Raw genomic sequence first — 55,063 nt, 5'->3', positions numbered from 1 at the left:
GCCCAGGAAGTACGCCGCGTGCGCGCGCCGCAGCTCGGCCTCCTCACCGGACTCGTCGCGGCGTTCGGCGCAGAACGCCCGGATCGTCTCCAGCATCCGGTAGCGGTCGCCGTCCCGCTCGATCAGCGACTTCGCCACCAGGTCACCGAGCAGGTCGACGGCGTCCGGACCGCAGACGCCCTCGACCGCGGCCAGCCGGCAGCCGCCACGGAAGACGGTGAACCGGCGGGCCAGCGCCCGCTCCGGCTCGCTGAGCAGCTCCCAGCTCCACTCGACGACCGCGCGGAGCGTGCGCTGCCGTTCCGGCGCGGTCCGGCTACCGCGGTTCAGCAGCCGGAACCGGTCGCCGACCCGGGCCGCGACCTCGCTCACCGGCAGCGCGTGCAGCCGGGCCGCGGCCAGCTCCAGCGCGAGCGGCAGGCCGTCCAGCGTGCGGCAGATCTCCCGTACCGCGGCGACGTTCTGCCCGTCCGCGGTGAAACCGGGTGACACGTGCGCGGCCCGGTCCGCGAACAGCCGCACCGCGGCCGGCTCCGGCAGACCGCCCAGCGGGCGCAGCACCTCACCGGTCAGGCCGAGCGGCTCGCGGCTGGTGGCGAGGATCCGCACACCGGGGCAGGCCGCCAGCAACCGGGCGGCCAGCGCCGCAGCCGCCGCGACCACGTGCTCGCAGTTGTCCAGCACCAGCAGCACGTCCCGCGCGGTCAGCGCCGCGGTCAGCCGCTCGGTCACGCTCGGCCCGGCATCCCGCAGGTCGCGGCTGCGCAGGCCGGTGTCGCGCAGCCCGATCGCGTCGGACACCGCGCGCGGCACGTCCGGCGCGGTCGCGGCGGCCAGCTCCACGAACCGCACCTCACCGCCGTACCGGGCCGCGCTCTCCACGGCCAGGCGCGTCTTGCCGGAGCCGCCGGGCCCGTGCAGCGTCACCAGCCGCGCGTCCGCCAGCGCGGCCGCGACCGCCCGCAGCTCGTCGTCCCGGCCGACGAAACTCGTCAGCTGCTCCGGCACGCCGTGCCGGCCGGCACCGTCGGGACGCGACGGTACGCCGGGGTCGCCTGCCGGGCCACCGGGTGCCGGACCACCCGGTGCCGGGCCGCCGAGGGCGCCGCGCAGGATCGCGGTGTGCACCGCGGACAGCTCCGCCGACGGGTCCGCGCCGAGGTCGTCCGCGAGCGCGCGGCGGGCCGTGCCGAACGCGGCCAGCGCCTCGGCCTGCCGGCCGTCGGCGGCCAGCGCACGCATCAGCAGCGCCCACGCCCGCTCGCGCAGCGGGTCCGCGGCCACCAGGTCGCGCAGGGCCCCGAGCACCGCGCGCGGTGTGCCGGCCGCCAGTGCCGACTCCGCCCAGTCCTCGACCGCCAGGCGCCGTGCCTCGGTCAGCCGGGTGACCTGCGGGGCCGCGAACGGCGCGGCGCGGACGTCCGCGAGCGGCTCACCGCGCCACAGCCCGAGCGCCTCACGCAGCAGCGCGGCCGCCCGCGGGTGATCGGCCGCCCCGAGCGCGTCGTGCCCGGCCGCGGTGAGCCGGGCGAACCGGTGCGCGTCCACCTCGTCCGGGTCGACCGCCAGGCGGTAGCCGCCACCGTCGCGCTCGACCGGCAGCGCCGCCCGCAGCCGGGACACCTGCGACTGCAGCGCGTTGGCCGCGCCCGCCGGCGGCCGGTCGCCGTAGAGCCCGTCGATCAGGTGGTCCAGCGGCACCGGCCGGCCGGCGTCGAGCAGCAGCATGGCGAGCAGCGCACGCAGCCGGGCCCCGCCGAGCGGCACCACCCGCCCGTCGCCACCCGTCGCCCGCACCGGACCCAGAATCCCGAACCGCACCCGGTCATTCTCGCCCGTCACTCGTCCGGCGCGACCCCCCGGGCGCCGCTCGACCGCACCCTCCGGTGGAGGGACCGCCCTCGACGGTCACGCCTTGACGGTGCCGTCCGTCTCCGGGGCCGGGTCGTCCGAGGCGGGCACCGGGCCCGGTGCCGAGTCGGACGAGGCCGGGTCGGGGTCCGGGCCGGGCTCGCTGAGCTGCTCGCGCAGGTAGGCCCAGAAGACCGCGACCAGCGCCGCCACCGGCACCGCCAGCAGCGCGCCGACGATGCCGGCCACGCTGCCGCCGAGCGTCACGGCGAGCAGCACCACGGCCGCGTGCAGGCCCAGCCCGCGGCTCTGGATCATCGGCTGGAAGATGTTGCCCTCCAGCTGCTGCACCACCAGGATGATCGCCAGCACGATCAGCGCGGACCAGAAACCCTCGAAGACCAGCGCGATCAGCACCGCGACGAACCCGGCGAACAGCGCGCCGACGATCGGCACGAACGCGGCGACGAACGTCAGCACCGCCAGCGGCAGCACCAGCGGCACGCCGACGATCCACAGTCCGATGCCGATGAACACCGCGTCGAGCAGGCCGACGAACGCCTGGGACAGCACGAACGAGCCGAGCGTCCGCCAGCTGCGCTCCGCGATCGTCGGGATGTCCCGGGAGAGCCGGCCGGGCAGCTGGCGGCTCAGCCACGGCAGGAACCGCGGCCCGTCCTTGAGGAAGAAGAACATCAGGAACAGCGCGAGCACGGTCGTGACCACGCCGTTCAGGACCGTGCCGACGCCACTGAGCGTGTAGTTGACGATGCTGCTCGCGCTGGACTGGATCTGCTCGATCGCGGTGTTGAACGCGTTGTCGACCTGCGCGTCACCGATGTTCAGCGGCGGGCCGGACGCCCACTCGCGCAGTTGGGTGATGCCGTCGACGACGCCCTTGGCCAGCTCCGGCCCCTGCCCCGCGACCGGCAGCACGATGCCGACGATGATGCCGGCCGCGACCAGCAGGAACAGCAGCGTGACGACGGTCGCGGCGAGCGCCGGCGGCCAGCCCCACTTGCGCAGGAGCCGGGCCGGCGGCCAGGTGAGCGTGGTCAGCAGCAGCGCCACCGTCAGGGGCCAGATGACCGGCCACGCCCAGCCGAGCAGCCTCAGCAGCACGTAACCGAACAGCATGACGACGAGCGTCTGACCGGCGACGAGCGCGGCGGTGCCCAGGGCGGATCGGCTCTTGGCCGCGTTCAGGACCTTCACCCTCGTACCATATGGGATCTCCGCTCTCACCACCCGCCGGACTCGGCGCGGACCGGCGCACGCGGTGATCCGGCTCGGGACGGCCCCCGGCAGCCCGCATCTGTCCCCCCGGGACAGATGCCCCGAGGTCGCGGACAGATCGGCGTTGCCGGTGCGACCGCGGCACGCCGGGCATCGGGGGGACAACCGTTACGGAAGGGAGCTCACATGTCAGTCGCACTGCTGTCCGCCCTGGACGAGCTGACCCCACGCACGCTCGGCGAGTTGGGCGGCGAGCCGGACGTGGCGTTCGGCGACGTCCAGGAGGCGCTGCTGTCCGCGGACCGCTGCCCGGCCACCTGCGGCCCGTGCAGCCAGGGCACCGAGTTCTGCGACGCCACCGGCCGCACGCTCTCCTGACGATGACGAGCTGGTTGTCCGCGCCGTACGTCCGGGAGCAGGTCGCCGGTGCGTACGACCACGAGTACACCGTCGCCGGCACGCCGGAGTGGACCTACGCCCGGCGGGACGTGCGGCTTCCCGAGCACGGCTGGAAGCTGCACGTCTCGGCGCGCGCCGCGGACCTGCCGGACCTGGCCGCGGTGCTGGTGCCGTACCTGCTGGCCGGCCGGCACGACTTCAAGCTCGCGGCCGGCACCGCCGCGCTCGCCACGATGAACTCCGGCTGGGAGCATCCGGCCACGGTCGGCAAGGCGTTCACCGTCTACCCGGAGCCGGAGCACGTCCGCGAGCTGGGCCGGGCGCTGGCCGGGCTGCTGCGCGGCCGGCGGACGACGCGCACGCGCTCGGCATGACGCTCGCGTTCGCCGCGACCGGCCTGGTGCCGGTGATCGTGGAGACCGAGGACGGGCTGTCCGCCGCGCGCATGTGCTCGTCGCTGACCGCGCTGCTCGGGTCGTCCGCCGGTTTCCTGCACGACCTGATCGGCGGTGACGGCCCGGTCGCGCTCGCGGCACTGCGCACGCTCGCCGCCGCACCGGTCACCACCCAGACCGGACCCACCCGAGGGTACGGCCGGCGACCGTACCCGGACGTACCCGCACTCCGCCGTCACGTACTCGGGATCATCCGCGACCAGGCACCGGCGCGGGTGCTGCGGGCGCCGGAGTCGGCGTACGCGTCGTTCGACGCCACGCTCTACACCGGCAGTGCCGGGCTCGGCCTGGAGCTGCTGCATCATCGGGACGCACCCGCCGTACCGCCGCTGCTCGAAGCTCTTCTCGACCACGCGGCGCGCGCCACCCGGCGCTCCCCGCGCCCACCGGGCCTCTATCTCGGCTCCACCGGCACGCTGCTGTTCCGCGCCCGGACGGGTGCGGCGGACGCGGCCGCGCCGGACCGGCCGTTCGACACCGCCGACCCGCACGACGACATCATCAGCGGCATCGCCGGATGCGGCATCGGGCATCTGCTGCGCGGCGACCGCACCGCGGCCCGCGCCTGCGTGGACTCGCTGCTCGCGGCCGGGCCGATGCGGCTGTCCGTGACCGGCACGCCGTCACCGAGCACCGAGCCCGCGGCCGGCTACGCGCACGGCACCGCCGGGGTGCTGGACCTGCTGCTGAAGTACGTGGCCGCGACCGGTGACCCGGTGGTGCGCACCGAGGCCCGGCACCGCGCGGGCACGCTCGCGCACACCGCCGCGGACCTGATCGTCCGGGCCCGCCGCCCCGGCGCCGTGCCGCTCGCGGTCTCCTGGTGCCAGGGCCTGTCCGGCATCGGCCGCACGCTGCTGCACGCCACCACCGTGCTCGGCGCCGCCACGGACGGCGGCGAACGCGGCGACGCGCGCTTCGCGGAGCTGGCGCTGGCCGCCGCGGAGGTCTGCGTCGACTGGATCCCGCGCATGCAGAACCCGGGCCAGTGCTGCGGCCTGGCCGGCGTCGGCACCTACCTGATCGACTGCGCCCGGCACACCGGCGACTCCCGTTGGCTCGACGCCGCCCACGACGTGGCCCGTCAGCTGCTGCGCCGCAGCCACGGCCCGGACGACGCGCCCCGCTTCGTCGACCTGGACCGCCAGGACGCGCCGCTGTCCTGGTCCGCCGGCTACACCGGCATCCTGACCTTCCTCCGCCGCCTCGACGACCCCGCCGCACCGGACCTGCTGGAACCGCCCGCACCGAGCCCGGCCCGCTGACGCCCGGGCCGCTACACGCCGGGCCGCTACACGCCGGGCCGCTTCAGATGCGCCGGGTCGGGCCGGACGCGCCGGGCCGCGCGGCCGGCGGGCGCCGGGCCGGCGGGCGCCGGGCCGGCGGGCGCCGGTCAGCCCTCGTGGCCGAGCAGCTTCCGCAGTTCCGCGTGCATGCTGACCACCTCGATGCGCGCGTCCAGAAATCCGCGCCGGTAGTCCGCGCCGGTCTCCGGGTGTTCCGCCAGGTCAGCGTCCCGGCGTCCCTCCAACGCGTCGACGCGGCCGGCGTTGTAGGCCAGCAACGCGTCCTCCATGGCGATCCCCCTCGTGACGACGACGGCAGTCATTCTGCCCGCCCCGGTCACGCCCGCCACCCGGCATTTCGGCGGTCCGGGCATCAGCCGGACGACCCACCGCTGTCGGACTCCCGACACGGTCCTCAGCCGACGGTGCGCCGCGCGCGCTCGTAGTGACGGCGCGCCTTCAGCTTGTTGCCGCAGGTCGCCATCGAGCACCAGCGTGCGCTGCCGGACTTGCTGCGGTCGAGCAGGAACAGCTCGCACTCGTCGTTCGCGCACGGCCGCAGCCGCCCCGGCGCGGTCCGGTGCAGCTCGTCCCAGGCCAGGACCGCGTCGACGACCAGCGCGTGGGCGCCCCGGGCGTCGACCGCCCACTCGACGCCGTCCGCGGTGACGGACGGCACCGAGCGCACGCCGTCGAGCAGCGGCGCCAACGCGGTGACCGGCCGCCGGCCGCGGATGACGTCCTGGAGCAGGTCCCGGGCGGTACGCAGCCGCCGCCGGTCGTCGTCCGTCAGGTCCGGCCACGCCTCGTCGAGCCGGTCCGTCCGTACCCCGTCGATCACGGGTGTGGTGTTGAGCAGTGTCAGCAGGAACTCGGCATCCGCCATCTCTAACCCCCATGAGCCTCTTGACAGGTTACCGCACGCAATGCTTCGCTCTAACTATCAAAGCTTGTTATGGAGGTTAGAGAGATGCCCGAGATCCACCACCGGTACGCGACCGTCGACGGCCGGCGCCTCTTCTACCGCGAGGCCGGCGACCCGGCGAAGCCCACGTTCGTGCTGCTGCACGGCTTCCCGACCAGCTCGCACATGTTCCGCACGCTGATACCGGCGCTCGCCGGCGACTTCCACGTGATCGCGCCGGACCACCTCGGCTTCGGCCTGTCCGACGCGCCGCCGGCCGGCGAGTTCGACTACTCGTTCGACGCGCTCACCGACCTCACCGAGGCCCTGCTCGACCGGCTCGGCGTCGACCGCTACGCGATCTACGTCCAGGACTACGGCGCCCCGATCGGCTGGCGCCTCGCGCTGCGCCGGCCGGCGGCGATCACCGCGATCGTCAGCCAGAGCGGCAACGCGTACGAGTCCGGCCTGGTCCCCGCGTTCTGGGCACCGGTCCGCGACTACTGGGCCGCGCAGACCCCGGAGACCGAGGCCGGCGTGCGCGGCGCCCTGACCCTCGACGCGATCCGCTGGCAGTACCTGCACGGCGTCCCGGACGAGACCCTGGTCGACCCGACCACCTGGTGGCACGACGTCACGCTGATCGGGCGCCCCGGCAACGACGAGATCCAGCTCCGGCTGTTCCTCGACTACGCCACGAACCTCGCGCTCTACCCCCGCGTGCACGACTACTTCCGCACCACCGGGGTCCCGCTGCTCGCCGTCTGGGGCCGCCACGACGAGATCTTCGGCCCGGCCGGCGCCCAGGCCTTCACCGCCGACCTCCCGAACGCCGAGATCCACCTCCTCGAGGGCGGCCACTTCCTCCTCGAGTCCGCCCTCGACGAGACGGCCACCCTGATCCACCGATTCCTCACCACCCACCTGCCGCACTGAATCGCGCGCGGGTGGCGGCCGGACCAGGGGGCCGGCGCGTCGTCGGGGTCAGGCGAGGAGTTTCTCGCGCATGGTCTTGCCGGGGTTGAACTGGCCGACGATCTGCTGGCCGGTGGGCAGGAAGACGTCGACGGTGTGGTTGCGGCGCATCAGTTCGCGGACCGGCCTCGGCAGCGGTGGCTCCTGCGGCATCGCGTTGCGGATGTCGGTGGCGGTCTGGACGAGCCGCTCGGCGAGCATCGCGGAGTCCGCGTCGACCCGCACGCGCCCGAACTCCCACCCGCAGATCAGCAGGTCGAGGGTCTCGAAGACGTGGGTGAGCGTGGCGTAGGAGTCGGTGACGTCGACGAAGCGGTGCGCGTTGCGGCCGATGACGGTGGCGGCGGCCTGCACGTGGATGTAGGGGTGCAGGCCGCAGGGCAGCGCGAACAGCGGCCACTGCAGCGCGTGGCCGGCTTCCTTCCACAGTGACCGGTAGTTGCGGCGGTCGACGATCAGGCGGTGGCCGCTGCGGCGGTAGATGTCGGCGCACTGCGCGGCGAGCGCGTCGTTGGCCGTGTCGGCGAACTCGCGCAGGATGGTGGCGGCCACCATCAGGCCGTCGTCGCCCTGCAGGTACGGGCCGACCGCGGCGGCCTGGTCCGGGAAACGGCCCTGCACGTGCGCGCCGAAGCCCTGCCGGACCTGGGCGAGGATCTGCGCCTGCTGACCGAGGTCGTGCTGGACCTTCCGCTTACCAAGACCGAAAAGTCGCATCTGCCCTCGTCTCGACCGCGCCGGTAACCGAAGGTCATGTTAACGAAGATCACCACGACCGGTCTCGGCGCGGGTCCGGAATCCCCCGGGGACTCCGGACCCGCGGAGCGGTCAGGCCGTGACCAGGCGGCGTGACCCGCCGCGGGCGACGACCGCGTCGTACAGCTCGGCCGGGGTGAGCGCGGCGTACCACGGCTCGCCGGGCGCCCGCTCGTACCGTTCCATCGAGATCAGGAACGCCAGCGCGTATCCGGTGCTGAGCGCGATGAACGCGCCGGCCCAGGCCGCGATCGCGACGTGCTCGCCCTGGATCAGCCGCACCACCGCGAGCGTGAGCACCGCGATGCCGGCCAGCGTGTACAGCCGGTAGGTGTTCTTCAGCGAGGTGCTGGAGGTCCGGTCGGTGCGCTTGACCGTGACGCCGAACTTGCGGTCGTTGCCGACCAGCGCCTTCAGGGCCGAGATCATCGGTACGGTGTCCGCCACGCCGAACGCCTCGCTGTGGAGCAGGTGGTAGTGGCCGCGGCCGAACACCACCACGATCCACACCGACACGACCGTGAAGGCCAGGAAGGCAAAACCGTACTGGCTGTACGGTCCGGTGACCGGTGCGACGCCGGTGATCAGCGCGGCCAGCGGGGCCAGCAGGTAGAGCACACGCGTCGGCCCCTGCAGGTGCGTGATCATCGCGCTGAAGTAGTTGAGCCGCTGCCAGCCGGTCAGGCCGCGCACCCGCAGCGGCGAGTCCGGGTGCCGGAACAGCAGGCGCAGGCTGCCGGCCGCCCACCGCCGCCGGGTCCGGTAGTACTCGCGCAGGTTCTCCACCTCGAGGCCGTACGCGAGCGACTCACCCAGGTAGATCGACTTCCAGCCGCGGGCGTGGATGCGCAGCGACGTGTGGATGTCCTCGGTCGGCGTGTCCGGGGCGAACCCGCCGGCCGAGTCGATCGCGGCCCGGCGCAGCATCGCGGACGTACCGGTGTAGATCGCGCTGTTGGTGTAGTTCTTGGTCGGCTGGATGCCGCCGTAGAACATGCCCTGCTCGTGCCACCCCTTCTCGCCGCGGAACGTGAACGACTCCTGGTTGTAGAAGCTCTGCGGCGACTGCACGAACCCGACGCGCGGGTCGTCGAAGTAGCCGACGGTCCGCTCGACGAACTCCGGCAGCGGTATGTGGTCGGCGTCCAGCGTGACCACGAACTCCGCGTCCGTGAACCGCAGCCCGTTGTTGAGGTTGCCGGCCTTGGCGCCCTCGTTCGTGGTCCGCGCGACGTAGCGGGCGCCGTGCCGGGCCGCCATCTCGCGCACCTCGGGCCGGTCGCCGTCGTCGAGCACCAGCACGTCCCGGACGCCACGCACGCGCATCGCGCCGATCACCGTGGGTTCGAGCACGAGCGGCGGCTCGTTCGCGGTCGGGATCAGGATGTCGACCGTCGCCACCACCTCCTCGACGGTACGGGGTGCCGCGCTCGCCGCCCTGCGCAGCGTGAGCATGAAGCAGATCGAGGTGAGCACGCCGAACAGCTCGATCAGCCAGGCGGCCGGGCCGTACCAGACGGTCCAGTTGACCACCGCGGTCCGCCACACCACGAACGCGGTGGCGAGCGCGAGGAACGTCCAGAACAGCGCGGGGAACCAGCGCGGGTCACGGTGCACGATCACGACGGGACCTCCTCGGTCACGGTGCGGGCGACCCGGTGCGCCTCGGCGCGCACCAGGCCGGTGAAGCGGCTGCCGAGCCGGAGCACCGGCGGCAGCAGGCGGGCCTCGGCGATGCTGTGGTCCTCGTAGGGCAGTGCCAGGCCGACGATCGGGAACCGTTCCCGGGCCGCGGGCCGTGGGTCGTCGTCGGGCACGCCGACGGTGAGCACGTCGCCGGGTTCGAGGACCACGGACAGCCGGGCACCGCCGAGCGCGCGCAGCAGCTCGGGGTAGGCCGCGTTCGCCTCGAAGTCGCCGAGCGCGCAGGCCAGTTCCACGTCGTGGCCGGGCCAGCGGCGCAGGAAGTACCGGTAGTTGGCGGCCTCGGTGCGCCGGTTCGCCGCGACGTCGCGCACGTGCGGCAGGTGCACGCCGTACAGGTCGCGGCCCATCACGATCGGGGTGCCGGACCGGCTGACCCGGTAGGCCCACTCCAGGTCCTCCACGCCGTACCCGGTGAAGGCCTCGTCGAAGAACGGCGTGGCGTCCCGGCGCAGCGCGATCAGCGCGGTCCAGGCGAACGACCACGGGATCACGTGCGGCGTGTGCAGGCGCGGGTCCGCGTCGACCACGTCCTGGGCCTGGAGGTCGTCGAGCACCTTGCGGTAGTGCTCCCACGGCTGCGCGACGACCGACGTCACGTCGCCGGTGTTGTTGTCGTAGTCGAGCATCTGGCCGACCACGCAGACGCGCTGCCCGTACCCGAAATGGCGGCGGTAGAGGTTTTCCAGCGCCCGGGACGGGAGCGTCATGTCCACGTCCATCAGCACCACGACCTCGCCGGTGGCCTGGCGCAGTGCCAGGTTGCGGGCCTCGCCGACCTTCCACGGCGCGGCGGAGAGCACCGAGACGATCTCCAGCGCGGGCGTGAACTCGCGGCAGATCGCCACGTACTCCGCGCTGTACTCCATCGCGCCGATCACGACCTGCGGGGCGAGCGTCTGCTCGGCCAGCGAGGACAGTGCCAACCGCAGGTTGTCCGGCCGTCCCCGGTACGGGATGACCACGCTGATCTCAGGCAACGTGCTCACCCGGCATCAGCAGCACCTTGCAGCTCGCCTCCGGTGCCGCGCCCACGGCCCGGGCGTCGATGTCGCAGCCGAGCGCCGCGAATCCCTTGCGGTAGTCGGCCAGCGGCACCGTGTGGCTGATCAGTCGCTGCGCCGGGACCCGGCCGGAGACGATCAGGTGGAACGCCTCCTCGAACGAGCCGTGCAGCGAGTCGATCGAGCCGATGATGTTCAGGCTGCGGTCGCCGATGAGCATGGTGTCGATCGCGGCGACCCGCTCCTTGAGCCCGATCGACATGAACGTGCCGCCCGGCGCCATCCGCGGCAACAGCTCCTCCAGGAAGTGCGAGGTGGTGTCGACGACGATGTCGAGGTCGTTCTCCCCGTCCAGGCCGGCCGTGATCCGGCTGCCGGCCGGCAGCCGGTCGCGGGCGAAGTCGAGGCGGGCCGGGGACCGCTCGACCACGGTCGGGTTCAGGCCCTTCAGCGACAGCATCCAGGCGTAGAGCAGGCCGAGCGGGCCCGCGCCGATCACGTAGGTGTTCATCGCCAGCGACGTCGGCTGGATCTTCCGCACGCCGGTGACGACGCAGCTGAGCGGCTCGGTCAGCGCGGCCGCGCGCAGCGGCACGTGGTCCGGGACGCGGTGCACGAACGCGGACGTGGTCCGGTACCGCCCGGCGAACGCGCCGTCGTAGCTGACGCCGCTCTCCGTGCCGTGCTTGCCCACACAGTGGTTGATCCGGCCGGTGCGGCACATCCGGCAGCGCCCGCAGTACGGCGTCGGGTTGATCACCACGCGGTCGCCGGGCGCGATCGTGGTGACGCCCGCGCCGACCTCGGCCACGACCCCGGAGGCCTCGTGGCCGAGCGTGACACCGGGGACCGCGACCGGGTAGGCGCCGGAGACGATGCCCAGGTCGGTGCCGCAGATGCCGCAGTAGGCGATGTCGACCACGACGTCGTCGTCGCCGGTCACGTGGAGGTCCGGCACGTCCGCGAGGTCCACGTTCCAGGCCGATCCGTATCTGAGAGCCTTCATGACCCCTCCTCGGTGAAGGTGTGCAGTGCCGCGCGGAGACGGACGAGCAGCTCGTCGACCTGCTCGGGCGTGATGATCAGGGGTGGCCGGACCTTGACCGCGCGGCCGAAGCCGTACCGGCTGCCGCGCATGATCAGGCCGTGCCGCCGGGCGATCGGCAGGAACCGGTGCACCGCGTCCGAGTCCGGCAGGTCGAACGCCTGCATGAGCCCGACGCCGCGCGGGTTGGAAACGGTTACATAGTCGCGCTCGAGAGCGCGCAGGCCGTCCAGCAGCGGCTGCTCCACGGCGGTCACGTTGTCCAGCACGTCGTGGTCGCGGATGTAGCGGACCGTCTCCTCCAGCGCGGTCAGCGACAGCGGGTTCGCGCCCGCGGTGCTGGAGTGCTCCCACGGCTCCAGCACGTCCAGCTCGGGCCGCATCAGCACGCCCGCGACCGGGATGCCGATGCCGCCCGCGCCCTTGGCGAACGTGATGATGTCCGGTCGCAGCTCGCGCGCGACGCCGGTGGAGGCGAAGAACGTGCCGGTGCGCCCGAAGCCGGTCTGCACCTCGTCCGCGATGATCAGGATGCCGAGGTCGTCGCAGACCCGGCGCAGCTCGCGGAAGTAGCCGTCCGGCGGCACCAGGTTGCCGCCGTTGCCGAGCACCGGCTCGATGATCAGTGCGGCGATCCGGCCGCTGGACGCGTACTCGGCGAAGTCCGCGACCCGGGTGGCGCAGAGCAGCCCGCACCGGTCCGGCGTCTGGCCGAAGAAGCAGTTGGCGCAGTCCGGCGCCGGCACCTTCACCGAACCCGGGAACGGCAGCGTGAACGACCGGTGCCGGAACGCGTTGCCGGAGATGCCGGTCGCGGCCACGGACTGGCCGTGGTGGGACAGGAAGAGCGAGAAGACGTCGGTGTTCCCGGTGGCCTTCTGGGCGATCCGGATCGCGGCCTCGTTCGCGGTCGAGCCGGTGATGTCCCGGAACCAGAACGCGCCGATGTGCGGCGGGAGATATTCGCGCATCGATTCAAATATGCGCGCCGAGGCGTCCCGCGTGTGCTCGGACGTCAGGTGGGCGAGGCGGTCCAATTGCCGGTGAAGTGCGTCGACAACCTCTTTGGCGGAATAGCCGAGCGAAACGTTGAACGTGCCGGACGCGCAGTCGATGTACTGCTCGTCGTGTGCGGTCAGATAGATCCCGTTGCCGGTGTACTCGGCGAGATGCGAGCTCAACGGACGGCCCCCTCTTTCGACTTTCGCGCAGGATTTACCGGTGGTTAACCCGGACGTGCGGGCACCACGACATTCCGGACAATGTGCTGGCAGAACCCCCTGCTCCCCCATCATGGAAACGCTCCCACGCCAGCACATCCGCCCGCCGGGGCGTGGTGTGGTGGCGATGAACCCACAGTGCCCCGCGCTTTTTGCATTGGCAATAGTGCGCACTTCTGAATCGACGCCTGTAAATCACATGCGAACGCCGACCAGCAACGCCGCCCGCAAATACACCGATGTGCGCTGAGTCACTGGGGAACGTGCGCCTCTCGGCGACATTTCCGCCCGCACAACCGAATATGACGGCGCGATTTCACTGTCGTCCACGCGACAGCCGGCATCGGGTCATACCGCCGGAGTCATGGTCAAAGTGATTTATTGACACCCATAAACCCCGATGCGAGGGTACGCACGGGCGGTCCACCCCCGAGCCGTCCCCGTTCCCGCGGAAGGACTCCTCCATGCAGCTTCGACGGACACTCGCGCTCGGTGCCGCCGCGATCGCCGCCGTCCTCTTCGGTCCCGCCGGGCCGGCGGAGGCCGCGCCGGCCCGTCCCGCAGCCGCCGGGCCCGCACCCGCGGCGCCCGCGCTCGCCGCACCCGCCACGCTGGCCTCGACCATCGCGCTCAACAACTGCTCGGCGTCGCTGGTGCGCTACCCCACCTCGGCCGGCGGCGACCGCGCGATGATGCTGACCAACGGCCACTGCTACGAGGGCGGCTTCATCGGCTCCGGCACCGTGCTGCGCAACGTGTCCAGCACCCGGCAGGGCACGCTGCTCGACGCGAGCGGCGGCGCGCTCGGCCGGGTCCGCGCCGACCTGGTCCTCTACGCCACCATGACCGGCACGGACGTCGCGCTCTACCGGCTGAACACCACGTTCGCGGCGCTGCGGAGCCAGTACGGCGCCACGCCGCTCACCATCTCCGGCAGCCGGACCGCCGCCGGCACGTCGATGTCCGTCCCGTCCGGCTACTGGAAGCGCGTCTGGAACTGCACGGTGGACGGTTTCGTCCCCACGCTCCGCGAGGACCAGTGGTCCTGGCGGGACTCCATCCGGTACGACGCCGGCTGCGACACGATCGGCGGCACGTCCGGCTCGCCGATCGTCGACGACGCCACCGGTGCGGTGATCGGCGTCAACAACACCGGCAACGAGTCCGGTGGCCGCTGCACGCTCAACAACCCGTGCGAGGTCGCGGCGAACGGCACGGTCACGGTGCTCCGAGGCCGCGGCTACGGCCAGCAGACGTACTGGTTCACCACGTGCCTGACCTCGTCCCGGACCATCGACCTGACCATCTCCGGCTGCCTGTTGCCGCGCTGACCCGGCGGCCGCGCCCGCATGCGCGGGCGCGGCCCGCATCACCCGGGAGCCGGAACCTGCCACGGATTCCCCGTACCCGTGATACCGTCGCTTCGTTGCAGTTTTGATTTCCGTAGACGTTGCGATGTGTGAATCGACAGCGCCGGTTGGGCATCCAGACGGACCCGACAGGCGCTTTCTTCATATCCGGGCTCTCCCGGGCGGGCAATCCGAAACGGCAACGCGAGGTCGGCACGTTGCTGACCTCCCACAGCTCGCGAAGGAGAAACACATGGCCACCGGCACCGTGAAGTGGTTCAACGCCGACAAGGGATTCGGCTTCATCGTTCAGGACGAGGGCGGCGCGGACGTCTTCGCGCACTTCTCCGCGATTGCCACGAGCGGCTACCGCAGCCTCGAAGAGAACCAGCGGGTCGAGTTCGAGATCACGCAGGGCCAGAAGGGCCCGCAGGCCGCGAACATCCGCCCGCTCTGATCTAGAACACCGCGAAGGGGGTACGGCGTACGCCGTGCCCCCTTCGTCGTGCGTGCCGGCCGTCAGGCCGTCGCCGGCTCCGGCGCGCGACGGCGCAGCACCGGCATGAGCAGAGCGTCCACGCTGAACCGGCCGGCGCCGACCGCGGCCAGCATCAGCGCGCCGGCACCGAGAACCAGCACCAGCTCCGCGCCGCCGGTGTCGACGAACATGCCGTTGCCGGCGTGCACGAAGATGTAGGCGCCGAGCATGTTCAGCGCGAGCAGCGCGCCGAAGACCGGCGTGAGCAGGCCGAGGATCAGTGCGGCGCCGCCGCCGACCTCGACCAGCGCGGCGAACCAGGCCGCCGCGGTCGGCAGCGGGATGCCGACGCTGCCGAAGAATCCGGCCGTGCCGTCCACTCCGTTGGTGACCAGCTTCTGCCAGCCGTGTGCGATGAAGACCGCGCCGATACCGATGCGGGCGACGAGGATCGCGAGATCGCGGGCCAGGGTCATCAGGGCTCCCGTTCTGGTTGAGCGTTCAACATTTCGACGGCCGGAACGTTACCGGGATCGATGACCGAACGCCCGCAATCGTGATCTATCCCCATCCAGGGAACCAAACGCCACGAACGCGTACAGAGCCCGCCGGGCGGACGCATCGGCCCGGACAGCAAAAAGGGAGAAAGGGAAAAACCCTTCCTCCGCCATCTTCAACGTATATCAGGGACCGGGTCTTGCCGCAAGACCCGGGTGATGCCGCAGAATCCTTGCTCGAACGCCGGAACATGGCAATTTGGGGGGATTCTCGTGAGCGCGTTTGCTCTGCCGGACGGGCTGGCGGCCAAGGCCGCACCCGCGCTGATCGACGCGGACGAGCGGCACTTCGCCGCGATCGGGGACGCGTTGCGCCGTCAGCTCGACGACCTGTCCGCCCGGCTCGACGAGGCCCGCCGGAGCGCCGCGGGCAAGGGGCGGCAGGCGGTCGACCGCGACCAGGAGGTGCGCCGGCTGTCCACCCGGTTGCGCACGCTGCGCCGCTACCGCCTGGACCTGTGCCTGGGCCGGATGGTCGACGCGGTCACCGGCGACACCGTCTACGTCGGACGGCTCGGGCTCACCGACGGCGACGGCGGCCGGCTGCTGACCGACTGGCGCTCGCCCGCGGCCGAACCGTTCTTCGGCGCCACCCACGCGAACCCGATGGGCCTGGCCAGCCGCCGCCGCTACCGGTGGACCCGCGGGCGGGTCACCGACTACTGGGACGAGGTGTTCACCCCGGACGGTCTGGCGGGGCACGCGGCGCTGGACGACCAGTCCGCGTTCATCGCCAGCCTCGGCGACACCCGGACCGCGCGCATGCGCGACGTGCTCGGCACCATCCAGGCCGACCAGGACGCGATCATCCGCGCCGGGTCCGCCGGCACGCTCGTGGTCGACGGCGGCCCGGGCACCGGCAAGACCGTGGTCGCGCTGCACCGCACCGCGTACCTGCTCTACTCCGACCCGCGGCTCGGCCATCGGCGCGGCGGCGTGCTCTTCGTCGGCCCGCACGAGCCCTACCTGGCGTACGTCTCCGACGTGCTGCCCAGCCTCGGCGAGGAGGGCGTGCTCTCCTGCACGCTGCGCGACCTGGTGCCGGAGGGCGCGGACGCCGGCGAGGAGAAGGACCCCGCGGTGGCCCGCCTGAAGTCGTCCACGGACATGGTCCGCGCGGTCGAGGCCGCGGTCCGGTTCTACGAGGAGCCGCCCGCGGCCGCGACCACGGTCGAGGGCCTGCGGGTGAGCGCGGACGACTGGGCCGAGGCCTTCGGCGCGGCCGCCGGCATCCCGCACAACGAGGCCCGCGAGCCCGTCATCGACGAACTCGTCGCGATCCTGACCGACCGGTACGACGCCGATCCGGCCGACCTGCGCCCCGGCCTGCGCGCCGCGCTGCACCGGGCCTGGCCGATGCTCGACGCGGCCGACCTGATCGCCGACCTCTGGTCGGTCCCCGCCTACCTGCGCCGCTGCGCGCCCCGGCTGAGCCCGGCCGAGATCGCCGCGCTGCAACGCGCGGACCCGCGCGCCTGGACCGTCGCGGACCTGCCGCTGCTCGACGCGGCGCGGCACCGGCTCGGCGACGCCGGCGCCGACCGGCGGCGACGGCACCGGAACGCGGCCGTGGCCGCCCAGCGCGCCGGCATGGCCGCGGTCGTCGACGACCTGATCGCCTCGAACGTCCACGACGACGGCGAGGGCCTGATGCAGATGCTGGTCCAGCAGGACCTGCGGGACGTGCTGGTCGACGAGGCGGTGCTGCCCGAGGCCGAGACCGACCGGCTGACCGGCCCGTTCGCGCACATCGTGGTGGACGAGGCCCAGGAACTCACCGACGCCGAATGGCAGATGCTGCTGCTGCGCTGCCCGTCCCGCAGCCTCACCGTGGTCGGCGACCGCGCCCAGGCCCGGCACGGCTTCACCGAGTCGTGGCAGGACCGGCTGACCCGGGCCGGCCTGGACCGGATCGAGCTGGCGTCGCTGAGCATCAACTACCGCACCCCGTCCGAGGTGATGGCCGAGGCCGCCCCGGTGATCCGCGCCGTGCTCCCGGACGCGAACGTGCCCCGCTCGGTCCGCGACAGCGGCCTCCCGGTCGTACACGCGCGGGTCGAGGATCTTGATCTGATCCTGGCGCGGCACGCCGCCGGCGAGGGCACCGCCGTGGTCATCGGGCACCCGGCGTTCACCGGCTCCGCCCGCGTGCGGTCACTGACCCCCGAACTGGCCAAGGGACTCGAGTTCGACCTGGTCGTCCTGGTCGACCCGGCCTCCTTCGGCGACGGCGTCCCCGGCGCGGTCGACCGCTACGTCGCGATGACCAGGGCGACCCGGCAACTGGTGGTCCTCACGAGCCACCCATGACCTCGGTCCGCGCCGAGTTGCCGCGGTGCCCGGGCGGTCCCGTGGAGCGAAGACAGATCGGTTGCCGGTTGTCCGAAATCTCACTATTGATCGACCGATATCACCGTCGTGCCTAGTCTCTCCACGATGGAGCGACTGGAACTGGGAGGCACCGTGGGGAATCCGTTGAGCCGGCGGAAGCTGCTCGGGATCGCGGCCGGAGGTGCGGCCGGGGCCGCGCTGCCGGCGCCCGCCTGGGCGATCGGCGACCAGCGGCCGGGGGCGGTGCGGCCACCGGTGCTGACCGCGGACGACCGGTCGGTGGCCGGGCAGGTGTCGGCGCGGCGCGGGCTGGAGCACCTGCGCGTGCTGTCCGAGCGGATCGGGCCGCGGGTCAGCGGCACGCCGGCGGAGAACCGGGCGGCCGACTGGATCGCCGGCGTGCTCGACTCGCTCGGCTACGACACGACGACGCAGCCGTTCGCCGCGGAGGACATCGCGCTGGGCTCACTCGGCGCGCCCGGCGGGCTGCCGGCCGACCTGGGCTGGCAGGTGGGCGCGACCGAGTCGGGCGCGCTGGACACCACGGTCCGTGGCGCGGTCGTCGACGCGGGAACGGGCGCGCCCGAGGGCTACCCGGACGACGTGACCGGCCGGATCGTGCTGATCGACTTTCCGTGGGTGGAGGACCCGGACGTGCTGGCCGGCACCGCGGTCGCGCGCGGTGCGGCCGCGATCGTGTTCGTGTCGAACGACCACCTCGACCACTCGCTCGCGCCCGCGTTCCCGCCGTGGCTGGCGAACCCGGTGCCGATCCCGGTGGTCGGCGCCGGGCAGCCGCAGAAGCACCGGCTGCGGGCGCTGCTGGCCGCCGGCGCGCTGCCGGAGCTGACCGTCAGCACCCGCATGCATCGCGGCCTGACGTCGTACAACGTGCTCGCGGAACGCGCGCACGGGACCGGCGACGGACCGGTCGTCATGGTCAGCGCGCACTACGACACCGTGATCGGCTCGCCCGGCGCGAACGACGACGGCTCCGGGACCGTACTGACGCTGGAACTGGCCCGGGTCCTTCGCCACCTGCCGGTGAACGCGACGCTGCGGTTCGCGCTGTGGGGATCGGAGGAGTCGGGGCTGGTCGGCTCGCGGCACTACGTGGCCGGGCTGCCGCAGCGCGAACGGGACCGGATCGTCGCGGTGTTCCAGAACGACATGGTCGCGACCAGCTGGGATCCGGCGATCCGCTACTGGCTGCTGTCGCTGGCCGGCGAGCCGAACCGGTCCACGGACGAGGTGGTCGCGGCCGCTTCCCGGCTCGGCTACACCCCGCACCTGTCGGCGGTGACGGAGCGCGGTGCCAGCGACCACGCGTCGTTCCAGGAGGTCGGCATCGCGGCGGCGAACTTCTCCTGGCGGGGCGAGGACGACGGCTGGATCGTGCTGGAGCCGCCGTACCACAGCCCGGAGGACACGATCACGCACAACATCAGCCTGGAACGCCTTCAGGTGTCGATGGAACTGATCGCGTCCGCCGCCTACGCCACCGCCCGCAACCCCTGAGCACCCCCGGCGGTACGTGCGGGGGTCAGTCGACCGGGTCGGCCGCGCCGGGTGCGGGCGTACCGGCGAACCGGGCGGCCAGGTCCGGCGTGGCGGCGCGGATGAACGCGATCGCCTGCTCCGTGCCCGCGTCCTCGGTGTGGTAGAACCGGTCGCCGGCCGCGGTCGAGACACCGATCGTGATCCGGCCGCCCCACCGCTGGAACAGTGACTGCCGCAGCGTCCACCCGATCACCGCGTCCCGGCGGAGCGCGACCGTGAGCCGGGAGAGCGCGCCGCGCCGCAGCACCAGGTACGGCCCGGCTACCGCGTGCCCGAGCGCGCGGTAGCCGACGACCGCGAGCACCAGCGTGAGCGGCAGGAGCGCGAGCGGGAGCAGCCACCACCGGCCGGGGACCGGGAGGGCCAGCAGCGCGGCGGACAGCAGCGCCGGGCCGGTGACCGCGCGGATCAGGCGGCGGGTGAGCGCGCCGCGCGGGTGCCGGTGCAGGCGCGCCTCCAGCGGCCGGTGCCCGCCGGGCAGCACCCGGGCCGCGATCGCGCGGGCCTCCGGACGCTGGATGCGCGGCAGCAGCGAGGCGGACCCGGCGTCGCCGGCGCTGCGCAGGCCCGTGGTGATCAGCAGCGTCTCGGTGATCCGCAACCAGCGTCCCAGCAGCGGCTCCTTGAACGCGAGGCCGCGTACCCGCTGCTCGTCGCGGTGCGCGGTGTGCGTGTCGAGCAGGCCGCGCCGGGTGATCAGGCTGCCGCCGTCGCGGGTGAGCGTGAACCGCCAGTTCTCCGCGAGGAACGCGGCGGCCTGGATCGCCACGCCGGCCGGGTAGGCGACCGCGACGACGAGCACGGTGGTCCACACCGGCCCGAGTCCGAGCGCGCCGTAGAGCCGGGCGCCGGTGTCGAGCAGGTCGACGCCGAACACGCGCAGGAACCAGTAGCCGGCGAAGAGCGGGCCGATCACCGCGAGCACGGCCCAGACCCGGACCGCGTTGATCATCACCCAGGCGGGGCGCAGCCGCGCGATGACGTCGCCGTCCGGCTCGTCGACGATGCCGGTCTCCGGGTGCAGGAGCTCGTCCTGGAGGCGCGTGGCGGAGCGGGCGTCGAGCGCCTCCAGCGTGAACGACGACTCCTGCTCGCCGGTGCCGATCCGCACCACGCGCAGCCCGAACGGCCGGTGCAGCAGCTTCGCGGTGGTGTCGACGCTGCGGATCCGGTCCCGGGCCACGGTGCGCTCGCGGCGGGCGAGCCAGCCGCTGTGCAGCTCGACCCGGTCGTCCAGCACCCGGTAGCGGGTGGTCAGCATCCGGATCAGGTCGAGGACGGCCTGCAGCACGCCGACCACGGACGCGGCCACCAGCGGCCACACCGGACCGTCGTCGCCCAGCACGACGATGCCGACATATCCGGGTACGGAGGCGAGCGCGGCCCGGATCAGGTCCACCCAGACGAGCCGCGCACTCAGCCGCCGCCAGGGCACGTCATCAGCCACCGGGACCTCGGCCGTCGGGGCTTCGGCCGGTGTGTGCTCCGGTGGTGTCATGTGGCGTCGCCCGGCGTCGCCCCGGTCACCGCGCGCAACCGGTCCACCGTGGTCTCCGCGTCCGCGCGGGACAGCCCTTCGATCGAGATCGCGCCCTCGGACGACGCCGTGGTCACCTTGATCGTGGCGATGCCGAGCAGGTTCTGGATCGGCCCGATCTCCGTGTCGATGCTCTGGATCCGGGAGATCGGCACGATCTGCCACTTCCGGGTCAGCCAGCCCTCCAGCGCGTACACCGCGTCGTCGGTGGCCTCCCACCGGTGCACCCGGTAGCGCCAGGTCGGCGTGACCGCGATGCCGATCAGGTAGCAGGCCGCGAGCACCAGCCACACCGGCCCGGTCCACGGTCGCGCCACCTCGAAGACCAGGTGCGACACACCCAGCGGTACGAGGACGACGACCGCCCCGATCACCGCGCGCAGGGTCCGCCACGGCACGAATCGCCGGTCCACCCGATGCCGCGGCGGCCGGAGCACGTCAGCGTCGATCACTCCACCATGATGACCGCCTCCGTCAACGTCGCCGGCGGGGCCGGGCACCCGGGGGGCGGCCCGGCCCCGGTCACCGCCGCGCGCGGGCTTTCGGGCCTGCACCCCGAAGCCGGCGCTTTCACGTCACGCACGACAACCCGCTTCGGCGTTCCCGGCGCGACGTCGACCGGTGACGGAGGGCGGGCCGGGACCGGATGATCCCGGCCCGCCCCCGGGCGGTCAGCTCGCGGTGCAGGACACGGCCGGTGCGCCGTTCGTGCCGGTCCAGGAGCCGATGAAGCCGAAGGTGGTGCTGGCGCCCGCGCCGAGCGCGCCGTTCCAGGCGGCGTTGCGGGCGGTGACCGCGGTGCCGGTGCCGGAGACGGTGGCGCCCCACGCCTGGTTGACGGCCTGACCGTTCGGGAACGTCAGCGACACCGTCCAGCCGGTGATCGCGGACGTGCCCGCGGTGACCTTCACGTCGCCCTGGAAGCCGCCCGGCCACTGGCCGGCGGTGGCGTAGACCGCGGTGCAGCCCCGGTCGCCACCGCCGGTCGGCGACGGCGTCGGTGACGCGGTCGTCGGCACCGGTGTGGTCGGCTGGACACCGCCGTAGATCGACGCCTCCCGGGACGTGGCGCGGATGCCGTTCGTACCGTTGATGATCCGTTCGCCCCAGGTGGTGATCTGTGCGGGGTCGAAGTTGAGCACCATGTCCAGGATCGGGTCGGTGTTGCCGGACCACGACCAGCCGATGTAGCCGAGCCCGCGGCGCTGCGCCTCGGCCAGGATCGTGGCGTCGTCGACCTCGCCGGCCGCGAACTGCCAGCCGAACTCGCCGATCACCAGTGGCCAGCCCTCGGCCGCGATCGCGTCCAGGTAGTTGATGATCGACTGTGCGGTGCTGAACACCGCGTACATGTGGATGGACAGCACGGTGTTGCCCTGCGGGTCCGCGTCGAGCACGGTCTGCGCGGTGTCCCGCATCGTGTACTGCCAGTCCTGGCCCCAGTTCGGCGCATCCACCATGAGCAGGTGCTCGAAGCCGTTGGCGCGCATCTTCGCGACCGCGGCGGCGCTCGCGGCGGTCCACTGTGCCGCGTCGACGTTGCCGATCGGCTCGTTGCCGATGTTGATCACGACGTAGTTCTCCTGGCCGACCAGGTTCGCCTTCTGGCTGATCCAGTAGTCGGCGGCCTCGTCCAGCGACGCGGCCGCGGCCTCCTCGCCGTACCCGGTGGTGTCGTGCACCTCGAGCACGCAGATCAGCCGGTTCTGCTTGCAGAGCTGGATCACCGCGGGCACGTCGTTCGACGGTCCCCAGCGCTTGCCGGTGCCGAGCACGACCCGGACCGTGTTCGCCCCGGTGGCCTTGATGTCGGCGAACGCGGACGTGTTCCCGGTGTACCAGACGTGCGGGTGGTTGATCCCCCGCATGATCAGTTTCTGGCCGTTGGCCTCGACGATGTCGGTGCCCTCGATGTGCAGTCCCACCGCGGCGGACGCGGGCGACACGCCGAGCATGACGGAGGCGACGGCGGCGGCGAGAACCGCGCCGATCGCGAGCAGCTTTCTTCTCATGACCTTCCTCAGACAGGTGGTGATGCGCCTGCCCAGCGCGCTGGTGGGGAACGCGCGACGCATGTGAAGTGCCCGGATCTGCCGCCAACCTACCGCCGGGCCGGATCGATCGCAATCTTTCGATGTCGGTACGGTGTGCCCACCATGCCGCGCAGAGCCCGCCCGACGCTGAAGGATCTCGCCGCCCGCCTGGGCATCTCGGAGACCGCCGCCTCGTTCGCGCTGAACGGGCGGTCCGGCGTCTCCGCGCAGACCCGGCAGCGGGTGCTGGCGCTGGCCGCGGAGCTGCAGTGGTCGCCGCATCACGCCGCGCGCACGCTCTCCGGCAGCGCGTCGATGACCATCGGGTTCGCGCTCACCCGGGACGTGCGCGAGTTCGGCACCGAGAGTTTCTACCTGCGGCTGCTGGCCGGCACCCAGGCCGTGCTCAGCGGCGCCGGCTACGGCCTGCTGTTCCACATGACCCGGTCGGTCGCGGAGGAGCTGACCGTGCTGCGCCGGTGGAGCGACGAACGCCGCGTCGACGGCGTGATCATCAGTGACCTGCGGCGGGGCGACCCGCGCCCGGCGCTGCTGCGCGACCTCGGCATCCCGGCCGTGCTGGCCGGCGGCCCCGACCCGAGACGCCTGATCCCGTGCGTGAGCGTGGACGACGGCGTGGCGATCGGCCTGCTCGTCGGCCACCTGCTGGAGACCGGGCGCCGCCGGCTGGCCTACGTCAGCGGCCCCGGCGAGCTGCTGCACGTGCACCGCCGGGTGACCGCGTTCCGCCGCACCGCTGGCGCCGCCCGCGCGCCCCGCGACGTGCTCGGCACCGACTACAGCGACGCGCAGGGCCGGGCCGCCACCGCTCGCCTGCTGGACGCGCCGTCCCGGCCGGACGCACTGATCTTCGACAACGAGGTGCTGGCGGTCGCGGGCGTGCGCACGCTGCGCGCGCGGGACCTGTCGGTCCCGGCGGACGTCGCGGTCGCGAGCGTCGAGGACTCGCCGGTCTGCACCGCGCTCACGCCGTCCCTGACGGCCGTGCACCGCGACCCGGCCGTCTTCGGCGAGTCCGTCGCCCGCCGCCTGCTCCGCCTGGTCCACGGCACCGTCGACGAGCCCGAGGAGCCACCGCGACCCACGATCACGGTACGGGAGAGCACCGCCCCCGCCTGACCGCCGCCGGCCGTGCCACGGTCAGAGCAGCGCCTTGTGGAGCGCGCCGAGCAGCCAACGTTCCGCGCCGTCGAGGGTCCAGCCGTTGTCGCCGGTCAGCGTGAAGAACGAGGAGTTGCCGAGGTAGTAGTAGAGCACGTCGGTGGCCTCGTCGACGGTGAGCCGCAGCGTGCCGAGCGACTCCAGGCGGCGGGCCGCGGCCGCGAGACAGTCCCGCTGGAACTGCCGGGACACGCGCAGGCTCTCGGCCGCGGCCGGCTCGTGCGGCGCGGTGTCGGTGACCACCCGGATCAGGTCGGCCCACGCCGCGAACGCCTCCCGGCTGGCGCGCACGACCAGCCGCAGCACCTCACCGGGCTCGGTCGCGGCCCCGATCCCGGCCTGCAGCGAGTCGAACGCCGGGCTCGCCGTGCCGTCCCGGATGACGGTGCGGAGCAGATCCTGCTTGCCGCCGCCGACCGCGTACACGGTGGCGGGCGCGACCCGGGCGGTCCGGGCGATCTCGTTGACCGTCGTCTTGACGTACCCCTTGGTCACGAAGAGCTCCCGCGACGCCGCGATGATCGCCTGGCGTGTGGCCTCCGCATATTCCGCCCGCCGACTGGTGTGCACCCGCTCACGCTAACATCCCATGATCAGAGTGTCGCTCTGATCAACTTCACGCTCAGCAGGCGAAATGCCGTCACCTACCTACCCGAGATCGGGCGAGACGTGACGAACACGGCAGAGCGACCGGTACAGATACAGCGGCCGGCCGGCTCCCGACTCCGCCGGCCGCAACCACCGGATCCACCGCTCGGCGAACACGGGCCGATCCCGACGCGACCGCATGCCCGCGAGCGAGATGACGTCCGTGGTCTGCACCCGGTGCCGCCCGGACCGGATCCAGAACGGCCGACCGATCATGATGGTGTCGAACGGCAGGTCGCCTTGGGTGACGGATTCGACGTGATAGACCAGAGCCAGCCATTCCACGTCGATGAGACGACCCACAAAGCTCATCGCATTGTCCGTACGCCGGCCGAAGAACCCACCGAGGCCGAGGATCGCCTCGTAATTCGCCATCATCAGAGCCTCGAGTCCGACGCTCCCGGCCCATCGCGCGTGGTCCCACTCGCGGTCGGCGTCGTTGAGCCACCGCAGGACGTCGGCCGTGGACGACAGGGCCCAGCCGGTCACCCGGTCGGGATGGGAGTCCTGCAACCAGCCGTCGCAGTTCTCCCGGCTGCCGAAGAGGCACATCGCGGTACGGCCGCCTTCACCGCACCGGACGAAAAAAGCGACTCGGCCCGCATGTGGCGGCTGGTCGATGTCATCGGTGCCGTAGAGCGTCATCCAGACGTCACCTCGGCCGCGAACGAACCCTTCACCGGCCGCGGCGACCGATGCGGGATCGTCCGCCACGAAGTCGCCCAGCAGGCGCTCCGCTGCCGCGGCCTCAGCCGCACGCGAGGTCCGCCCCGCGGCGATCCGCCCCTCCACCTCCGGCGTCACGTTCCCCAGCGAGGGAATGCGCAGCCTCTCCAAGGTGATGACGGGACGACTCCGGCCTCCGTTGTCCTCGTACAACGAGTTGATCGCCCGCCGCGAGAAGTAGTGGTACCTCATCAGCGGCACACGCGCCGGCTCGGCGTCGGTCGTACGTCGGCGAGGCTCCGGCCCAGGCGATCGCCAGCACCCCGCCGCCGAGAACCGGCACACGGCGGACGACGGCCCAGACGACCGCCGCGTACCACACGATCAGCAACGCGAGACAGAGCAGCTCGTCTTGCGTGGCGCCTCGAATCACGCGGTCGCTCCCTGAGCCGGAGGGTCGGAACACGGCTCAGTGTCGTCCGGCGCGGCTTTGATCGCCATCGATTCAGAACGCGGCGCGCGGCGGGACGGGTCGGGAGGTGGGGGCGCCGGTTCAGTATCCGGTGCCCAGGTAGAGCGCGAAGAGGGCGGGCAGCACGGCGACGGCGGGCAGACCGAGCCATCGCACCCGCGGCAGGAGCCGGAACCACAGGACGGGTGCGACGGCGAGCAGCGCGAACGCGGTGGCGAACTCGCCGAGTTGCCGCGCCGAGCCGTGCAGGCCGGGGAACAGGTAGGCACTGAGCAGCAGGCTGCCGGCGAGCATGCCGCACAGGGCGGTGACGGTCCCGGCGATCAGCGCGCGGGCCTCGACCGGCAGCTCGTGGACGTCGCCGGTGAACGCGCGGGTCTTGATCAAGGGGGTGCCCTTCTGCCGTGCGGGATGCGGTGCCAGAACCGTAGGGCAGTGTCGGATAGCCGCGCACGGTCTTGACAGCGGTGCGTGATCCATGCGTGGCCGCGACTTTGCCCCGACGCGCGACCTCTTGCCCGATCTGGCCGGAAATAACGGGATAAAGGGCCGAGGTGGTTCCGGCCGAACGGCCGATGCGCGGTGCCAACCCTCAGCAATCTTACGACTACTAAGTGTAATCACGCGGTGGGTCGGACCGGAACATGATCTGGACGCATCGACCGAAGTCGACGAGACTGAGGCACCACCCCGACGACGAATCCCGACAAGACCGCCACCGTCTCTTGGCAGGGAGCAGCATTGAGCACCGTTCTCGCCGTCCAGCTCTACACCGTCCGGGACCGGCTCGCCGCGGACCGGCCCGGCACGCTCCGCGCGCTCGCCGACGCCGGCTACGGCGCCGTCGAACCGTTCCAGGCCCACCGCGACCCGCACGCGCTGCGGGCCGACCTCGACGCGGCCGGGCTGTCCGTGTGCAGCGCGCACGCCGACGTCCTCGGCGCGGACGCGGACGCCGCGTTCGCGGCCGCGCCGGTCCTCGGCACGGACACGCTGATCCAGGCCTACCTGCCGCCCGAGCGGTTCGCCGACGCGGACGCGGTCGCGGACACCGCCCGCCGCCTCGGCGCGGCCGCGGTCCGGGCCGCGGACCTCGGGCTGCGCGTCGGGTACCACAACCACCACTGGGAGGTCGCCACGCGCGTCGACGGCCGGACCGCGCTGGAGGCCCTCGCGGACCGGCTCGCGCCGGAGGTCCTGCTCGAGGTCGACCTGTACTGGGCCGCGACCGGCGGCGCGGACGTGCCGGCGCTGCTCGGCCGGCTCGGCGACCGGGTCCGGTACCTGCACGTCAAGGACGGCCCGGCCACGGTCGAGGGCCCGATGACCGCGGTCGGCGCCGGCATCGTCCCGATCGGCGCCGCGCTCGCCGCCGCGCCCGGCGCGCGGCGGATCGTGGAACTGGACCACTGCGCCGGCGACGTCCTCGAGGCGCTCCGGGCGAGCGCGGCGGTGCTGCGATGACCGGCGCCCCCACGTCCGCCGGCCCGACCGGCGACCCGGCCGCCGGCCCGGCCGGCAACACGGCCGCCGGCACGGCCGGCAACACGGCCGCCGGCACGGCTGGCAACAGGGCCGCCGGCCCGGTCGGCGTCGCGATCGTCGGCTGCGGCACGGTCAGCCACCAGTACCTCCCCACGCTCGCCGGGTATCCGGACGACGTGCGCGTGGTCGTCTGCGCCGACCTCGACGTCGCCCGCGCGGCCGAGGTGGCGGCGAAGTACGGCGTACCGCCGGCCACGGACGTCCCGGCCGCGATCACGCACCCGGACGTGGAACTGGTGGTCAACCTGACCGTCCCGGCCGCGCACGACGCGGTCGCCGCGGACGTGATCGCGGCCGGCCGGCACGTCTACAACGAGAAGCCGCTGTCGCTGGACCGCGCGTCCGGCGCCCGCATGCTCGACGCCGCGGCCGCGGCCGGGGTGCGCGTCGGCGGCGCACCGGACACCTTCCTGGCCCCGGGCCTGGCGAACGCGTTGCGCGCGGTCGGCGACGGCACCATCGGCACGCCGCAGAGCGCACTGTTGATCATGCAGAGTCCCGGGCCGGAGTCGTGGCACCCCTCCCCCGAGTTCCTGTACCAGGCCGGTGCCGGCCCGCTGCTGGACATCGGCCCGTACTACCTGACCGCGCTCACCGCCGCGTTCGGCCCGGCCGCGCGGGTGGTCGCGCTCGGCCGCCGCGCGTTCGCGGAACGCACGATCGGCAGCGGCCCGAGGGCCGGCACGGTGTTCGGGGTCCAGGTGCCGACGCACGTGACCGCGCTGATCGAGTTCGCCGCCGGCCCGGTCGCCACGCTCGTGATGAGCTTCGACTCGCCGCTCGGCCGCACCGGGCTGCTGGAGATCACCGGCACCGCCGCCACACTGGCGCTGCCCGACCCGAACCGGCACCGCGACCACGGCCGGATCCTGCGCCTCGGCGACACCGCGTGGACCGATCTGCCGGTCGCGCCCGGCGACGAGGACCCGCACGTCGCGCGCGGGCTGGGCGTGGTCGAGATGGCCCGCGCGATCCGGGCCGGCGTGCCGCACGCCGCGTCCGGCGAACGGGCGCTGCACGTGCTGGACCTGATGCTGTCCATCATGGAGTCGGCCGAGCGCGGCGAGTACGTCACCGTGCACAGCACGTTCGGCCCGGCGGCCGGATGAGCACGGTGCTGGTCACCGGGGCGGCCGGCACGATCGGCACGCTGCTGCGGCGCGCCTGGGCCGGCACCCACGTGCTGCACTGCCACGACGTGGCCGCGCCCACGGTCACGCTGCCCGGCGAGACCTGGTCGCGGGGCGACGTGACCGCGCTGACCGTACCCCCGGGCGTGGACGTGGTGGTGCATCTGGCCGCGAACGCGCGGCCCGGCGTCGCGTGGGAGGAGCTGCGACACCCCAACGTGGACGGTACGCGGCACGTGTTCGCCGCCTCGGTCGCGGCCGGGGTCCGCACCGTGGTGTTCGCCAGCTCGCACCACGCCGGCGGCGGCTACGACCGGGACCGCACCCCCGGCGTGTCGGCCCGCTGGCCGGTGCGCCCGTGCTGCTTCTACGGCGTGACGAAGACGCTCGGCGAGTCGTTCGGCCGCTACCACGCCGACCGGGACGGGCTGACCGTGACCTGCCTGCGGCTCGGCGACGTCGACGTCCGCCCGCACGACGAGCTGGCGCTGCGGATCTGGCTCAGCCACCCGGACCTGGTCCGCGCGTTCGACGCGGCACTGACCCGCGCGCCGGGCTTCGGCACGTTCCTGGTCTCGTCCCGCAACAGCCGCTCCCGGTGGGACGTGACCGAGGACAACCGGCTCCTGGGGTACGCGCCGCGGGACGACGCGGAGGACTACACCGACCTGGTCGGCGACGCCGTGTCGCAGCAGGACTGCTTCCGCGGGCCGGTCGCGAACCCGCACGCTCCGGGCCGGTGACAGCACCCGCGGCCTCCGAGGAGCGCGTGTCGCAGGCCGGCCGTCCGCTGCGGGCGCGTCACGGCCACCAGCCGGGCGTCCACCGGGCGTGGAGCCGAGCGGTCAGCGCGGCATCGGGTTCGCGGCGGGCGGCGGCGCGTCGTCCGCACGGCCGGCGGCGGGGAGCCAGAGCACGAACGTGCTGCCCGCGCCGACCGTGGAGAAGACCGCCGGCTGCCCGCCGTGCGACTCGACGATCTGCCGCACGATCGCCAGTCCCAGCCCGGTCCGCCGCTCCCCGCGCACGGTGCCGCCGGCCGTACCGCGCGGGGTGCCGCCGGCCGTACCGCGCGGGGTGCCGCCGGCCGTGCCGCGCGGGGTGCCGCCGGCCGTGCCGCGCGGGGTGCCGCCGGCCGTGCCGCGCCAGAACCGGTCGAAGACGCGGGAGATCTCCGTTTCCGCGATCCCCGGGCCCTCGTCCGTGACGGCCAGCCACAGCCAGCCGCCGGACCGGCCCGCCCCGATCGTGACCGTGCCGCCGGCCGGGGAGACCCGCACCGCGTTGGAGAGCAGGTTCCCGGCGGCGCGGCGCAGCGCGTCCGGGTCACCGATCATCAGCAGCGGGTCGGACGGCAGGGTCCGCACCGTGACCTCGGCCGGCGCGGCGAACTCCTCGCCCGCCTCCCGCGCCACCTCGGCCAGGTCGGCCTCGGTGTCGGCCAGCGCGTCCGCGTCCCGGCGCGCGGTCGCGAGCAGGTCCTCGACCAGCCGGGACATGCGCGTGGTGGCCCGGTCCACGATCGCGGTCGCGCGGGCGCGTTCCTCGTCGGTCGCCTCCGGCGCGGTCAGCGACGCGTCCAGGTTCGCCCGGATGATCGCCAGCGGGCTGCGCAGCTCGTGCGACGCGTCGTCGATCAGCTGCCGCTGGGCACGGAACGCGGCGTCGAGCCGGTCCAGCATCTCGTCGATCGTGTCCGCCAGGTCCCGCAGCTCGTCCCGCGGACCGTCGAGCCGGATCCGCCGGGACAGGTCGGTCGCCTGGATCTCCCGCGCGGTGCGGGCGATCGCGCCGGCCGGCCGCAGCGCCCGCCCGGCCAGCACCCAGCCGAGCGCGAGACTGACCAGGAACAACACCCCGAGAGCGAGCAGCGAGTACGTCCGCAGCGTCTCCAGCAGCCGCAGGTTGACCTCGGACTCGATCTCCTCGATCGCGGCCACGTCCAGCGTGCCCACCGGGTACTCGCGGCCGTCCGCCTTCTCCTTGACCAGCTGCGCCGTGTACCGCGTGGTGATCGGTTTCGGGTCGGTGACCCGCTCGACCACCACGTAGGTCACCGCCAGCCCGGCCCCGGCCAGCGCGAACAGGATGCCGGAGTAGAGCGCGGTCAGCCGGAACCGGATCGACCGGGTGAACGCGGGCATCACGCCTCCCGCAGCCGATACCCGCGCCCCACCACGGTCTCTATCGGCGGCTCACCACCGGCCGGGGTGAGCTTGCGGCGCAGCGTGCCGACGGTCACCCGGACCGTCTGGGTGAACGGGTCGGTGTTCTCGTCCCAGACATGCTCGAGCAGTTCCTCCGCCGGGACGACCCGGCCGGGCCGCGTCATCAGGTACTCCAGCACGCCGAACTCCTTCAGGGTCAGCGCCAGCCGCTCACCGGCGCGGGTGGCCTCGTGCCGCGCGGTGTCCAGCCGCAGGTCACCGACGGTCAGCACGGCGTTCGTGCCGCCGGTGTCCCGGCGCAGCAGCGCCCGGGCGCGGGCCAGCAGCTCGGCGAGCGCGAACGGCTTGACCAGGTAGTCGTCCGCGCCCTCGTCCAGGCCGGTCACCCGGTCGGCCAGGCTGTCCCGCGCGGTCAGCATGAGGATGCGCAGCTCGCCACCGCCGGCCACCGGCACGTCGCCGCGGCGGATCGCCCGGCACAGCGCGAACCCGTTGCGGCCGGGCAGGTTCACGTCGAGCAGCATCAGGTCGTACGCGTTGACCGCCAGCCGCTCCTCCGCCTCGGCCGCGTCCACGGCCAGATCCACCGCGTACCCGGCCCGGCTCAGGCCGACGCGCAGGCCGTCGGCCAGGTCCTCCTCGTCCTCGACCACCAGAAGTCGCATGGCCGCCACGCTATCCCGCGCGGATGATGCTCTGCGCGACCTGCGCGGCCCGGTCGATCGGGATCGCGAACCCGATGCCGATCGACCCGCCGCCCTCCAGCGTGGCGATCGCCGTGTTCACGCCCACCACCTCGCCGCGCGCGTTCACCAGCGGCCCACCCGAGTTGCCCGGGTTGATGGACGCGTCCGTCTGCACCGCCGTACGCCGCCCGCCCGCGCCGCCGAGCCGCACCTCGCGGTCCAGCGCGCTGACGATCCCGGCCGTGACCGTCCCGGACAGCCCGAGCGGCGACCCGACCGCGAGCACCGGCTCGCCCACGCGGGTGTGTCCCGCCGCCGCCAGCCGCAGCGGTGTCCCGGCCCCGCCGTCGACCCGCAGCACCGCGATGTCGCTGGCCGGATCGCGCCCGACCAGCTCCGCGTCCCGCCGCCGCCCATCCTGGCCGACCACGCTGATCGCGCCGCCGTCCGCGACGACGTGACTGTTCGTCACCACGTGCCCGGCCGCGTCGAAGACGAACCCGGAGCCGGATGCGGTCCCGCGCCCGCCCCTGACCTGCACGGAGACGACCCCGGGCAGCACCGCCGCGGCCGCGCCGACCAGATCCGCCGGCACCGCCCCGCCCCCGCCGCCGCCGGGCGCCGGTGCCGGGACCGCGGTCACCGCGTCGTCGTCGCGCGCGGCGACGGTCCCGGCGGCCGCGCCCGTCCCCGCGGAGACCGCGACCACCACCAGGCCCGCCAGCAACCCCTTCACCGGTACGGCGCGCCGGCTCGCCGTCGCGTCCCGCGCCTCCGGGGGTGCCGTGTCCGCCCCGGCGGCGACCCCGGGCGACTCGAAGGCGGGTCCACGCGGCTCACCGAGCCCGATCGTCGGTACCGACATCGCATCCGTCCTTTCCGCATCGGCCGCGCCGCCCTTCGCCGGCGGCCAGCCTGGTCACTGGAGGGTGTTGACTCACCCGCGGGCACCGCGTCACCGGGCGGCGACCCGGCCCGCGCGCCGTGCTCAGGGAAGCCTGGAGAACCACAGCATCGACAGGCCGGCCGCGAGCAGCGCGAGGACCAGGCCGGCGCCGATGAAGCGCCAGGAGACGTCCTGACGTTCCAGTTCGAAGCCGACCAGGCTGCCGATGTCCGCGTAGACCGCGCGCAGCTCGTCCGCGCTGCCCGCCTCGAAGTGCCGGCCGCCGGTCTGCTCGGAGACGGCCCGCAACGTCTGCCCGTCGACCGGCACCGCGGTGCTGCGCCCCTCGAGCTGGATGTCGCCGGACGTGGTGCCGACCGCGATCGTGTCCACCGGGATGCCGAGCCGGGCGGCCTCCGCCGCCGCCTCGGACGGGGCCCGGCCCGCCGTGTTCTGCCCGTCGGAGAGCACCACCAGCCGGGCCGGGACCTGCCCGTCGGTGTCGTCCCCACCGGTGCCGCCGGTGCCGAGGCTCTGGACCGCGGCCAGGGACGCGGCGACCGCCTCGCCGATCGCCGTGCCCGGGCGGCCGGTCGACTCCATGCCGATCCGGTCGATGCCGGCGGTCAGCCGGGCGCGGTCCGTGCCCGGTGGCACCAGGACCGCGGCCGTGCCGGCGAACGCGACCAGCCCGGCGTTGTACTGCTCCGGCAGCCCGGCCGCGAACTCCCGCGCGGCCGCCTTCGCCGACGCCAGCCGGTCCGGTGCCACGTCCGTCGCCGCCATCGACGCGGACACGTCGACCGCGATCAGCACGGTCGCCCGCTCCCGCGGCACCCGCACCTCGTCCGACGGCCGCGCGAAGCCGACCACGAGCAACGCGCACATGGCCAGGAACAGGCTCGCCGGCACGTGCCGCCGCCAGCCCGGCCGCTTCGGCGCGACCGTGTCGAGCAGGGCCAGGTTGGTGAAGCGCACCGCGTACCGGCCGCGGCGCCGCTGCACGACCAGATATCCGGCCGCCAGCAGCAGCACCGCCGCCAGCAGCCACAGCCGCTCCGGTGACTGCCACGTCATCGTCGGTCCCCTCTCCGATGAGTCGGTCGATCCGCCCGGCGCGCGCCCGGCGGCCGCGCGGGGCCGCCCGGCACGCCCGTCATCGCACGCCCGGCATCGGCCGGGTGGCGCGGGCCAGGCGGCGGTGGGCGTGGACGTGCCGCACGATGTCCGTGATCCAGTCCCGGTCGGTGCGCAGCGGCAGATGCGCGGCACCGGCCCGGCGGAGGGCGTCGCGGATCGCGGCGCGCTGCTCGGCCGCGGCCGCGGCGTAACGGGCACGCAGCCGGCGGCTGCCGGTCGAGATCTCCCGGACCCGGCCGGTCTCCGGGTCGGTCAGCGTGATCAGGCCGACGTCCGGCAGCTCCAGCTCGCGGGGGTCGGCGATGTCCACGGCCAGCACCTGGTGCGTGGCGGCGAGGCGGCGCATCGGACGCTCCCAGCCGGGCGCGCCCGGCCCGGCCGGCACGCCGTCCAGGAAGTCGGAGACGACCACGGCCAGCCCACGCCGCCGCGCGCCCCGCCGCAACCCGTCGATCCCGTCGGCCAGCGACATCCCGCCACCTCCACCGGCACTCGCCGCCGAAGGGCCGGTGCCCGGCCGGGAGCCGGGGTGCCCACCGGTTCCCGGCCGGGCGCCGGCGGTGGCCGGCGAACCGGGACCGGCCGGTACGCCGGACATCAGCGCGCGCAGCAACGCGTTCAGGTGGGCGCGGCCGGCCCGGGCCGGGAACCGCCGGACGTCGCCGGCCCGCAGCAGGTGCGCGCCGATCCGGTTGCCGGACCGGGCGGTGAGATGACCGACCGCGGCCACCGCGATCAACGCCAGTTCCCGCTTCGTCAGCGCGGCCGTGCCGAAGTCCATGCTCGGCGTGCCGTCGACCAGGACCCAGGTGGACAGCTCCCGGTCGGCCTCGGTGGTGCGCACGTGCGCGGTCCCGGTCCGCGCGGTGACCGCCCAGTCCATCCGGCGCACGTCGTCCTCGCCCGCCCGGTACTCGCGGCTGCCGGCCGGTTCGCTGCCGTGGCCCGGCAGCAGCCCGAGGTGGTCGCCGCGCAGCAGCCCGTCGAGACGCCGGATCACGGTCAGCTCCAGCCGCCGCAGCCGCCGCTCCGAGGTCGCGAGCCCGCCACGCACCGTGGCGTCCCGCGCGGTCATGCGGCGGCGCCGAGACCGTGGCCGTCGTCCTGGCGGGCCGGCGCGATCCGCGGGACCGGCACCGCCGCGATCAGCTCGCGGACCAGCGCGGCCGGGTCGACGCCGTCCGCCACCGCGTCGAAGGAGAGCACGAGCCGGTGGGCGAGCACGTCGACGGCGATCTCCCCGACGTCGGACGGCAGCACGTAGTCCCGGCCGCGGACCAGCGCCAGGGCGCGTGCCGCGGCGACCAGGCCGAGCGTGGAGCGCGGGCTGGCACCGTACCCGAGCAGCGGGGTGATCTGTGGTTTGCCGAACCGGGACGGGTTGCGGGTGGCCATCACCAGCCGGACCACGTACTCGGCGAGCGCGTGGTGGACGAAGACGCCGCGGGCCAGGCGCTGCAACGCGACCAGCCGGGCCGGGTCGAGGACCGGGTGCGCGGACGGGCGGTCGGCGCCCATCCGGTAGAGGATGCCGAGCTCGTCCTCCTCGGTGGGGTAGCCGACCACGACCTTCATCAGGAACCGGTCCCGCTGTGCCTCGGGCAGTGGGTAGACGCCCTCCGACTCGATCGGGTTCTGCGTGGCCAGGACCGCGAACGGCGCGGGCAGCGGGTGGCGGCGGCCGCCGATCGAGACCTGGCGTTCCGCCATCACCTCCAGCAGCGCGGACTGGACCTTCGCGGGCGCCCGGTTGATCTCGTCGGCGAGGACCAGGTTGGCCATCACCGGGCCGGGCTCGACGTCGAACTCCTCGCGGGACGCGCGGTAGACGCGGGTGCCGAGGATGTCGGACGGCACCAGGTCCGGGGTGAACTGGATCCGGGCGAACGTGCCGCCGACCGCGGTGGCGAGCGTCTCCGCCGCGAGCGTCTTCGCCACGCCGGGCACGCCCTCGAGCAGCAGGTGCCCCTCCGCGAGCAACGCCACGAGCAGCCGCTCGACCAGCGTGTCCTGTCCGACGATCACGCGCTTGACCTCGAACAGCACCCGTTCGAGCTGCTTGGCGGCGGCCTGGTGCGCGGTGAGTTCCACCGCGGTCGCGGTCACAGCGCCGCCCGGCTCGACTCGGCGGGGCAGTCGGTCGGCGTGGTGTCGACGACGACAATCCGGGCCACGGTCCCGGGCACCGGCTCGGCCGCGAGCGCGGCGGAACCGAGCACCACGGCCGCGGCGGTCGCCACGCCGGCACCGGCCAGTCCGATCAGGGTGGTGATGCGCATGTGCGTCCTCTGCCTTCCGGTAGGCGGTGAAGGCGGGCACCCGGCGGGATTGCTGGGGACACCGCTGGGCGCCCGCGTGCTCACATGCCACCAGACCGGACCGAAAGCCCGGGGAAAGCGACTCGGGGACAAGCCGCCCGGGGACAAGCAGCCCGGGGACATGCTCCCCCGGCATGGGCGTCCAGCCCGATCGGCATTTCCGGCGTACCCCGGCGGACTGTTCTGATCTTTCACGCACAGCGTGAACTGATCGGAGAGTCATGACGACGACCATTGTGGACGTGCCGTTCGACGACGCGGAGGGCGTGCGACTGCGCGCGGCGATGGGCGCGGAGCTGTTCGCGCTCTTCAGCGACGTCCAGGAACGCGAACCGGTCGAGCCGACCGCGGAGAACGTCGACGCGTTCGTCGTCGCCCGGGACGCGGCCGGCGCGGCGGTCGGCTGTGGCGCGCTGCGCCTGCTGGACGACGGCACGGCCGAGGTGAAACGCATGTACGTGGCACCGGAGGCGCGTGGCACCGGCGCGTCCACCGCGATCCTGCGCGCGCTGGAGGACCGGGCCCGCGCCCGCGGCGTGGCCACCGTCCGGATGGCGACCACCGTGCGGCAACCGGACGCGATCCGCTTCTACGAGCGGGCGGGCTACCGGCGGATCGAGACGTTCGGGCCGTACCCGGTGCACCCGCTCGGCGTCTACCTCACCCGCGAGATCGGCTGACCGGCGGCGGGCGGCGGCGCGACGCCACCGCCCGCCCGCTCAGACCGTCCCGGCGCGCGCCGCCGTCACCACCCGGCCGCGCTCGGAGCCGGCGAACCGGTCCAGCATCGCCCGCACCTCGGCCGCGTCCACGTTCGCGCCGAACAGTTCCGTGCCGGGCTCCATCCGCACCCCCTCGGCCAGCGGCCCGGCGAGCACGGGGTCGAAGCCGAGCGCGTCGACCAGCGCCGCCACCTCCGCCGCGTCGTCCGCCGCGCCGGCGATCGCGATCGCCCGCCGCCCCGGCGCGCCGGCCGGCAGCGCACCCTCCTCCAGATCGTGGTAGCCCATGTGGTTGAACGCCTTCACCACGCGGGCACCGGTCAGGAACGACGCCACCGTCTCGCTCGACGACGTGCGCGGGTCGGTGAGGTCGTCGCGCACACCGTCGACCTCCCACCAGTAGTTCATCGCGTCGATCACCAGCTTGCCGCGCAACGCGTCCGCCGGCACCGACCGGTACTTCCCGAGCGGCAGCGCCAGCACCACGACGTCGGCACGCGCGGCCGCCTCGGCCCCGGAGACCGCGACCGCGCCCGGCGTCAGGATCTCCACGATCAGCCGGATCTTCGCCGGGTCGCCGGAACCCGCGATCAGCACGTCGTAACCCGCCGCGACCGCGAGCCGGGCCAGCACCGTGCCGACCTTGCCCGCGCCGAGGATCCCCAGGGTCGTCATCTCTACTTCTCCGTCATCATGTCGCGAACCATCGGGAACACCGTGGAACCGAGCAGCTCGACCGCGCGCAGCCGCGCGCTGACCGGCTGCGCGCCGACGGTGTAGATGAGGTCGAAGCGCCCCACGTCGAGCGCCTTCGCCGCGCGGGCGATCTTACGGGCCACCGTCTCCGGCGCGCCGATGTAGAGCGACCCGTGCTCCACCTCGTGGTCGAACTCCGCGCGGCGCAGCGGCGGCCACCCGCGCAGCGCACCGATCCGGTCCCGCTGCACCTTGTAGTGCGGGTAGAACAGCTCCTTCGCCGCCTCGTCGGTGTCCGCGACGAAGCCGGGCGAGTGCATGCCGACCGGGTGCGCGGCCGTGCCGAGCTGCTCCGCGGCCCGCCGGTAGAGGTCGACGTACGGCGCGAACCGCTCCGGCGCGCCACCGATGATGGCCAGCATCAACTTCAGGCCGTGCTGCGCGGTACGGACCACCGACTGCGGCGAACCACCGACGCCGACCCAGGCGTCCATCCGCCCGGACTCGGTCTTCGGGAACACGTCCATGTCCTCCAGCGCGGGCCGGGTGGTGCCCTTCCAGGTGACCGGGTTCTCGTCGAGGAGCTTGACGAACAGGTCGAGCTTCTCCTCGAACAGCACGTCGTACTTGCTCATGTCGTAGCCGAACAGCGGGAACGACTCGGTGAACGAGCCGCGCCCGAGGATCGGCTGCGCCCGGCCGCCGGAGAGCGCGTCCACGGTCGCGAACCGCTGGAACACCCGGACCGGGTCGTCCGAGCTGAGCACGGTCACGCCGGACGCGAGCCCGATCCGCTCGGTGCGGGTGGCGATGCCGGCCAGCACGGTCTCCGGCGTGGAGATCGAGTACTCCGGGCGGTGGTGTTCGCCGAGCGCGATCACGTCCACGCCGAGCTGGTCGGCGAGCACGGCCTCCTCGACGACCTGCCGGACGGCGGTCGCGTGCGACACCAGCGTGCCGTGGTCGTCCTCCGGGACGTCGCCGAACGTGTCCAGTCCGAGAATCATGGCGCTGCCCTCCGAGGTCATTGACACGTCAATCGTTGCTATGATGGACACGTCAACTACCGGAGGTCGAGCTTTATGCCCCGCAAACTGCCCGATCGTGACGAGCTGCACATCTGGCGCGAGTTCATCGAGGCCACCGAGGCCCTGCGCACCCGGGTGACCGGCCGCCTGCACGACGACACCGGCCTCGGCGCCGGCGACTACACCGTGCTGCTCACGCTCAGCGAGGCGCCGGACACCCGCCTGCGCTCCTCCGAGCTGGCCACCCGGGTGGGCTGGGAACGCAGCCGGCTCTCGCACCACCTCGGCCGGATGGAACGGCGCGGCCTGATCACCCGCACCGGCGCGCCGGGCGACAACCGCGGCGCGCTGATCGTGATGACGCCGGACGGGGGCGCGGCGTTCCACGCGGCGACCATCCCGCACCTGCGGGTGGTCCGGGAGCTGTTCGTCGACGCGCTCACGCCGGAACAGCTCACCGCGGCCGGCGAGATCGCCGCGGCGCTGCGCGACCGGCTGCGCGACCGCTGACCCATGCACGACCTCCCACTGCCCCACCCCTTGCGCGCCCGCGTGCCGCACGCCACCGCGCGTAGCGCATCCTAGGAGGCTAGCCCCTTTGTCGTACCGTGCAATTCTCAGACATGTAATAGACCGGCATCAAGATCGACCCTAGTCTCTTCCTGTGGTGGTCACCCGCCCCCGGATCCAGGAGGAGCCTTGGAAACCCCAGCCTCGAAGTCCTTTCTCAGCCGCCGCCGGATGCTGGCGCTCGCGGCCGGTGGCGCCGCCGGCGTCGCGCTGCCCGCCCCCGCCTGGGCGGTCGGCGACCAGCGGCCCGGCGCGGTCCGCCCGCCGGCGCTGACCCCGGGAGACCGCCGGGTGGCCGGCGAGGTGTCCGCCCGCCGCGCGCTCGAGCACCTGCGCGTGCTGTCCGAGGGCATCGGCCCGCGGATCGGTGGCACCCGCTCGGAGAAACGCGCGGCCGACTACATAGCGCACACCCTGGACCGGCTCGGCTACGACACCACGCTCCAGCCGTTCCCGGTCGCGGACAAGTTCCTCGCCGACCTGGACGCGCCCGGCGGCCTGCCCCGCGACCTGTGCTGGCAGGCCGGCGCGTCGCCGCAGGGCGGCCTGGGTGGCACGGTGCGCGGCGAGGTGCTGGACGCCGGCGCGGGCGGCCCCGCCGACTACCCGGAGACCGTGCGCCGCACGATCCTGCTGGTCGACTACGTGGCCGCGAACCGGGAGGCCGTGGTCGCGCTCGCGGTCGCCCGCGGCGCCGCGGCCGTGATCTTCCTGCCCGCCGACCTGGTCGAGCCGCGGCGCGCGTCCGCGTTCAGCCCCACGCTGCCCGGGTCCGCGACCACGCCGGTGCCGATCCCGGTGGTCGGCGTGGCCCAGGCGCAGAAGCACCGGCTGCGCGCGCTGCTGACCGCCGGCCGGCTGCGCAAGCTCACCGTCACCACCACCGCGCACCGCGGCCTGACCTCGCACAACGTGCTCGCGGAGCGGCGCACGGGCGACGGCACCGGCCCGGTCGTCATGGTCAGCGCGCACTACGACACCGTGATCGGCGCGCCCGGCGCGAACGACGACGGCTCCGGCACCGTCCTCAACCTGGAACTGGCCCGGGTGCTGCGCCGGCTGCCGGTCAACGCGACGCTCCGGTTCGGGCTGTGGGGCTCGGAGGAGCAGGGCCTGATCGGTTCCCGCTACTACGTGGCGCAGCTGCCGCAGGCCGAACGGGACCGGATCGTCGCCGTGTTCCAGAACGACATGGTCGCCACCAGCTGGAACCCGGCCACCCGCTACTGGCTGCTCTCCTTCACCGGCCTGGCCAACCGGGCGACGGACGAGGTGGCCGCCGCCGCGGAACGCCTCGGCTACGCGCCGCGGATCTCCCCGGTCACGCTGCGCGGCTCCAGCGACCACCAGTCGTTCCAGGAGGTCGGCATCGCGTCCGCGAACTTCTCCTGGCGCGGCGAGGAGTCCCCGGCGATCCTCGAACCGCCGTACCACAGCCCCGAGGACACGATCGCCAAGAACATCAGCCTGGAGCGCCTGAAGGTCTCGATGGAGCTGATCGGCTCCGCCGCCTACGCCACGGCCCGCAACCCCGTACCCGCGTAACCGGTTTGTGCCCCGGCGGGTGGGGTAGCCGAACCGGTGCCCCACCCCTCCAGGCACACAGAGGACCATCATGACCGACATCAAGGGCCCGGAGAACCGCGAGCGCCCGCCGGGCCACGAACTCGCGCACGAGACCGCGCCACCCACCTACCCGGGACCGGCCGGCGGCCGCCTCTCGCTGATCACCGACGTGGGCGTGCTGGTGGCCGGCGTCTGGCTGGTCGTCGCACCGTTCGTCCTCGGCCACGACGGCGCCGCGTTCTGGAACACGCTGATCAGCGGCGCGGTGATCGCGATCCTGGCCGTCGCCCGCCTCGGGTCCCCGCCGAGGACCAGCCGGCTCGGCCTGGTCCACCTGGTGCTCGGCATCTGGCTGATCGCCTCCCCGTTCCTGCTCGGCTACGGCACCGACCTGGTCGCCGCCCGCACCAGCTACGCGACCGGCGCGGTCGTCGCCGTGCTCGCGCTGGCCAGCGCCGCGTCCGGCGGCCGGTCCCGCAGCGTCATGCGCGACTGACCACGGCGTCGCCGACCGCACGGTGGGCAGATCACGATCTGCTGCCGCTGCCCGCTCCCGGCGGCTCCGCTGCCGCATGCTCCCGCGGGCACCGGTCGGCCGCGGGCGGCCTCCCTGCACGTGCCGTGGGCGCACGAGCCGGGGTGCCGGCCGGGCTGCGCCCGGCCGGCACCCCGCGAAGACCCCGTCCGGTCGGCTGGGCCGCCCGGTGGACGCCCGAGACTCCGCCCGCGAACGTGTCGGACCCCGGTGGTAAGACTGTCGGACAGGTCCAGCGATCCGCGCTGACACCGGCCACCATGGAGTGCGGCAGTGAGAGACGGCTCGCAGGATCTGGCCGACCTCATCTGGTCCGTCGCCGACCTTCTGCGAGGCGACTTCCGCCCGAGTGAGTACGGTTCGGTGCTCCTCCCCTTCACCGTGTTCCGCCGCCTCGAGTGCCTCGGTCTGCTCGGCGGTCGGAGCCTCGTCCACCGGGCGCACGCCGGGAGCGACCCGCGCGAAGCGCTCCGCGCCGTGCCCGACGACGCCCCGGCGGAGCCGGCCGGCCTGCTGGCCCGGCTCGGCCTGCACGCCGTCGCCGCGCGACTCGCCGACGCCGGCCTCCTGCCCCCGGTGCTCGCGCGGTTCGCCGCGCTCGACCTCGGCGAGCGGGTCCTCTCCGACGCCGAGATGGGTGCGGTCTTCGACACGCTGGTCCGCCGTTCCGCCGAGATCGCGGCCGACGCCGGCGGAGACCACTTCACCGCGCCGGACGTGACCGCCCTGCTCGCCGCGCTGATCGTCGCGCCCGACGCCGACCGGCTGGCGCGCCGCACCGCCCCGGTCCGCGTCTACGACCCGGTCTGCGGAGCGGGCGGGTCCCTCATGGAGCTCCGGGCCGCCGTCGGCCGGCCGACCCCGGTGGAGTTGTCCGGCCAGGATCTCGACCCGGCATCGTCCGCACTGGCCTCCGCCACGCTGCTGATGCACGGGCTCGACCCCGGCGGCATCGCCCTCGGCGACACCCTCGGCGCGGACGCCCACCCCGACGCCACCTTCGACTACCTGGTCGCCGCCCCGCCCTTCGGCCTGGAGTGGAAGAAGGTGGCGGCGGAGGTCACGAGGGAGGCCGCGCTCGGCGACGCCGGCCGTTTCGGCGCCGGCCTGCCGCGCATCAACGACGCCTCGCTGCTCTTCCTCCAGCACCTGCTGGCCAAGATGCGCCCGCCGGAGGACGGCGGCAGCCGTCTCGCCGTCCTCTTCAACAGCAGCCCGCTGTTCGCCGGGGAGCCCGGCACCGGCGAGTCCGAGATCCGTCGCTGGATCCTCGAGAACGACCTGCTCGAAACCGTGGTGGCCCTGCCCGAGCGGCTCCTCTACCACACGCACATCCCGACGTACGTGTGGGTGCTGACCAACCGGAAGGAGCCCGACCGCGCCGGCAACGTCATCCTGATGGACTGCCGCCGGCGCTTCGCGGCGATGCGCCGCGCGATCGCCGACAAGAGCAGATACCTGACGACCGAGCAGATCTCCGAGATCGTCGCGATCCGGCGGTCGGCCACCGCGACCGGCACCGTCGCGCCGGACGTCGCCACGGTCGTGCCGGTCGCCGATTTCCGCTTCGAGCGGGTCGTCGGCGACGTCACCCGCGTCGGCTACGAGATCCGCCCGTTCGCGTTCTTCTCCATCGCGCTCGGCGACGGTTACGCGCCGCTCTCCTCGGTCGCCGAGGTCCTGCGGCCGGTCCCTCCCACCGACTCCGGCCGGCCGCTGCTCACCGCCGAGGATCTCGACCGGCCCGACCTCTCCGCCGCCGATCTCGACACCGTCCTGACCACGTCGGCACTCACCCCGTGCGCGGCCGGCGACGTCGTCGGCGACGCCGGCGACTGGCACCTGCTGCCGCCCGGGTTCGGCGAGGCCTTCACCCACATGTTCGTGCTCCGGCCGCGTCGCCGCACCGGGCGCGCGCTGTGCGAGTTCCTCAACGCCCCGCAGAACGCCGGGTACGACGACCGCCTCCACCCGCTCACCGATCTGCCGGTGCCGGCCGAGATCCTCGACGACGAGACGTTCAGCGACCACCTCGAGGACCTCCGCCGGTCCCGCGCCGACCTCGCCCGGATCACCGCCGGCATCCTGCCCAACGTGTTCGAGGGCACCCGCGCCGACCTGGCCGCGACCCGGCGCACGGTCGGCGTCGCACTCGCCACGGCGGCCCTCACCACGGAGCTGCTGCAACCGCTGGAGGACCCGTTCTGGCGCGCCGAGTACGCGTACCCGTTCCCGATCGCCGCCCTGGCCCGCCACTACCGGATCGCCGCCTCACCAGCCCAGCGCAAGGAGGCGCTGCTCAAGCTGGGTGAGTCGGTCGCCCGTACGATCGGGGGCCTGGCTCTTGCCGTGCTGGTCGGCCGCAACGGCGACCGGATGACGGCCGAACTGCGCCGCAGGTTCGAGCGCAGCGCCACCTGGGGCACCTGGAACTGGATGATCAAGGACCTGCGCACGCCCGGCGCGGTGCCCGAGCTGCCCGAGCTCGACGGCGTCCTCGACGACGACGGCACCCACGCGCTGCTCACCCGGGCCCTCAGGTTCCGCAACGACTCCGGCCACTCCTTCGGCGTCCAGCCCGCGCACGAGCTGGAGGACGAGATCGCCCGGATCGAGCCGGTCGTCCAGCGCACCCTCGAGTCCGCCGGCTGGCTCGCCCAGCTCCGGTACGACCTGGTCGACCGCTGCGAGTACACCGGCACCGGCTTCCGCCTGGTCGGCCGCCGGCTGCGCGGCGGCCACCCCGACTGGGAGCCGTTCGAGCGCCTGGTCCCCGACCCGGTCACCCCGCACCGCGTCTACGTCACCGGCCCCTCCACCGCGGCCGCGATCGACCTGTGGCCGGTCGCCGGCGCCGAACTGTGCCCGACGTGCCGCCAGTGGGAGTTCTTCGTCATCAACCAGGTCCACCGGCACACCGCCACCCTGCGCAGCGGCCGCGACCACGAGATCGACCGCCCGCTGACCTGATCAGGCCGTCTGATCAGGTGGCCTGATCAGACGGCCTGTGCGGCCGGACGGCGCGGCACGGCGGCGCGGGCGGCGGTGACGAACGCGGCGATGTCGCGCGAACGGCTGTTCTCCGGCCAGGCGAGGACGAGCGTGGACGGGGGCGCGTCGAGCACCGGCCGGTAGGCGATGCCCGCCGACGGGTGGTCCGCCGCGGACTCCGGGACCAGGGCGACCGCGCGACCGAGCGCGACCAGCTGCTGCAACTCGCCGACGTCGGTGACCAGCGGGCCGGGCGCGGGGACCGCGGCCTCCCGCCACCGCGACATCGGCAACCCGGCCAGGTCCGCGAGCGTGAGCGTGTCCCGGGCGGCGAGCGGGTGACCGGCGGCGAGCGCCAGCACCCGGCGTTCGGTGTGCAGCGGCTCGCTGTCCAGGCCGGTCAGGTCGTTCTGCGGGTGGTGCAGCAACGCCAGGTCGGCGCGGCCGTCGCGGACCATCGCGGCCCGCTCGTGGTGCGAGAAGACCAGGTCCACCGGGAGCGCGCCGGGCTGTTCCGCGTACCGGTCGAGGATGCCGGGCAGCAGCCCGCCGTCACCGCCGGGCTTCATCGCGAGCCGCAGGCCGGGCGTCTCCCGCCCGGCCCACCGGGTGCGCCGGACCGCGGCCGCGACCGCGGCGAGCGCCGTCCGGCCCTCCGCGAGCAGCACCTCGCCGGCCGGCGTGAGCCGGGCCGAGCGGCTGGTGCGTTCCAGCAGCGGCACGCCGAGGCGGTGCTCGAGGCGGCGGATCGCCCGGGACAGCGGCGGCTGCGCGATGCCGAGCCGCGCGGCCGCGCGGCCGAAGTGCAGCTCCTCCGCGACCGCGACGAAGTACCGCAGCTCGCGCGTCTCCACGTCGTCCATACCGTCAGGGTATCGATCGGGACTCGATCGATGTTGGAGCGGGCCGCGTCCCGATGGTCGGATGACCGCATGACAGACGAGAGGATCGCCCTGGTCACCGGGGCGAACAAGGGCATCGGCGCGGCGATCGCGGAAGGCCTCGCCGGACACGGCCTGACCGTGCTGATCGCCGCGCGCGACCCGGAGAAGGGCGCCGCGGCCGCCGCCCGGATCGGCGCGTACCCGATCACGCTGGACGTGACCGACGACGCGTCCGTGGCCGCGGCCGCCCGCGAGGTGGCGGACCGCTACGGTCGGCTGGACGTCCTGGTCAACAACGCCGGCATCTCCGGCGGCTTCCGGCAGGTCCCGGGCGCGGTCGACCTGGACACGGTCCGCTCCGTGCTGGACACGAACGTCCTCGGCGTCATCCGCGTCACCGAGGCGTTCCTGCCGCTGCTGCGCCGCGGCTCCGGCGCGCGCGTCATCAACGTCTCCAGCGGCACCGCGTCGATGGCCCGGACGACCGACCCGGCCCACTCGTTCGCGATCCGCGCGACGATGGCCGGTTACCCGGTCTCCAAGACCGCCCTGAACATGCTCACCGTCCAGTACGCCAAGGCGCTCGCCGACGACGGCATCACCGTCAACGCGATCGCGCCCGGCGCCTGCGCCACCGACTTCACCGCCGCCCTCGGCATCCCCGTCGAGCGCACCGCCGCCCAGGGCGCCGCCGTCGCCGTCGGCCTCGCCACCACCGACGACCGCACCACCGCGGCGTTCCTCTCCGACGAGGGCCCCGTCCCCTGGTGACCGCCCGTCCCGGGCGCGGCCGGCTCCGCATCCGCCGAATTCCGGTCCGCGGTCCGCCCGACCACGAACGAGCGGCACGACGCCGGGATGCCGCCCGCCGCGCCCGCCGCGAGACATGTGCAGTGCGCGCCCGAGGTGGTTCGGCAGGCGCGGTGAGCTGGGCAATCAGGCGTTTCGCCGGGGGTTGTGTCGGGTGTGGATGCACATCTGAGGTCCGTTCGGGGGACTTCGCCGAAATAAGGACCCATCCGCCGGCCGGTGGTCACCGAATCCCTCACAACGGTCCTGACCCGGACTCACAACGCTATGAGGGGACATTTCACCATGCGTACGATTCGTATGATCGCGGTCGCCAGCGCGGCTACTCTCTGCCTCGGGCTCGCGGCCTGCGGCCAGGGTGACGACGCGGAGACCAGCACGGGCGCGACCGGCGAGGCCACGCCCATGGCCACCGCGATGGCGAGCAGCGCACCGGCGATGGCCGCGGCGGAGTTCGGCCCCGGCTGCGCGGCCGTGCCCACCGACCCGGCGAACGCGGGCAGCTTCCAGGCGATGGCGCAGGTGCCCGTCGCGTCCGCCGCGTCCGGCAACCCGCTGCTGAGCACGCTGGTCAGCGCGGTCAAGCAGGCCGGCCTGGTCGACTCGCTGAACAGCGCGCCCGCGCTGACCGTCTTCGCGCCGGTCGACGACGCCTTCGGGAAGATCCCGAAGGCCGACCTGGACAAGGTGCTGGCGGACAAGAAGCAGCTGACCGACATCCTCACCTACCACGTGGTGTCCGGGAAGCTGGCGCCGACGGACCTCGCGGGCACGCACACCACGCTGCAGGGCGGCGAGCTGACCGTCGCGGGCAGCGGTGAGTCGTTCACGGTGAACGGCAACGCGGCCGTGGTCTGCGGCAACGTGCAGACCTCGAACGCGACCGTCTACATCATCGACACCGTACTCATGCCGAAGAGCTGACCGTGCGGTGGCGTTCAGACCTTCTCAGTGGGCTGATCGCGGCCGGTGCCGGGGTCGCGGCGGGCGAGCTTCTCGCCGCCGCGGCCCGGCCCGGGGCCAGCCCGGTCCTCTCGGTCGGCGCCGCCGTCATCGACGCGACCCCGACGCCGGTCAAGGAGTTCGCGGTCCGCACCGCCGGCACCGCCGACAAACCCCTGCTGCTGACCGGCATCGCGATCCTGACCGCACTGCTCGCGGCCGCGCTCGGCATCGCGGCGCGGCGCCGTCCACTGTGGGGCGTGCTCGGTTTCGCCGCGTTCGGCGTGGCCGGCGCGGTGGCCGCGGTCACCCGGCCCGGTGCCGAGTCGGCGGACGTGCTGCCGTCGGCGCTGGCGGGCCTGCTCGCGGCGGTCGCGCTGACCGCACTGACCGCGTTGCGCCCCGGCACCGCCCCACCGGCGGAAGCACCCACCGCCGCGGGGCACGAACCTACTGCCGCGGGGCACGAGCCCGATGCCGCGGGGCACGACCTCACGACGGCTGACCATGATCCCGCGACCCCGGAGCACGAGCGCACGACCGCGACCGCGAACCTGTCCGGTGAGCGGAGCCGGCGTGGGTTCCTGACCACGGCGACGGCGCTGAGCGTGGGAGCCGTGGTGGCGGGTGGCCTGACCGGTCTGCTGCGCCGACGCGCCACGTCCTCCCTGGCCGAGTCCCGGGCCGCGGTGCGGCTGCCCGCGCCGGCCGAGCCCGCTCCCCCGCTGCCGCCGGGCACCCCACCGGACTTCCTCACCCGGAACGCGGACTTCTACCGCGTCGACACCGCGCTGACGGTCCCCCGGATCGACCCGGCCGACTGGCGGTTGCGCATCCACGGCATGGTCCGGAACCCGGTGACGCTGAGCCTGGACGACCTGCTGCGCCGGCGTACCGTCGAACGGTTCCTGACCCTGACCTGCGTCTCGAACGAGGTGGGCGGGCCGTACACCGGAACCGCGCGCTGGCTCGGCGTACCGCTGGCGGCGCTGCTCGACGAGCTCGGGGTCGATCCGGGCGCGGACCAGCTGGTGGCGCGCGGCGCGGACGGCATGACGATCGGGACACCGACCCGGATCGTGCGGGACGGCCGCGACGCCATGCTCGCGGTCGGCATGAACGGCGAACCGCTGCCGGTCACGCACGGTTTCCCGGTGCGGATGCTGACGCCGGGCCTGTACGGCTACGCCGGTTCCTGCAAGTGGATCACCGAGCTCGAGCTGACCACGTTCGCGGCGTACGACGCCTACTGGGTGGAGCGTGGCTGGGCCGCGGAGGGACCGGCGAAGACCGCGTCCCGGATCGACCGGCCCGCGCCGTTCACCCGCCTCGAGTCCGGGACGAACGCCACGATCTCCGGCGTCGCCTGGGCGTTGCACACCGGGATCGCGAGCGTCGAGGTGCAGATCGACGACGGGCCGTGGCAGGCCGCGACCGTGCTGCCGCCGCCGTCCGACGACACCTGGGTGCAGTGGCGGCTGCCGTGGAAGCCGGCGCCGGGCGGGCACACGCTGCGGGTCCGGGCGACCGACCGGGCGGGCGCGGTACAGACCGACGCACGCGCCACACCGTTCCCGGACGGGGCCACCGGCCGGCACACGATCTCGGTCTCCGCGGTGTGAACCCCCCCGGAACCGGGTGGTCGCGTGCCATCATCAGGGCATGGAGAAGCAGAGCGACCCGCGTCCCACGCCGGAGCGGTGGCGGCACATGCCCGAGCGCGTCCGGCCGGAGGACCTGCGGGCCACCACGCCCGCGAGCCCGCCGCCGGCCAACCAGGTGATCAGCGGCGACGAGGCGATCCCGCTGCCGCAGGGCTGACCGGGCGCCGGCGCGCTCAGCGGGCCACACCCGGGCGAGCACCCGCTCAGCGGGCCGCACCCGGCCAGCAGGCCGCACCCGGTCAGCGGAGGAACGCCTCCAGCACGTCGACGACCAGCGCGTGGTCGTCGGCCTGCGGCAGGCCGGAGACCGTGACCACGCCGACCACGCCGGTGCCGCGGACGTGGACGGGGAACGCGCCGCCGTGCGCCGCGTAGTCGGCCGGGTCGACGCCCTGGCCGGCGTCCAGCGTGCGGCCCTTCGCGGCGAGGCGCCGGCCCACCAGGTAGGAGCTGGCCTGGAACCGTTCGACCACGCGGACCTTCCGGTCGATCCAGCGGTCGTTGTCCGGCGCGGTGCCGGGCAGCGCGGCGTGGAAGAGCTGCTGGCCGCCGCGGCGGATGTCGATCGTGACGGACAGGCCGCGCTCCCGGGCGGTGTCGGCCAGCAGCACGCCGAGCCGCCACGCGTCGTCGTTGTCGAAGCGGTCGAACCGCAGCCGCTCCTCCTGCTCCTCGATGCGCGCGATCAGGTCGGCGTCGCTCATCTGCGTACCCTCCGTGTCCGTGAGGTATTGATCTTTTCACGAACGCGCCCCGAGCGTCGCAATGCCGACGCACCGTTTGTGATCTTGATCCTTGGGCCGCGCCGCACGGCGTTTGCGACCCGCCACGGTTGCATACGTTCAGTAAGGTTCCCCGCAATACCGCAACGGGGAACGAGGAGTCACAGATGCACGGTCCGCGGCACGACGAGATCGTCAAGTCACTGGTGGAGCTGCTTCTCCAGGCACTTCCGGACGGCGGGGACCGGATCGTCGCGACCGGCGAGGCCGACCTCGGCCACTCCACGTCATCACTGTCCGTGGTGAGCTCGGATGGTTCGGTCACGCCGGTCGCCGCGCCGCCGGAGTTCGACCTGACCCTGATCAAGCTGTACGACGACACCGTGGACGCGGACGCGGAGCCGTGGAACACGTACACGCTCATGGTGGAGAAGGACGGCACGTTCACCGTCTCGCTGTCCTACGTGTCGCCGCAGGGGTGACCGCTCAGCCCTCCAGCACCTTCAGGTGGTCGTGGTCGTAGGAGCCGGGCGGCGGGACGACGAGACAGAACTCGTTGCCCTGCGGGTCGGCCAGCGTCGCGATCTCGTAGCCGTTGTCGTCGTGCGGCGCCTGGACCAGCTGGGCGCCGAGCGCGAGGAACCGGCCCAGCTCACCGCGCATGTCGGTGAGCTGGATGTCCAGGTGCATGCGGTTCTTGCCGCGCTTCTCCTCCGGGACGGCCTGGAAGATCATGTCGGGCCAGCGGCCCGCCGGGTCGACGATGCGCTGGTAGGGCGGTTCCCAGGCGCCGACCCGGAACCCCAGCGCCTGGGACCAGAACTCGGCGAGCGGCTGCGGGTCGACGCAGTCGAGAATGTGGACCAGGCGCATGGAGCGGTGGCCTCCCGTCAAACCGGTAGATGAAAGTCTCGCCACAACCTAGTCATCTCCGCCCGTCCTGTCAGGACACGGTCCCCATCCGGGGCACAACGCTACGAATCGCCACCGGCGCGCCCGGCGCACCACCGGGCCGCGACCGGTACTCCGCGACGCCGACGCAGGTGAACAACAGCGTGACGAGCGTGTCGTCCGCGCCGAGCAGGCCGGGCACCTCCGAGTCGAGGAACGTCATGCCGGACGCGGTGGCGCCGAGCGCGTACGCGGCCAGGTGCAGCCGCCCCTCGACGATCCCGGCGGCCAGCTGCGCCTCCCGGTAGCCGCGGTCGTCCAGTGCGGCGCCGTCGATCGCGGCGATCACCACGTAGGCCGCGTCGCCGCCGAGCGCCTGGTCCAGACAGATCCGGGTCAGTTCGTCGCGCAGGTCACCGGCGCGGACCGGGGTGTCGAGGTCCGGCCAGCGGTAGACGCCCGGCGGGACGCCGTCGACGCCGTGCACCGCGACCCAGTGCGGCACGTCGATGCCCCGCAGCGCGGCCGCCAGCGGCCATTCCAGAGCCTCCGCGGGTACGGTACGGGAGCGGTCCATCCGCCGCTGCGATCCCCGGCGCCGGACGACGTCGTCGAGCGTCTCCCGGCCCGGATCGGCACCGCCTCCGGCCGCCGTGCCGGACCCCTGTCCCGGCGATCGACCCGTCACGTGTCCCGGCGCGGTCGGCCGCCGATCCGGGGTGACCGGGCGGGTGGCCGGGGTGATCGGGGCCGCGAGCGGCCAGGCCGTGCCGAGCGAGTCGGAGTCGCCGGCCCGCTGGGCCGCGGTGACGAGCGGGAACTCCACCTCCGGCAGGTCGCCGCGCACGGCCGGGCCGGCCGGCTCGGTGACCGGCGCGGCACCGTCCACGGTGAGCAGTGCCAGCGGGAACTCGTGCACGCCGTCCGCGCCGACCAGGTCCCGCACCCGCGCGTCCGGGAAGCGGGTGACCAGCCGGGGCGCGCGCCCGGCGCTGACCGCCGCGGCCTCGAGCTGCGACAGCAGCGTACCGGCGTCCCAGTAGAGGTGCCGGAAACCGCGCTCCGCGTAACGCCAGCCGGTCCGCCACGGCACGCCGGTGACCACGAGCGTGGTGGCGCCGCCGGCCGCCGGGCCGACCTGGACCAGCGCGTGCGCGACCGGGTCGTACCAGTGCACGCCGTCCGGGACGCCGGCGACGCCGGTGGTGACCGCGTAGACCTCCAGCGGGAACCGGGCACCGGCCGAGCCGGACGCCCGGAACAGCCAGGACCGGCCGTTGCGCTCGGTGGTGCGGACCACGCCGGCGCCGAGGAACAGGATCCGGCCGAGGCCGGCCGCGTCCAGCGGCACGGCCGGTCCCGCGTGTCCGGACAGGACCGCGGTGGCCGCGACCTCCGGCACCGGCAGGTCGCGCGGGAGCACGGTGGTGGGAAGACCCGGCGGGTACGCCTTGACCGGCGGCGGGAACGTGTCCGGGTCGTTCGGGACGAGGTCGTGCCGCACCCGTGGATCGTCCGCGGGGACATCCCACTCCCGATCCGTCCGGTACGACGTCAGCAGGTGCAGCAGGCCGGCGCCCGTGTCAGGTTTCACGCGCCCATCCTGGCAGACACGCGGCGCGGCCGATGAGCGGTTTTCCGGCACCCGGCGGCACACTGGCGGGACGCGGGTTACCGGCGCCCGGCCCGGGTACCCCACCCGGGACGCGGCAGGGCTCGCCGGGACCGGCCCGGTCCCGGCGACGGCGACAGGAGGCGTGACCGGTGCTGACCGAGGTGTGGCCGTTCGTCATCCGGGCCCGGCGGGCGGGCCGGCCGGTCGTGCTGGCCCGGCTGGTGGGCCGCGACGGTCCCGGGTCCCGGCCGCTCGGCGCGACCATGGCGGTCGCCGGTGACGGCTCCTGGTGCGGGTCGGTCTCCGGCGGCTGTGTGGAGGGCATCCTGCTCGACACGGCCCGCGAGGTCCTCGACGGCGGTGGGCCGCGGCTCGTCTCGGTCAGCCCCGGTGAGCAGCTGCTGCCCTGGGAGCCGGCCCCGGCCTGCGCCGGCGTGCTGACCGTGCTCGTCACGCCCGCGCCACCGGCCGCCGTGTGTGACGAGATCACGTCCGCGATCGAGGCCGCCCGCCCGATCGCGGTCGGCGTCTCGCTCACCGCGCCGTGGTCGTGGGCCACCGCACCGTCGATCGATCTGCTGCCCACCTCGGCCGCGGGCGTCCCCGGGGCCGGCCGGGCAACCGCCGGGGCGGTCTTCGCCGAGGAGGTGCGGCCGGGACCGCGGTTGATCGTCGCCGGCGCCACCGACCTGGCCGCCGCGCTGGCCGCGCTCGGGCGGACCACCGGCCGGCGCGTCGAGATCGTCGACCCGCGGCCCAGTCACGCGCGGGACGACATGTTCCCCGGGGCCTCGCTGGTCGTCCGGGCCTGGCCGGACGAGTGGCTGGCCGCGCACCCGCCGTCGGCCGCGGACGCGGTCGTCGCGATCACCCACGACCCGCGTATCGACGACCGCGCGCTGCGTGCCGCCCTGGCCGGCCCGGCCGGTTACGTCGGCGCGCTCGGCAGCCGCGCCACGCACGCCCAGCGCCTCGATCGGTTGTCCGGCGCGCCGGGCCTGGACCGGCTGCGCGGCCCGGCCGGTCTCGACCTCGGGGCCACCTCGATCGCCGAGACCGCCCTCTCCGTCCTCGCGGAGGTCGTCGCCGCCGCGCACGACCGCACCGGCGGCCCGCTCACCACCTCGACCGCACCCATCCAGGCCGTCCGGGCACCGGCCCCGACACCGTCGGCACCACCGTCACCGGCGCCGGCAGCGGCAGGCGGGCCGGCGTCGGGATCGGTCGCGCCGGCCGAGCCGGTCCCGGTGACCTGCGCGCTCTGACCCACCGCGGGCGTGGTATAAAAATGACGGTATAGAAATACCGCACGTAGAGGAGATTGTCGTGATCGAGTTGAAGTCCGCCACGGAGATCGAGCGGATGGCGGTGACCGGCCGGTTCGTCGGCGAGCTGCTGGCCGAGCTGAAGACGGTCGCGGCGGTCGGCGTCAACCTGATGGACATCGAGCGGCACGCCCGCCGCCGGATCGAGGAGCGCGGCGCGGAGTCGTGCTACTGGGACTACGCGCCGTCGTTCGGCCGCGGCCCGTTCCGCAACGTGCTGTGCCTGTCCGTGAACGACGCGGTGCTGCACGGGCTGCCGCACGACTACGTGCTGGCCGACGGCGACCTGCTCAGCATCGACATGGCGGTCGGCATCGACGGCTGGGTCGCGGACTCGGCGCTGTCGTTCGTGGTCGGCACGCCCGCCCCGGCCGACCTCAAGCTGATCGAGGCGACCGAGGTCGCGCTGGACGCCGCGATCGCCGCCGCCCAGCCCGGCGGCAAGCTCGGCGACATCTCGGCCGCGATCGGCGAGGTCGCGCACGGCTACGGTTACCGGGTCAACTCCGAGTTCGGCGGCCACGGCATCGGCCGCACCATGCACGAGGACCCGCACGTGTCCAACACCGGCCGGGCCGGCCGCGGCATGAAGCTCACCCCGGGCCTCACGCTCGCCCTGGAGCCGTGGCTCTGCGCCACCACCGACAAGATCACCTACGACGCCGACGGCTGGACCATCCGCTCCGCCGACGGCTCCCGCACCGCGCACTCCGAGCACACCGTCGCCATCACCCCCGGCGGCCCGCAGGTCCTCACTCTCCGCCCGGCCGCCTGAACACCCGAAACGCCTGAACACCCGGCCACTCGAGCGCCGGGGCGCCTACACCGTACGAAGGGCCAGGTCGTAGATGGTGCGGACCCGGGCCGCGTAGCGGCGGGCGTTGGGGATGCGCAGCCGCCGGACGTATCGTTCGAGCTCGTCGGGCCGGTTCGCGAGCAGGTGGAACTCGACGATGTGGCCGACCAGGAACGCGGGAGACAGATCCTCCGTGACCACGCGCGAGTCGCCCTCGTGGTCACGGAGGTAGGCGACCAGCTTCAGCTGGACGTAGCGGGCCAGTTCGGCGCCGTGGGTGGTGACGACGCCGGCGAGCTCGCGCACGCCGACGCCGGCCGCCTCGAGGTCCTGCCTGAGGAGTTCGCCGAGGACCGCCGGCTCCGGGCCGCTGTGCAGCGGCAGGCCGCAGCGGGACAGGACGTCGTGCAGGACGGCCTGATAAGAGTCGGAGGCGACGAACTCGTCGAGACTGACGCTCATCTGATCATTTTGCCGCCTCAGCGGTCCGGGATCGGGTGAATGGCCAACTCCTCCGCGGTCGCGCCACCCCCGGCCGCGCCGGCGTCGTAGGCCACCGACTGCGCCTCCCGGTCCTCCTCGAGACCTTCGTCCGGTTCGACGAGCCGGCCGACCGGGCGGTCGCCGATGCCGGTGTCGTACATCGAGACCGGGGAGTCGAGGTTCGGGTCGACCGGGCCGCCGTCGTCGAGCGGCGTGTCGCGGTCGACCGCGTCCACGTCGATGCCGGTCGCGTCCGGGTCGAACGACTCCGCGGAGGTCGGCGACGGGCGGGTGTCCGCCCGGGTCGCGGCCTCGTCCAGGGCCGGGTCGCGCACCTCACGGCCGATCTTCAGGTCGAGCGACTCGCCCTGGCGGGCCTCCTCCGGCGTGGTGCCGAAGTGGTCGACGGCCAGCGGCCGGTCGTCGCGGTCGAGCGGCAGTGCGGCCGGGTCCGGACCGTCGGCCACGCGGCCGGTGGCCACGTCGTCCCGGGCGGTGGAGTCGTCATCGGCGATATCGGGCAGGCCCTCGGCCTCCGGGTCGGAGACCGGCTGCGGATAGGTGTTGTCGGACATGTCTGCGGTCTACCCAGACAGCCGGATTCCACACGCGTGTTTGCGGACGGTGACGACGGGTACGCCGACCTGGCGAAGCACGGCAGGAATGACGGAGGGAAGCCGCATGACGAGCGCAGAAGAGAAGCCGGACGGGGTCTGGCGGGACGAGGAGCGGCTGCCGCTGTCCGAGCTGGCCGCCGCGGTCGCGACCTCGCCGGCGGACGGCCAGACCGACGACCCGACCGGCAACGACGCGGGCATCGAGGACGTGGACCGGCGCCGGGCGGACACCGACCGCGCGCTGCGGACCGATTTCACCGGCCCGACCGGCCCCAACTAGACGCTGGCCCGGCCCTGACACAGTTGATGTGTCAGGGCCCTCGACAACCTGGAGCGCTCCCCCGTGTTCTTCATCTTCGGTTTGCGGACCAAGGCCGAGTCGCTCGGCTGGGTGCCGGAGACCTGCCGGGTCTGCGGTCAGTCCGGCAGTCTGCTGCTGATCCGCGAGGTCACCAAGTTCAGCCTGTTCTTCGTCCCGCTGATCCCGGTGCGCACGAAGTACGTGGTGCGCTGCCAGAACGCGTTCTGCCACACGGAGACCCGGATCGGCCGGGACGAGGCGCGCCGCCTCCAGGCCGCCGTCCGCTGAGCGAGCGGTGCCGCGGCGCTCCGGTGCGCCGCGGCACGTCACCCGCCGGTCGGTCGTCGTCCCGGGCGGGCTCAGGACGCCTGCGCGAGGCAGACC

58 protein-coding genes (2 of these 58 only partly in view) are annotated in these 55,063 nt (G+C 73.6%); 26 read left to right on the top strand and 32 right to left on the bottom strand.

Features of this window, described 5'->3' with window-relative positions:
- Both J2S44_RS37355 and J2S44_RS37350 read right to left on the bottom strand, forming a co-directional pair.
- Positions 1 to 1,797, bottom strand: partial view of an AfsR/SARP family transcriptional regulator gene (locus J2S44_RS37355; protein ID WP_310424333.1) — the 5' portion only. 1,329 nt of this gene lie to the left of the window's left edge; the window shows 1,797 of its 3,126 coding nt (coding positions 1–1,797); its start codon is at positions 1,795 to 1,797; the stop codon falls past the left edge of the window.
- Positions 1,798 to 1,908: 111 nt separating this feature from the next.
- Complete coding sequence (locus J2S44_RS37350; RefSeq protein ID WP_310424330.1) at positions 1,909 to 3,066, bottom strand: AI-2E family transporter; 1,158 nt, start codon at positions 3,064 to 3,066, stop codon at positions 1,909 to 1,911.
- Positions 3,067 to 3,273: 207 nt separating this feature from the next.
- On the opposite strand from J2S44_RS37350, the gene J2S44_RS37345 reads away from it, so the two are divergent.
- The 3 genes from J2S44_RS37345 to J2S44_RS37335 are packed head-to-tail and all read left to right on the top strand — an operon-like array spanning position 3,274 to position 5,206.
- On the top strand, positions 3,274 to 3,465 hold the full coding sequence (locus J2S44_RS37345; protein ID WP_310424327.1) for a hypothetical protein: 192 nt from the start codon (positions 3,274 to 3,276) through the stop codon (positions 3,463 to 3,465).
- A 2-nt stretch (positions 3,466 to 3,467) separates the two neighbouring features.
- Positions 3,468 to 3,860 (top strand): class III lanthionine synthetase LanKC N-terminal domain-containing protein, encoded by a 393-nt coding sequence (locus tag J2S44_RS37340; RefSeq protein WP_310424324.1) that lies wholly within the window; start codon positions 3,468 to 3,470, stop codon positions 3,858 to 3,860.
- Entirely contained in the window at positions 3,857 to 5,206 is a 1,350-nt protein-coding gene (locus J2S44_RS37335; protein ID WP_310424321.1) for a lanthionine synthetase LanC family protein, read from the top strand. The genes J2S44_RS37340 and J2S44_RS37335 overlap by 4 nt, the downstream gene beginning before the upstream one ends.
- 128 nt (positions 5,207 to 5,334) lie before the next feature.
- Here J2S44_RS37335 and J2S44_RS37330 read toward each other — a convergent pair whose 3' ends face one another.
- Both J2S44_RS37330 and J2S44_RS37325 read right to left on the bottom strand, forming a co-directional pair.
- Complete coding sequence (locus tag J2S44_RS37330) at positions 5,335 to 5,550, bottom strand: hypothetical protein (RefSeq protein ID WP_310424318.1); 216 nt, start codon at positions 5,548 to 5,550, stop codon at positions 5,335 to 5,337.
- Positions 5,551 to 5,642: 92 nt separating this feature from the next.
- Positions 5,643 to 6,113, bottom strand: a complete 471-nt coding sequence (locus tag J2S44_RS37325) for a CGNR zinc finger domain-containing protein (protein ID WP_310424316.1) — start codon at positions 6,111 to 6,113, stop codon at positions 5,643 to 5,645.
- An 84-nt stretch (positions 6,114 to 6,197) separates the two neighbouring features.
- Here J2S44_RS37325 and J2S44_RS37320 point away from each other — a divergent pair, with 84 nt between their 5' ends.
- The gene (locus J2S44_RS37320) at positions 6,198 to 7,067 is read left to right on the top strand and encodes an alpha/beta fold hydrolase (protein WP_310424313.1); all 870 of its coding nucleotides are present in this window, start codon (positions 6,198 to 6,200) and stop codon (positions 7,065 to 7,067) included.
- Between the two features lie 48 nt (positions 7,068 to 7,115).
- Here the strand turns inward: J2S44_RS37320 and J2S44_RS37315 are convergent, their stop codons facing one another.
- The 5 genes from J2S44_RS37315 to J2S44_RS37295 all read right to left on the bottom strand — a co-directional run bounded on the left by J2S44_RS37315 (position 7,116) and on the right by J2S44_RS37295 (position 12,796).
- Positions 7,116 to 7,823 carry a hypothetical protein gene (locus tag J2S44_RS37315; protein WP_310424310.1) on the bottom strand — a complete coding sequence of 236 codons (708 nt, stop codon included), beginning with the start codon at positions 7,821 to 7,823 and terminating at the stop codon, positions 7,116 to 7,118.
- A gap of 111 nt (positions 7,824 to 7,934) precedes the next feature.
- Entirely contained in the window at positions 7,935 to 9,485 is a 1,551-nt protein-coding gene (locus J2S44_RS37310) for a glycosyltransferase family 2 protein (protein WP_310424307.1), read from the bottom strand.
- Complete coding sequence (locus J2S44_RS37305) at positions 9,482 to 10,555, bottom strand: glycosyltransferase family 2 protein (RefSeq protein ID WP_310424304.1); 1,074 nt, start codon at positions 10,553 to 10,555, stop codon at positions 9,482 to 9,484. The genes J2S44_RS37310 and J2S44_RS37305 overlap by 4 nt, the downstream gene beginning before the upstream one ends.
- Positions 10,539 to 11,576, bottom strand: coding sequence for a zinc-dependent alcohol dehydrogenase (locus J2S44_RS37300; RefSeq protein ID WP_310424301.1), 1,038 nt, complete (start codon positions 11,574 to 11,576; stop codon positions 10,539 to 10,541). Before J2S44_RS37300 ends, J2S44_RS37305 begins: the two co-directional genes overlap by 17 nt.
- Positions 11,573 to 12,796: an aspartate aminotransferase family protein gene (locus J2S44_RS37295; RefSeq protein WP_310424298.1), complete on the bottom strand. Its 1,224-nt coding sequence runs from the start codon at positions 12,794 to 12,796 to the stop codon at positions 11,573 to 11,575. Before J2S44_RS37295 ends, J2S44_RS37300 begins: the two co-directional genes overlap by 4 nt.
- A gap of 503 nt (positions 12,797 to 13,299) precedes the next feature.
- Between J2S44_RS37295 and J2S44_RS37290 the strand changes: the two genes are divergently transcribed.
- Positions 13,300 to 14,166 carry a S1 family peptidase gene (locus J2S44_RS37290; protein WP_310424295.1) on the top strand — a complete coding sequence of 289 codons (867 nt, stop codon included), beginning with the start codon at positions 13,300 to 13,302 and terminating at the stop codon, positions 14,164 to 14,166.
- Positions 14,167 to 14,437: 271 nt separating this feature from the next.
- On the top strand, positions 14,438 to 14,641 hold the full coding sequence (locus tag J2S44_RS37285) for a cold-shock protein (protein ID WP_306829036.1): 204 nt from the start codon (positions 14,438 to 14,440) through the stop codon (positions 14,639 to 14,641).
- Positions 14,642 to 14,703: 62 nt separating this feature from the next.
- Here J2S44_RS37285 and J2S44_RS37280 read toward each other — a convergent pair whose 3' ends face one another.
- Complete coding sequence (locus J2S44_RS37280) at positions 14,704 to 15,138, bottom strand: DoxX family protein (protein WP_310424292.1); 435 nt, start codon at positions 15,136 to 15,138, stop codon at positions 14,704 to 14,706.
- A gap of 240 nt (positions 15,139 to 15,378) precedes the next feature.
- Here J2S44_RS37280 and helR point away from each other — a divergent pair, with 240 nt between their 5' ends.
- Both helR and J2S44_RS37270 read left to right on the top strand, forming a co-directional pair.
- A complete protein-coding gene (helR, locus tag J2S44_RS37275) occupies positions 15,379 to 17,529 on the top strand; it encodes an RNA polymerase recycling motor ATPase HelR (RefSeq protein WP_310424290.1) in 2,151 nt (716 codons plus the stop codon).
- Between the two features lie 126 nt (positions 17,530 to 17,655).
- A complete protein-coding gene (locus tag J2S44_RS37270; RefSeq protein ID WP_310424287.1) occupies positions 17,656 to 19,068 on the top strand; it encodes a M28 family peptidase in 1,413 nt (470 codons plus the stop codon).
- A gap of 25 nt (positions 19,069 to 19,093) precedes the next feature.
- Here the strand turns inward: J2S44_RS37270 and J2S44_RS37265 are convergent, their stop codons facing one another.
- From J2S44_RS37265 to J2S44_RS37255, 3 genes are all read right to left on the bottom strand, one after another.
- Positions 19,094 to 20,557 carry a PH domain-containing protein gene (locus J2S44_RS37265; protein WP_310424284.1) on the bottom strand — a complete coding sequence of 488 codons (1,464 nt, stop codon included), beginning with the start codon at positions 20,555 to 20,557 and terminating at the stop codon, positions 19,094 to 19,096.
- A gap of 47 nt (positions 20,558 to 20,604) precedes the next feature.
- Positions 20,605 to 21,099: a PH domain-containing protein gene (locus J2S44_RS37260; protein ID WP_310424280.1), complete on the bottom strand. Its 495-nt coding sequence runs from the start codon at positions 21,097 to 21,099 to the stop codon at positions 20,605 to 20,607.
- 219 nt (positions 21,100 to 21,318) lie between these two features.
- Positions 21,319 to 22,659 (bottom strand): cellulase family glycosylhydrolase, encoded by a 1,341-nt coding sequence (locus tag J2S44_RS37255; protein WP_310424277.1) that lies wholly within the window; start codon positions 22,657 to 22,659, stop codon positions 21,319 to 21,321.
- A gap of 144 nt (positions 22,660 to 22,803) precedes the next feature.
- Here J2S44_RS37255 and J2S44_RS37250 point away from each other — a divergent pair, with 144 nt between their 5' ends.
- Complete coding sequence (locus tag J2S44_RS37250; RefSeq protein ID WP_310424272.1) at positions 22,804 to 23,820, top strand: LacI family DNA-binding transcriptional regulator; 1,017 nt, start codon at positions 22,804 to 22,806, stop codon at positions 23,818 to 23,820.
- 21 nt (positions 23,821 to 23,841) lie between these two features.
- On the opposite strand, the gene J2S44_RS37245 is transcribed toward J2S44_RS37250, so the two are convergent.
- The 3 genes from J2S44_RS37245 to J2S44_RS37235 form a co-directional block, all read right to left on the bottom strand.
- Positions 23,842 to 24,432: a TetR/AcrR family transcriptional regulator gene (locus J2S44_RS37245; protein ID WP_310424270.1), complete on the bottom strand. Its 591-nt coding sequence runs from the start codon at positions 24,430 to 24,432 to the stop codon at positions 23,842 to 23,844.
- 78 nt (positions 24,433 to 24,510) lie between these two features.
- Positions 24,511 to 25,428: a hypothetical protein gene (locus J2S44_RS37240; RefSeq protein WP_310424267.1), complete on the bottom strand. Its 918-nt coding sequence runs from the start codon at positions 25,426 to 25,428 to the stop codon at positions 24,511 to 24,513.
- Between the two features lie 301 nt (positions 25,429 to 25,729).
- Positions 25,730 to 26,035, bottom strand: a complete 306-nt coding sequence (locus tag J2S44_RS37235; protein ID WP_310424264.1) for a hypothetical protein — start codon at positions 26,033 to 26,035, stop codon at positions 25,730 to 25,732.
- 354 nt (positions 26,036 to 26,389) lie between these two features.
- Between J2S44_RS37235 and J2S44_RS37230 the strand changes: the two genes are divergently transcribed.
- The 3 genes from J2S44_RS37230 to J2S44_RS37220 are packed head-to-tail and all read left to right on the top strand — an operon-like array spanning position 26,390 to position 29,066.
- Positions 26,390 to 27,112, top strand: coding sequence for a sugar phosphate isomerase/epimerase family protein (locus tag J2S44_RS37230; protein ID WP_310424261.1), 723 nt, complete (start codon positions 26,390 to 26,392; stop codon positions 27,110 to 27,112).
- The gene (locus J2S44_RS37225; protein WP_310424258.1) at positions 27,109 to 28,302 is read left to right on the top strand and encodes a Gfo/Idh/MocA family protein; all 1,194 of its coding nucleotides are present in this window, start codon (positions 27,109 to 27,111) and stop codon (positions 28,300 to 28,302) included. Before J2S44_RS37230 ends, J2S44_RS37225 begins: the two co-directional genes overlap by 4 nt.
- Positions 28,299 to 29,066, top strand: coding sequence for an NAD-dependent epimerase/dehydratase family protein (locus J2S44_RS37220; RefSeq protein ID WP_310424255.1), 768 nt, complete (start codon positions 28,299 to 28,301; stop codon positions 29,064 to 29,066). Before J2S44_RS37225 ends, J2S44_RS37220 begins: the two co-directional genes overlap by 4 nt.
- 102 nt (positions 29,067 to 29,168) lie before the next feature.
- On the opposite strand, the gene J2S44_RS37215 is transcribed toward J2S44_RS37220, so the two are convergent.
- From J2S44_RS37215 to J2S44_RS37185, 7 genes are all read right to left on the bottom strand, one after another.
- Complete coding sequence (locus J2S44_RS37215) at positions 29,169 to 30,467, bottom strand: sensor histidine kinase (protein WP_310424252.1); 1,299 nt, start codon at positions 30,465 to 30,467, stop codon at positions 29,169 to 29,171.
- Positions 30,467 to 31,156, bottom strand: a complete 690-nt coding sequence (locus J2S44_RS37210; RefSeq protein WP_310424249.1) for a response regulator transcription factor — start codon at positions 31,154 to 31,156, stop codon at positions 30,467 to 30,469. Before J2S44_RS37210 ends, J2S44_RS37215 begins: the two co-directional genes overlap by 1 nt.
- Positions 31,157 to 31,166: 10 nt before the next feature.
- Positions 31,167 to 32,042 (bottom strand): S1C family serine protease, encoded by an 876-nt coding sequence (locus tag J2S44_RS37205; RefSeq protein WP_310424246.1) that lies wholly within the window; start codon positions 32,040 to 32,042, stop codon positions 31,167 to 31,169.
- Positions 32,043 to 32,165: 123 nt separating this feature from the next.
- Positions 32,166 to 33,140, bottom strand: a complete 975-nt coding sequence (locus tag J2S44_RS37200; protein WP_310424243.1) for a VWA domain-containing protein — start codon at positions 33,138 to 33,140, stop codon at positions 32,166 to 32,168.
- 79 nt (positions 33,141 to 33,219) lie between these two features.
- Positions 33,220 to 34,278: a DUF58 domain-containing protein gene (locus J2S44_RS37195; protein ID WP_310424239.1), complete on the bottom strand. Its 1,059-nt coding sequence runs from the start codon at positions 34,276 to 34,278 to the stop codon at positions 33,220 to 33,222.
- A complete protein-coding gene (locus tag J2S44_RS37190) occupies positions 34,275 to 35,309 on the bottom strand; it encodes an AAA family ATPase (protein ID WP_310424236.1) in 1,035 nt (344 codons plus the stop codon). Before J2S44_RS37190 ends, J2S44_RS37195 begins: the two co-directional genes overlap by 4 nt.
- Entirely contained in the window at positions 35,306 to 35,482 is a 177-nt protein-coding gene (locus J2S44_RS37185; protein ID WP_310424233.1) for a hypothetical protein, read from the bottom strand. Before J2S44_RS37185 ends, J2S44_RS37190 begins: the two co-directional genes overlap by 4 nt.
- Before the next feature lie 260 nt (positions 35,483 to 35,742).
- Here J2S44_RS37185 and J2S44_RS37180 point away from each other — a divergent pair, with 260 nt between their 5' ends.
- A complete protein-coding gene (locus J2S44_RS37180; protein ID WP_310424230.1) occupies positions 35,743 to 36,201 on the top strand; it encodes a GNAT family N-acetyltransferase in 459 nt (152 codons plus the stop codon).
- A 39-nt stretch (positions 36,202 to 36,240) separates the two neighbouring features.
- On the opposite strand, the gene J2S44_RS37175 is transcribed toward J2S44_RS37180, so the two are convergent.
- Both J2S44_RS37175 and J2S44_RS37170 read right to left on the bottom strand, forming a co-directional pair.
- Complete coding sequence (locus J2S44_RS37175; protein ID WP_310424227.1) at positions 36,241 to 36,918, bottom strand: NADPH-dependent F420 reductase; 678 nt, start codon at positions 36,916 to 36,918, stop codon at positions 36,241 to 36,243.
- A 2-nt stretch (positions 36,919 to 36,920) separates the two neighbouring features.
- Complete coding sequence (locus tag J2S44_RS37170; protein WP_310424224.1) at positions 36,921 to 37,946, bottom strand: LLM class flavin-dependent oxidoreductase; 1,026 nt, start codon at positions 37,944 to 37,946, stop codon at positions 36,921 to 36,923.
- Between the two features lie 75 nt (positions 37,947 to 38,021).
- Here J2S44_RS37170 and J2S44_RS37165 point away from each other — a divergent pair, with 75 nt between their 5' ends.
- The 4 genes from J2S44_RS37165 to J2S44_RS37150 all read left to right on the top strand — a co-directional run bounded on the left by J2S44_RS37165 (position 38,022) and on the right by J2S44_RS37150 (position 43,608).
- The gene (locus J2S44_RS37165; protein WP_310424221.1) at positions 38,022 to 38,477 is read left to right on the top strand and encodes a MarR family winged helix-turn-helix transcriptional regulator; all 456 of its coding nucleotides are present in this window, start codon (positions 38,022 to 38,024) and stop codon (positions 38,475 to 38,477) included.
- 189 nt (positions 38,478 to 38,666) lie between these two features.
- A complete protein-coding gene (locus J2S44_RS37160; RefSeq protein WP_310424218.1) occupies positions 38,667 to 40,082 on the top strand; it encodes a M28 family peptidase in 1,416 nt (471 codons plus the stop codon).
- 70 nt (positions 40,083 to 40,152) lie between these two features.
- Positions 40,153 to 40,599 (top strand): SPW repeat protein, encoded by a 447-nt coding sequence (locus J2S44_RS37155; protein ID WP_310424215.1) that lies wholly within the window; start codon positions 40,153 to 40,155, stop codon positions 40,597 to 40,599.
- Positions 40,600 to 40,911: 312 nt separating this feature from the next.
- Positions 40,912 to 43,608, top strand: coding sequence for an N-6 DNA methylase (locus J2S44_RS37150; RefSeq protein WP_310424212.1), 2,697 nt, complete (start codon positions 40,912 to 40,914; stop codon positions 43,606 to 43,608).
- A 26-nt stretch (positions 43,609 to 43,634) separates the two neighbouring features.
- On the opposite strand, the gene J2S44_RS37145 is transcribed toward J2S44_RS37150, so the two are convergent.
- Entirely contained in the window at positions 43,635 to 44,492 is an 858-nt protein-coding gene (locus J2S44_RS37145) for a LysR family transcriptional regulator (protein ID WP_310424209.1), read from the bottom strand.
- A 69-nt stretch (positions 44,493 to 44,561) separates the two neighbouring features.
- Here J2S44_RS37145 and J2S44_RS37140 point away from each other — a divergent pair, with 69 nt between their 5' ends.
- From J2S44_RS37140 to J2S44_RS37125, 4 genes are all read left to right on the top strand, one after another.
- Complete coding sequence (locus tag J2S44_RS37140) at positions 44,562 to 45,284, top strand: SDR family NAD(P)-dependent oxidoreductase (protein WP_310424206.1); 723 nt, start codon at positions 44,562 to 44,564, stop codon at positions 45,282 to 45,284.
- 324 nt (positions 45,285 to 45,608) lie between these two features.
- The gene (locus tag J2S44_RS37135) at positions 45,609 to 46,247 is read left to right on the top strand and encodes a fasciclin domain-containing protein (RefSeq protein ID WP_310424203.1); all 639 of its coding nucleotides are present in this window, start codon (positions 45,609 to 45,611) and stop codon (positions 46,245 to 46,247) included.
- A 2-nt stretch (positions 46,248 to 46,249) separates the two neighbouring features.
- Positions 46,250 to 47,887 (top strand): molybdopterin-dependent oxidoreductase, encoded by a 1,638-nt coding sequence (locus tag J2S44_RS37130; protein WP_310424201.1) that lies wholly within the window; start codon positions 46,250 to 46,252, stop codon positions 47,885 to 47,887.
- Positions 47,888 to 47,927: 40 nt separating this feature from the next.
- Complete coding sequence (locus tag J2S44_RS37125) at positions 47,928 to 48,086, top strand: hypothetical protein (RefSeq protein WP_310424198.1); 159 nt, start codon at positions 47,928 to 47,930, stop codon at positions 48,084 to 48,086.
- Between the two features lie 82 nt (positions 48,087 to 48,168).
- Here J2S44_RS37125 and J2S44_RS37120 read toward each other — a convergent pair whose 3' ends face one another.
- Positions 48,169 to 48,633, bottom strand: a complete 465-nt coding sequence (locus J2S44_RS37120; protein ID WP_310424195.1) for a heme-degrading domain-containing protein — start codon at positions 48,631 to 48,633, stop codon at positions 48,169 to 48,171.
- 185 nt (positions 48,634 to 48,818) lie between these two features.
- On the opposite strand from J2S44_RS37120, the gene J2S44_RS37115 reads away from it, so the two are divergent.
- Entirely contained in the window at positions 48,819 to 49,133 is a 315-nt protein-coding gene (locus tag J2S44_RS37115; RefSeq protein WP_310424192.1) for a hypothetical protein, read from the top strand.
- A 4-nt stretch (positions 49,134 to 49,137) separates the two neighbouring features.
- On the opposite strand, the gene J2S44_RS37110 is transcribed toward J2S44_RS37115, so the two are convergent.
- Together J2S44_RS37110 and J2S44_RS37105 are read right to left on the bottom strand one after the other, a co-directional pair.
- Positions 49,138 to 49,524, bottom strand: coding sequence for a VOC family protein (locus J2S44_RS37110; RefSeq protein ID WP_310424189.1), 387 nt, complete (start codon positions 49,522 to 49,524; stop codon positions 49,138 to 49,140).
- 70 nt (positions 49,525 to 49,594) lie between these two features.
- Complete coding sequence (locus J2S44_RS37105; protein WP_310424185.1) at positions 49,595 to 51,136, bottom strand: nitroreductase family protein; 1,542 nt, start codon at positions 51,134 to 51,136, stop codon at positions 49,595 to 49,597.
- 170 nt (positions 51,137 to 51,306) lie between these two features.
- On the opposite strand from J2S44_RS37105, the gene J2S44_RS37100 reads away from it, so the two are divergent.
- Positions 51,307 to 52,422: an XdhC family protein gene (locus J2S44_RS37100; protein ID WP_310424183.1), complete on the top strand. Its 1,116-nt coding sequence runs from the start codon at positions 51,307 to 51,309 to the stop codon at positions 52,420 to 52,422.
- Positions 52,423 to 52,483: 61 nt separating this feature from the next.
- Entirely contained in the window at positions 52,484 to 53,257 is a 774-nt protein-coding gene (gene map / locus J2S44_RS37095; protein ID WP_310424180.1) for a type I methionyl aminopeptidase, read from the top strand.
- Between the two features lie 45 nt (positions 53,258 to 53,302).
- Here map and J2S44_RS37090 read toward each other — a convergent pair whose 3' ends face one another.
- Complete coding sequence (locus J2S44_RS37090) at positions 53,303 to 53,740, bottom strand: hypothetical protein (RefSeq protein ID WP_310424177.1); 438 nt, start codon at positions 53,738 to 53,740, stop codon at positions 53,303 to 53,305.
- Positions 53,741 to 53,757: 17 nt separating this feature from the next.
- Positions 53,758 to 54,336 (bottom strand): DUF5709 domain-containing protein, encoded by a 579-nt coding sequence (locus J2S44_RS37085; protein WP_310424174.1) that lies wholly within the window; start codon positions 54,334 to 54,336, stop codon positions 53,758 to 53,760.
- 106 nt (positions 54,337 to 54,442) lie between these two features.
- On the opposite strand from J2S44_RS37085, the gene J2S44_RS37080 reads away from it, so the two are divergent.
- On the top strand, positions 54,443 to 54,658 hold the full coding sequence (locus tag J2S44_RS37080; protein ID WP_310424171.1) for a hypothetical protein: 216 nt from the start codon (positions 54,443 to 54,445) through the stop codon (positions 54,656 to 54,658).
- Positions 54,659 to 54,721: 63 nt separating this feature from the next.
- Positions 54,722 to 54,967 (top strand): zinc-ribbon domain-containing protein, encoded by a 246-nt coding sequence (locus J2S44_RS37075; protein ID WP_310424168.1) that lies wholly within the window; start codon positions 54,722 to 54,724, stop codon positions 54,965 to 54,967.
- Positions 54,968 to 55,038: 71 nt separating this feature from the next.
- Here the strand turns inward: J2S44_RS37075 and egtD are convergent, their stop codons facing one another.
- Positions 55,039 to 55,063: the final stretch of an L-histidine N(alpha)-methyltransferase gene (egtD, locus tag J2S44_RS37070; protein ID WP_310424165.1), read on the bottom strand. The gene runs 938 nt beyond the window's last position; the window shows 25 of its 963 coding nt (coding positions 939–963); its start codon lies off the right edge, out of view; its stop codon occupies positions 55,039 to 55,041.

The sequence above is a fragment of the Catenuloplanes niger genome, assembly GCF_031458255.1.
GTDB lineage: Bacteria > Actinomycetota > Actinomycetes > Mycobacteriales > Micromonosporaceae > Catenuloplanes > Catenuloplanes niger.
This window is presented reverse-complemented; position numbering and strand designations above follow the sequence as displayed.

Excerpts from the sequence above, each read along its gene's own strand:
- J2S44_RS37345 (WP_310424327.1), top strand. The coding sequence starts at position 3,274 with ATGTCAGTCGCACTGCTGTCCGCCCTGGACGAGCTGACCCCACGCACG.
- J2S44_RS37340 (WP_310424324.1), top strand. The coding sequence starts at position 3,468 with ATGACGAGCTGGTTGTCCGCGCCGTACGTCCGGGAGCAGGTCGCCGGT.
- J2S44_RS37335 (WP_310424321.1), top strand. The coding sequence starts at position 3,857 with ATGACGCTCGCGTTCGCCGCGACCGGCCTGGTGCCGGTGATCGTGGAG.
- J2S44_RS37330 (WP_310424318.1), bottom strand. The coding sequence starts at position 5,550 with ATGACTGCCGTCGTCGTCACGAGGGGGATCGCCATGGAGGACGCGTTG.
- J2S44_RS37325 (WP_310424316.1), bottom strand. The coding sequence starts at position 6,113 with ATGGCGGATGCCGAGTTCCTGCTGACACTGCTCAACACCACACCCGTG.
- J2S44_RS37320 (WP_310424313.1), top strand. The coding sequence starts at position 6,198 with ATGCCCGAGATCCACCACCGGTACGCGACCGTCGACGGCCGGCGCCTC.
- J2S44_RS37315 (WP_310424310.1), bottom strand. The coding sequence starts at position 7,823 with ATGCGACTTTTCGGTCTTGGTAAGCGGAAGGTCCAGCACGACCTCGGT.
- J2S44_RS37300 (WP_310424301.1), bottom strand. The coding sequence starts at position 11,576 with ATGAAGGCTCTCAGATACGGATCGGCCTGGAACGTGGACCTCGCGGAC.
- J2S44_RS37290 (WP_310424295.1), top strand. The coding sequence starts at position 13,300 with ATGCAGCTTCGACGGACACTCGCGCTCGGTGCCGCCGCGATCGCCGCC.
- J2S44_RS37285 (WP_306829036.1), top strand. The coding sequence starts at position 14,438 with ATGGCCACCGGCACCGTGAAGTGGTTCAACGCCGACAAGGGATTCGGC.
- J2S44_RS37280 (WP_310424292.1), bottom strand. The coding sequence starts at position 15,138 with ATGACCCTGGCCCGCGATCTCGCGATCCTCGTCGCCCGCATCGGTATC.
- helR (WP_310424290.1), top strand. The coding sequence starts at position 15,379 with ATGCCGCAGAATCCTTGCTCGAACGCCGGAACATGGCAATTTGGGGGG.
- J2S44_RS37270 (WP_310424287.1), top strand. The coding sequence starts at position 17,656 with ATGGAGCGACTGGAACTGGGAGGCACCGTGGGGAATCCGTTGAGCCGG.
- J2S44_RS37255 (WP_310424277.1), bottom strand. The coding sequence starts at position 22,659 with ATGAGAAGAAAGCTGCTCGCGATCGGCGCGGTTCTCGCCGCCGCCGTC.
- J2S44_RS37250 (WP_310424272.1), top strand. The coding sequence starts at position 22,804 with ATGCCGCGCAGAGCCCGCCCGACGCTGAAGGATCTCGCCGCCCGCCTG.
- J2S44_RS37240 (WP_310424267.1), bottom strand. The coding sequence starts at position 25,428 with ATGAGGTACCACTACTTCTCGCGGCGGGCGATCAACTCGTTGTACGAG.
- J2S44_RS37225 (WP_310424258.1), top strand. The coding sequence starts at position 27,109 with ATGACCGGCGCCCCCACGTCCGCCGGCCCGACCGGCGACCCGGCCGCC.
- J2S44_RS37220 (WP_310424255.1), top strand. The coding sequence starts at position 28,299 with ATGAGCACGGTGCTGGTCACCGGGGCGGCCGGCACGATCGGCACGCTG.
- J2S44_RS37215 (WP_310424252.1), bottom strand. The coding sequence starts at position 30,467 with ATGCCCGCGTTCACCCGGTCGATCCGGTTCCGGCTGACCGCGCTCTAC.
- J2S44_RS37210 (WP_310424249.1), bottom strand. The coding sequence starts at position 31,156 with ATGCGACTTCTGGTGGTCGAGGACGAGGAGGACCTGGCCGACGGCCTG.
- J2S44_RS37205 (WP_310424246.1), bottom strand. The coding sequence starts at position 32,042 with ATGTCGGTACCGACGATCGGGCTCGGTGAGCCGCGTGGACCCGCCTTC.
- J2S44_RS37200 (WP_310424243.1), bottom strand. The coding sequence starts at position 33,140 with ATGACGTGGCAGTCACCGGAGCGGCTGTGGCTGCTGGCGGCGGTGCTG.
- J2S44_RS37195 (WP_310424239.1), bottom strand. The coding sequence starts at position 34,278 with ATGACCGCGCGGGACGCCACGGTGCGTGGCGGGCTCGCGACCTCGGAG.
- J2S44_RS37185 (WP_310424233.1), bottom strand. The coding sequence starts at position 35,482 with ATGCGCATCACCACCCTGATCGGACTGGCCGGTGCCGGCGTGGCGACC.
- J2S44_RS37180 (WP_310424230.1), top strand. The coding sequence starts at position 35,743 with ATGACGACGACCATTGTGGACGTGCCGTTCGACGACGCGGAGGGCGTG.
- J2S44_RS37175 (WP_310424227.1), bottom strand. The coding sequence starts at position 36,918 with ATGACGACCCTGGGGATCCTCGGCGCGGGCAAGGTCGGCACGGTGCTG.
- J2S44_RS37170 (WP_310424224.1), bottom strand. The coding sequence starts at position 37,946 with ATGATTCTCGGACTGGACACGTTCGGCGACGTCCCGGAGGACGACCAC.
- J2S44_RS37165 (WP_310424221.1), top strand. The coding sequence starts at position 38,022 with ATGCCCCGCAAACTGCCCGATCGTGACGAGCTGCACATCTGGCGCGAG.
- J2S44_RS37155 (WP_310424215.1), top strand. The coding sequence starts at position 40,153 with ATGACCGACATCAAGGGCCCGGAGAACCGCGAGCGCCCGCCGGGCCAC.
- J2S44_RS37145 (WP_310424209.1), bottom strand. The coding sequence starts at position 44,492 with ATGGACGACGTGGAGACGCGCGAGCTGCGGTACTTCGTCGCGGTCGCG.
- J2S44_RS37140 (WP_310424206.1), top strand. The coding sequence starts at position 44,562 with ATGACAGACGAGAGGATCGCCCTGGTCACCGGGGCGAACAAGGGCATC.
- J2S44_RS37135 (WP_310424203.1), top strand. The coding sequence starts at position 45,609 with ATGCGTACGATTCGTATGATCGCGGTCGCCAGCGCGGCTACTCTCTGC.
- J2S44_RS37125 (WP_310424198.1), top strand. The coding sequence starts at position 47,928 with ATGGAGAAGCAGAGCGACCCGCGTCCCACGCCGGAGCGGTGGCGGCAC.
- J2S44_RS37120 (WP_310424195.1), bottom strand. The coding sequence starts at position 48,633 with ATGAGCGACGCCGACCTGATCGCGCGCATCGAGGAGCAGGAGGAGCGG.
- J2S44_RS37115 (WP_310424192.1), top strand. The coding sequence starts at position 48,819 with ATGCACGGTCCGCGGCACGACGAGATCGTCAAGTCACTGGTGGAGCTG.
- J2S44_RS37110 (WP_310424189.1), bottom strand. The coding sequence starts at position 49,524 with ATGCGCCTGGTCCACATTCTCGACTGCGTCGACCCGCAGCCGCTCGCC.
- J2S44_RS37090 (WP_310424177.1), bottom strand. The coding sequence starts at position 53,740 with ATGAGCGTCAGTCTCGACGAGTTCGTCGCCTCCGACTCTTATCAGGCC.
- J2S44_RS37085 (WP_310424174.1), bottom strand. The coding sequence starts at position 54,336 with ATGTCCGACAACACCTATCCGCAGCCGGTCTCCGACCCGGAGGCCGAG.
- J2S44_RS37080 (WP_310424171.1), top strand. The coding sequence starts at position 54,443 with ATGACGAGCGCAGAAGAGAAGCCGGACGGGGTCTGGCGGGACGAGGAG.